The sequence below is a fragment of the Rathayibacter sp. CAU 1779 genome (genome assembly GCF_054551755.1).
Genome location: NZ_JBTOLK010000001.1, coordinates 2,213,689 through 2,271,359 on the forward strand (window position 1 = coordinate 2,213,689; position 57,671 = coordinate 2,271,359).

A 57,671-nucleotide genomic window follows, 5' to 3' on the forward strand; every position below is an offset into this window, starting at 1 on the left:
GCCGTGCTCGAGATCGCGCACGCGCTCGGCGAGAACACGGCGGATCCGGCCGCGGTCGCCGAGATGGCCGGCAGGTTCGCGGCGCTCGAGGAGCTTCCGAACGGCGGCAGCGGCGCCTATGTCGACGATGTGGTCAAGCCGGCGAGAGCGGTCGGCAAACTCCCGTTGCTCGTCGATCTCGCGCGGGCGTTCGACGAGGAGAAGCTGCGGCGCGGACTCGTCGAGTATTCCGACCAGGTCGCGTTCGCGCTGCAGATCGTGCAGCGGTCGGCACAGGTGGCCGACGGCATCCGCGAGCGTCACTCGGTTGTGCTGCTCGACGAGTACCAGGACACGTCGGTCGTGCAGACCAGGCTGCTGTCCGCGCTGTTCGCCGGGCGCGGGGTGATGGCGGTCGGCGATCCCCACCAGTCCATCTACGGATGGCGCGGTGCCAGCGCCGCGAACCTCGACCAGTTCGCAACGGCGTTCGGTGAGCAGGCGTCCGTGCAGCGATACGGTCTGAGCACGAGCTGGCGCAACGGAACGCGCATCCTCGATGCCGCCAACCGGATCGTCGTGCCTCTCACCGCCCGCTCCAGGGTGGCGGTCGCCGAACTGGAGCCGTCACCCGCGGCGACCGGCAGCCCGGTCGAGTCGCTCTTCACCGAGACGCTGCCCGACGAAGCGGATGCCGTCGCCCGCTGGTTGCACGATCGTCTGGCCGAGCCGGTGCGCGGCGCCGACGGACGCGTGACGCTCGACGCGCAGGGGCGACCCGCCGTGCCGAGCGCGGCGATGCTGTTCCGGTCCCGTTCCACCCAGGCCGAGTTCACCTCGGCACTGCGCGCGCACGGCGTTCCGTACCATGTGCTCGGCGTCGGTGGCCTGCTCGCCGAGCCCGAGATCGCGGATCTCGTCTGCGCGCTGCGGGTGGTCGACGATCCGACGGCGGGATCCGAGCTGGTGCGGCTGCTCGCCGGATCCCGATGGCGCATCGGCGTGCGCGATCTGCGCGGTCTGCGCGATGCGGCGAAGTGGCTGAGCGAGCACGACTACCGGCAGCAACGGCTCGACGCGGACGTGCGCGCGGCGATCAGGGCGAGCGTGATCGACAGTGAACAGGCATCCATCGTCGATGCGCTTGATGCACTCGTCCATGCGCCAGACGAACACCGCATGCTGGTCGGCATCTCCGACGAGGGTCTGAAGCGGATGCGCGACGCCGGCCGTCTGTTCGCGCGCCTTCGCGCCCGCAGTGGCCTCGACCTGCTCGACTTCGTCACGCTCGTGGAGCACGAGCTCGGCCTCGACATCGAGATCGCCGCCAACGAGACGCGCGGCGGACGCGGCGCGATGGACGCCTTCTTCGACGCGCTCGGCGACTACCTGTCGGTGAGCGAATCGTCGGGTCTGCCCGGATTCCTCGGCTGGCTGCGTGAGGCGGAACGTCGCGACTCGCTGGCGCCGAGGCCGGAGAAGCCGGAGCCGGGCTGCGTGCAGCTCCTCACGATCCACGGATCGAAGGGCCTGGAATGGGACCACGTCGTCGTGCCGCGCGTGGTCGAGGAAGAGCTCCCGTCGTCGCCGAACGAGGGGAAGAACGCGTGGCTCGGTTTCGGACGACTCCCGTGGGAGTTCCGGGGCGACGCCGACGAGCTCCCGTCGTTCGCCTGGCGCACGGCGACGACGCGCAAAGAGGTCAAAAGCGCGCGAGAGGCGTTCAAGGCGGAGGTCGGCGAGCATTACGAGCGCGAGGAGCGTCGGCTCGCCTACGTCGCCGTCACGCGAGCCAGGCATCGTCTGCTGCTGACCGGATCCTTCTGGTCGACGCAGAGGAAGCCGCGGCGTCCCAGCCGCTACCTCACCGAGCTGGCCGACGCCGGCATCGTTGCTCAGCTTCCGGCTGCCACGACCTACGACGAGAACCCGCTCGGCGACGGCGACGAGCCCATCACATGGCCGTTCGATCCGCTGGGCGGCAGGCGGGTCCGCGTGGAGCGAGCGGCCGAACTCGTGCGTGATGCGACGGCGTCACGCGCCTCGGACGGAGACGGCGTACTGACGAGCAGCGCTCTGGGACGCTGGGGGCGCGACGTCGAGCTGCTCCTCGCCGAGCGGGAGCGGATGCTGCGCGCCTCCTCCGACGTCGCCGTGCCCACCCGAGTCCCCGCGTCCCGCTTCAAGGACTATGTGGATGCCCCGACCGAGGTCGCCGAGGAGCTCCGGCGCCCCATGCCGGAGCGTCCGTATCGGGCCACTCGCCTCGGCACCCTGTTCCACGCCTGGGTGGAGCGCCGCGCCGGTATCGGCGGCGGCACGGAGGTGATCGATGCGTTCGACACCGAGCTCGACGACGACCTTTTCGGTGGACTCGGCAGCGGATATCTCGACGCGGCGCCGTCTGGCGAGGCGCCGTTCGGTGAGGTGCAGTCCGGCTGGGTGCACTCGGACGAGGCGCAGTCCGACATCGCATCGTCGGAGGCCGACTCGATTGTCGGAGGGTCGCCCGGTGGGGCGGTATCCGACGCGGACCGCGTGGAACGTGAACGTCTTCTGGCGCTCCAGCGCACGTTCGAACGCTCGCCATGGGCCGACCGGCAGCCCGTCGAGGTCGAGCGTGAGATCCACCTGCCGTTCGACGGGCACCTGGTCATCTGCAAGATCGACGCGGTCTTCGAGCGCGACGGCCGCTACGAGATCGTCGACTGGAAGACCGGCAAGCCGCCGAAGGATGCCGACGACCTCGCCAGCAAGCAGCTTCAGCTGGCGCTCTACCGGCTGGCGTTCTCCCGCTGGCGCGGCATCGATCCGGAGCTCGTCGACGCCGCGTTCTTCTACGTGTCGGACGACCTGATCGTCCGTCCGACCGAGCTCGTCGACGAGGACGAGCTGCTCCGGCTCTGGCGATCGAGCACCCGCGCCGACGGAAGCGGTTTCGCCGCTGCGTGAACCAGCGGTGCACGCTCGACAGCGGTGCACGCTCGACAGCGGTGCACGCTCGACAGTGGTGCACGCTCAGCGGGCGATGGGCCTCAGTCGTCGTCGCGGTCGTCGAACTCGTCGTTCGACGGCGGGCGCTCCTCGGCCACGGGGGGAAGCCCACGCGAGGCGTCGTCCGGATCCCGATCCACCGGTGTGGCGTCGAGCAGCGCCTCGACGTCGTCGACGGCCATGATCGGTCCGGTGCGCGGCGCGAGCGGATCCACATCGTCGTCGTGCACACGCTCCACCAGGCTGTCGAGCATCGAGACCGCGTCGTCCACGATCACCTGATCGTGCAGCTCACGTCCGTGCATCAGCCAGCGCGCGAGCTCCAGCTCGGCATACAGGGTCGCCCGGAACAGCAGGTTCGGATCGGATGCCGCCCCGCGCGCGACCGAGTACGCCTCGATGGCGCTCTCCGCGGCATCCGCGTTCATGCCAAGCAGCCAGTGCAGGTCGCGGGCCGGATCGCCGACGCGCAGCGCCGACCAGCCGAGGACGCCCACGACGGATTCCTCACGCACGATGAACGAGTCGATCGTGAGCGCGCCGTTGATGACGGTGGGCTGGAACCGCCACAGGTCGTCGTCGTCGACGGCCTCCTTCCAGCGCTTCGCGAGAGCGGCGGGGACGAGGCCGGTGCCGCTGGCGGACGCGATGAGCGTCTTCGTGGCGGCCAGGCAGTCGGACGCGCTGAGGGCAGGCAGCCCCGCTCCGGTGGCGAAGGACGTCGGCAGCGAGTGGATCGCCGCGATCGCGCGGCCGATGGATGCCGCGAGACCGTCTCCCGGCTGCACGTTCTCCAGGGCGACCTTGTCGCCGGGCAGGAATGTGTAGAGCACGGCCCTGGTGCCGCCGACGGGCGTCTGGCCGACGTAGTCGGGCACGTCGAACGGCAGCCTGGCGCGCACGCCCGGAGTCAGCGCCTGCAGTGCGATCAGGTCGGCGCTCTGCTCCGTCTCGGCATCCTGAGACGCCGGAACACGGATGATCAGCTCCGTTCCGTCGCGGCTCGTGAGCAGCGCTGATTCGAAATCGCCGTGCAGGTCATAGCTGTAGCTCCGTGTGCCGGCGATGTCCAGGTCGGGCACGGCCGACGTGGCCAGCGCGGCTAGAGTGAGGTGGGATCTGGCCATACCGTCAAGGTTAGGCTGGCCCCTCGAAGTCGAGGCCCTGCGCCACGCGTTCGCGGCCAGCCCGGTCGGGCATCCGGTCCGAAGAGGCGCGACGGACGCCTGCGCTCGAGCCCCGCGTCCGAGCGCCCGTCTGGGCGCCCCACCCGAGTCGATCGTGAGGAATCCGTCCATGACCCGTCCGCTCGGTTCCCTTCCGCTGTCCAGGTCCGCCGTTGATCGCGACGGCGTCAACCGCACCAGGGAGTCGCTCTTCGACGAGCTCACGGCCGACGAGGGCACGCGCATCCTGCCGCTCTGGAACGGCCGCACGCTGACGGTCGACCCCGTCGACTCCGTCGACTCCGGCGAGGGCGCGAGCGACGGTTCCCGGCTCGCGCTGTTCCGCACCGGCGATGTGACGGCCGCGCTGACGCGTGTCTACCTGGGCCGCACGCTCGAGGCAGGTCAGGACGAGCCGGCGGGCACCGCTGTCATCCTCGCCGTGCTGACGGATGCCGCGGCCGGCGAACTGCAGCCAGACGAGTCCCGCTGGCGTGGGCTTCGTGAACTGGCCACGCGCCTCAGCGACCGTGACGCAGGACTCTTCACCGAGTCCGTCGCCATCGCGAACTGGCACGCCTCCCACACGCACTGCCCGCGCTGCGGGACGCCCACCGTCGTCGAGCACGGCGGATGGATGCGCCGCTGCTTCGTGGACAACAACGAGATCTTCCCGCGCACCGACCCTGCCGTGATCGTGCGCGTGCTCGACGACGAGGACCGGCTTCTGCTGGGATCCAACGCCCTCTGGGAGAACAACCGCTGGTCGCTGCTCGCCGGATTCGTCGAGGCGGGCGAATCGTTCGAGGCCGCTGTCGCACGCGAGGTCGAGGAGGAGTCGGGTGTGCTCGTGTCAGACCCGGTGTACCTCGGGTCGCAGCCGTGGCCGTTCCCGGCATCCGTCATGATCGGCATGGAGGCCAGGGCCGTGCCCGGCCACACCGATCCGCGTCCGGACGGCGAGGAGATCCTCGCCCTGCGCTGGTTCAGCCGCGAGGACATCTGGCGGGAGCGGGACGACATCCTGCTTCCCGGCGGTTCGTCGATCGCCCACTCCATCGTGCGGGACTGGTACGGCGGACCGCTCGACCGCCCGCCGGTCGATCGCGGCGCGGGCGGCGACAGCGGCGAAAGCGCCGACAGCGGCAGCAGCGGCGACAGATCGGACGCCGCGTGACGGATTCCGCCGCAGCGCTCCTCGACGGCCTTGACGACGCCCAGCGCGTCGCCGCCGAAGCGCTGCTCGGACCGGTGTGTGTGCTCGCGGGCGCCGGGACCGGCAAGACCCGGGCGATCACGCACCGCATCGCGTATGGCGTCGCCGCCGGGGTGTACGCGCCCAACAGGGTCATGGCGCTGACGTTCACGACGCGTGCCGCATCCGAACTGCGCACCCGCCTGCGTCAGCTGGGGACCATCGGCGTCGCCGCGCGCACGTTTCACGCATCGGCGCTGAGCCAGCTGAACTACTTCTGGCCGATCGTCGTCGGCGGTGGGCTGCCCGGCGTGCTCGACGGCAAGGGGCGGGTGCTCGCGCAGGCGGCCGAGCGCATCCGTCTCCGCATCGACACGGCCACGCTGCGCGACGTGGCGGCCGACATCGAGTGGCGCAAGGTGAGCGAGCTCGCCATCGACGACTACGAGCGGATGCTCACCCCCGGCCCCTCGGGAACCGCACCGCGCACGCCGCCCGGCTCGCTGAAGCCGCAGCAGGCGGTCGACCTGCACCGCGCATACGAGGCGCTGAAGGATGAGCGCCGCCAGCTCGACTTCGAGGATGTGCTTCTCGCGTGCGCCGGCATGATCGAGGCTGAGCCGTCCGTTGCGATGCACGTGCGGGAGCAGTACCGCTTCTTCGTGGTGGACGAGTACCAGGACGTGTCGCCGCTGCAGCAGCGCCTCCTCGACCTCTGGCTCGGCGACCGGTCGGATCTCTGCGTCGTCGGAGACGCGAGCCAGACCATCTACTCGTTCGCCGGCGCCACCAGCGATTTCCTGCTGGACTTCCCGCGTCGCTATCCGGATGCCGCGGTCGTGCGCCTCGAGCACAATTACCGCTCGAGCGCGCCCATAGTCGAGACGGCCAACCGTCTGATGCGCGGACGCCCCGGTGCGCTCACCCTGCGCACGAGGGATGCCGACGACACGGCGGCTACGCCGTCCGGCGGCGCGCGGACAGCCGGCGCGGCGGGCGGCATGGCCGGTGTCGCACCGGATCCTCTGCCGACGGTCGCGGGCTACAAGACGGATGCCGACGAGGCGGCAGCGGTCGCTGCGGAGCTTAGCGCGCGCATCCTGCAGGGCGCGAAGCCGCAGGATCTCGCCGTGCTCTACCGCGTGAACGCCCAGGCCGTGCCGCTGGAGGCCGCACTGAACGCGGCGGGCGTCGCGTACCAGGTGCGCGGCGGGGCTCGATTCTTCGACCTGCCCGAGGTGCGGCAGGCCATCATGACGCTGCGGGCGGCGTCGCTCGCAGTGACGGACGAGCCGCTGTTCCAGTCCGTGAGCGACGTGCTGCGCTCCCTCGGCTGGACGCTGGAACCACCGCAGGCGGCCGGTAGCGTGCGCGACCGCTGGGAGTCGCTCAACGCGATCATGGGTCTTCTCGACGACGTGCCGCCTGGCACCACGTTCCGGCAGTTCACGGATGACCTGCTGGCGCGTCAGGCCGCGCAGCACGAACCGACCATCGCCGCCGTGACGCTCTGCACGCTGCACGCCGCGAAGGGTCTGGAATGGGACGACGTGCACATCGTCGGTCTTGGCGACGGCCTGGTGCCGATCGGATACGCGCGCACGCCCACCGCCGTCGACGAGGAGCGCCGCCTGCTCTACGTGGGCATCACGCGTGCGAGGCACCGACTGGCACTGAGCTGGTCCGCGAACGCTGCCGGGCCCCGAGAGCCGTCACGTTTTCTGGAAGAGCTCGGCATCCGCACAGAGCGTGCCGAGCATGCGTCAGCGTCGTGACGATGCCGTCCGGGTGGATGCGGATGCTCGTGCCAGACCGCGAACGATCTCCCGTCCGTAGGCGGTCGTCCACCCAGCGCGCGGCCTGAGCGGCCACCTGCGCCGCCAGCAGCGACGGCTCGGGAGCCGGCGGATGCACCGCCAGCTGGGCCGCGATCGCGGGCCACGCCGGGTCGGCATCCGTGCGCGCCAGTGAGACGCAGCGCAGGCACGGACCATCGGAGTCGACGAACGGACCGAGCTCGGCGCCGTCGTCGCCGAACACCACAGGCAGGTGCGGCACATCGCGCCGCAGCCACGGTCCGTGTCGCCACGGCGGGATCACGTAGGAGCCGAACACCACGGCGGCGGCCACCTCACCGCCCGAGCCGTCGTCACCGGCGGCCACGACATCCGCGGTCACGACGCGATGACCGGCCTCGCGCAGCAGCCGGTGCACTCGCTCCGCCGTTGGCCCCTCGCCGTCGATCGCCACGACAGCATCCGACGACGCCGACGTGGGAAGCAGTGCGTCGTCGACGGCGGCGAGCAGCTCGTCGACCTCGCGTGACGAGGCGGTCTCCACCTCGAGGGCTGATCGCGGCGCTCCCGTGACGAGAGTGGCGAGCATCCGCTGGGTCGACGGGGTCGGCTCATGGAACACGCACACGACGCGATCCACCCCGAGCTGCAGCGTGCTCGTGTCGCGCCAGACGAGGGGGATCGCGGGATCGAGACGACGGATCATGCGCGCCATCATGCTCGCGACGGCCGACGTCGCGGCGGTGTTGTCCACAGCGGACGCTGAGCGCCGGCGTCTCGCGCGAAAGAGCACGGGCCGGGCCGCGGTCCAGCACGGATCAGGCCCGCCCGGTCAGCCGTCGGGGGTCCGCCGACCGGTCGGCCGCCACGAGTTGCTGGCCGGTCGCCAGGCGCTGTCAGACGGGTCGGGGACCCTCGTCGTCCTGTCCGTCGTCGTGCGCGTCGCCCGGCGTGTCTCCGTCGTCTCCGTCGGACCTGTCCCGGGAGCCTCCGAACTCCTCCCCGCTGAGCATGGCCGCGATCGCCTCGTCGAGTTCGTCGAACTCCGGTTCCTGACCTGCAGCGGATGCCGTCAGCCGCGCCACGAGAGCGCTCGGGTCGTCCACGTCCTCCGAGGTCGGCAGCAGGTCGGGGTGCGACCACAGGCGGTCCCGTTCGTCGTCGCCAACCGCATCCGTCACCTGCGACCACATCGCTGCCGCCTCGCGCAGCCGGCGCGGACGGAGCTCGAGGCCGACCAGCGTCGCGAACGCGGACTCGGCAGGGCCACCCGCCGCGCGTCGGCGGCGCACGGTCTCGGCAACGGCGTCCGACTTCGGCAGCCGGCCGGTGGCCTTGGCCGTCACCACGTCGACCCATCCTTCGATGAGCGCGAGGAGCGTCTCGAGCCGGGTCAGCGCCGCCTGCTGCGCCTCGGTCTTCGGCGGGATGAGCGCGCCGCTCACCATCGCCTCGCGCAGCTCCTCGGGATTCGAGGGATCGAAGCTCTCCGCGAGCTCCTGCATGCGGTCGATGTCGATGGTCACTCCACGGGCGAACTCCGTGATCGCGGTGATCAGCTGCAGCCGAAGCCACTTGGCGTGACGGAACAGCCTGGCGTGCGCCAGCTCGCGCACGGCGAGGTAGATCGCGACCTGATCGGTGGGAATGTCGAGCCCCTCGCCGAACGCGGCGACGTTCTGCGGCAGCAGTGCGGCAGTGCCGTCCTTGAGCAGCGGGATGCCGATGTCTCCGCCGGAGACCACCTCCGCCGACAGCTGTCCAACGACCTGTCCGAGCTGGATGGCGAAAAGGGTGCCGCCGACGGCGCGCACCACGTGCCCCGCGTTCTGGAGCATGCCGCGCATCTCCTCGGGTGCCTGCTCCTGCATGACCTGAGTGAGGGCATCCGAGATGCTCGTCGCGACGGGCTCGGCGAGCTGCGTCCACACGGGCATGGTGTCCTTGACCCACTGCCGACGGCTCAGGAGCACCGGCGTCGTCGTCAGCTCGGAGATGCTCGTCACCTCGTCGAGCCACAGCGCCGCCACGTTGAACGCCTGGTCGAGGGCGGCTCGCTCGGCGGGCGTCGTGTCGACGGACTCCTTCGAGGCGAGCGTCGTGCCCTGCTCGAGCGCGATGTCCCAGTTGATGCCGTCTGTGGGGGAGCGCAGGGCGCTCTGCAGCTGGCCCATCAGCGCCTGGATGCTCGCGGCATCGCCCGGCAGTCCTGCAGCTCCCGCGAGCTGGCTGGCATCGAATGACGCGCCATTGCCGGAGAGGAACTGGCGCAGCATGTCCCGCAGCTCGTCGTCGGAGTCGTCCCGGTCGTCATCGGACATGCGATGCCTCTTCTCGTCGATCCGCGGTGTCGTCGGAGTGGGTCTGTGAGGCGTCGGGGGAGCGGAGGGGCCGCCGCGCCGGCGCATCTTCCACGCTAGCCCGGCGTACAGCGGTCGTAGGTGGGAAATCGCCTACGCTGGGCTCGTCCGCCGTCCGCCCGTCGCGAACAGGAGCCTTCAGGGTGTCGCTTTTCTCCGATGACGCATCCGCGTCGGGTTCCCTGTCGCACGGCGATGACATGAGCGGAGGCGGAGCGGATGCCGGTGGCACGATCGAGGTCGAACCTCGCGTCCCACGGTCGCGTCGCGTCGGCGCCGTGCTCGTGGTCGTCGCCTTCGTGCTGCTCCTCGTCATGGCGCTGTCGCCCGCGCCTTACGTGATCCAGGCGCCTGGACCGGTCTTCAACACGCTCGGGTACAACCACCCGGTCGGCACGGCGCCGACGAATGCGGACGAGAAGAAGCCGCTCATCGTCGTCAGCGGGCACAAGACGTATCCCACGAAGGGCTCGCTCGACCTGCTCACGGTCTCGGAGATCGGCAACCCCGATCAGCTGCCCAACTGGGGCGAGGTGCTGTTGGCGTGGTTCTCGGCGTCGAGGGCGGTCGTCCCCGTCGACGTCGCGTATCCGCCGGGCCAGAACGTGCAACAGCAGAACGCCGAGAACGCGCAGCTCATGACGGACTCGCAGAAGGATGCCGTGGCCGCCGCCCTCAACGAGCTCGGCTACGACTTCCCGCAGCGCGTCGTCGTGCAGCAGGTGGCCGACGGGCCGGCGAAGGGGATCCTCAAGGTCGGCGACGAGATCCTGGAGGTCAACGGCGTCGACGTGAAGGGGGTGCAGTCGCTGCGCGATCAGCTGGAGAAGAACGGCGCAGGGACACCGGCGTCGATCACGATCGAGCGTGACAAGAAGCAGCAGGTCGTCCAGGTCACCCCGGAGAAGACGGCCGGTGCCGTGGTGATCGGCATCGGGGCATCGATGGATTACGACTTCCCGTTCGAGGTGACGATCCAGCTGGACAACGTCGGCGGACCGAGCGCCGGGCAGATGTTCGCCCTGGGGATCATGGACAAGCTGACTCCCGGATCCCTCAACGGCGGCGCTCGCGTCGCCGGCACAGGCACGATCGACAACGAGGGGAACATCGGCGCGATCGGCGGCATCCGCCAGAAGATGTTCGCGGCCAGGGAAGCGGGTGCGACGGTCTTCCTCGCTCCCACGTCGAACTGCGACGAGGTGACGGGGCACATCCCGTCCGGTCTGCACGTCTATGCGGTCACGACCCTCGACGACTCGCTGAAGGTGCTGGATGCCGTGCGCACCGGCGGCAGCACATCCGGCCTCCGCACCTGCCCGGCGTCGTAGCGCCACGGCCCTCAGCGATGTGAGGCGGTCGGGATACTCCAACCTGGGATCTAGCGTTCTCCCAGGTGGCGTCCGATCGACGCCCGGTCCCGCCACCCTAGGATGGGTAGCCAGGGCGCGCTGCGCGGCACGCCCGACCCGAGCGGACGACGAGAAGTCCGCAACGCCCCCGAAGAGGATCATTCGTGACATCCGCTGAAGTACGCCACCCCGGCCGACGCCGCCGCGCGGCAGTTTGGATCACCCTCGGCATCGTGGCGGTGCTGGTCATCGCGTTCTTCATCTTCGCGAGCCTCTACACCGACGTGCTGTGGTTCCAGCAGGCGGGCTACCTCGAGGTGCTGACCACGCAGTGGTGGGCCGGCGCCACGATGTTCCTGATCGGCTTCCTCGCCATGGCCGTGCCGCTCTGGCTGTGCATGTTCCTCGCGTACCGGCTGCGTCCGGTGTACGCGAAGCTCGACTCGGGGGTGGGCCGCTACCAGCAGGTGGTCGAGCCGCTGCGCAGGCTCGCGACCTACGGCATCCCGATCGTCTTCGGCCTCTTCGCCGGCGCCGCGGCGGCGAGCCGCTGGCAGACCGCTGCCCTGTGGCTGAACGGGGTGCCCTCCGGCACCAAGGATCCGCAGTTCCACCTCGACACGTCGTTCTACATGTTCGCGTTGCCGTGGTATCGCAGTGTCGTCGCCTTCATGTCGGCGGTCGTCATCATCGCGCTGCTCGCGACCGTCGCCACCGCCTACCTCTACGGATCCGTGCGCGTGAACGGACGCGAGGTGCGCATCTCCCGCGCCGCCCGCGTGCAGATCGCCGTGCTGGCGGCCGTCTACCTGCTGCTGCAGGCGGTGAGCATCTGGCTCGATCGCTACGCGTCCCTCACGGATTCCTCCGTCGGCGGGCGCGTGAACGGCGCCGCCTACACCGATGTGACAGCCACCATCCCGGGCCGCGCCATCCTGGCCGGCATCGCCGTGTTGGTCGCGCTGCTGTTCGTGCTGACCGCGTTCATCGGCCGCTGGCGGTATCCGCTGGTTGGCACGGCGCTGCTCATCGTGTCGGCCATCATCGTGGGCGTCATCTACCCGTGGGGCGTGCAGAAGCTCGTCGTCGCGCCGAGCGAGAAGACGCTCGAGTCCAGCTACATCCAGAGGTCGATCGACTCGACGCGCAAGGCGTACGGCATCGACAACGTGAAGACGAGCACCTACGACGCGAAGACGGATGCCAAGCAGGGAGCACTGCGCAACGACGCGGAGACGACCGCGAGCATCCGCATCCTCGATCCGTCGGTAGTGTCGGACGCCTTCGCCCAGCTGCAGCAGTTCCGCCAGTACTACGGGTTCGCGACCGATCTCGACGTCGACCGGTACACGATCGACGGCAAGGAGCAGGACAGCGTCGTCGCTGTCCGCGAGCTGCGTCAGTCCGGCCTGGGCAACTCCGGCAAGTACAACGAGACCTTCGTCTACACGCACGGCTACGGCCTGGTCGCCGCGTACGGCAACAAGCGCCAGTCGGATGGCGAGCCCGACTTCTTCGAGTCCGGCATCCCGACAGCCGGCGCTCTCGGCAAGTACCAGCCGCGGGTCTACTTCGGCGAGGAGTCGCCCAAGTACTCCATCGTGGGCGCCCCGTCCGGATCGAAGCCCGTCGAGCTCGACTATCCGGCCGGATCGGGCGGCCAGCAGGCGACGTACAGCACCTACACCGGCAACGGCGGTCCGAAGCTCGACAACCTGTTCACCCGCCTGGCGTACGCGATCAAGTTCCAGGACGAGCAGATCGTGCTCTCGGATGCCGTCAACGACGACTCCCAGATCCTGTACAACCGCAATCCGATCTCGCGGGTGCAGCAGGTCGCGCCGTACCTCACGCTGGACAGCGATCCGTATCCGTCCGTCGTGAACGGGCACATCGTGTGGATCATCGACGGCTACACGACGAGCGACCAGTATCCGTACTCGCAGGAGGTCTCCTACAGCAGCGCAACCTCGGATTCGCAGACGGCCGCGGCGAACACGTACGGCATGGACAACGTCAACTACATCCGCAACTCGGTGAAGGCGACGGTCGATGCCTATACCGGCAAGGTCACGCTCTACGCGTGGGATGCCTCAGACCCCGTGCTGAAGACGTGGCAGAAGGTGTTCCCGAACACGGTGAAGCCGATAAGCCAGATGAGCGGCGCCCTGATGAGCCACGTGCGCTATCCGGCCGACCTCTTCAAGGTGCAGCGCGACGTGCTCGCGCAGTACCACGTGACGGATCCCGGAGCGTTCTTCTCCGGCACGGATGCCTGGCAGGTGCCGACGGATCCGAACAGCTCGGAGGCCGATGCCCTGCAACCGCCGTACTACCTGACCATGCAGATGCCTGGTCAGTCGGATCCGCAGTTCTCGCTGTACACCACGTTCATCCCGCAGTCGACGAGTGCGTCGAACCGCAGCATCCTCAAGGGATACCTCGCGGTCGACTCGAACGCGGGGGACAAGTCCGGCAAGAAGGCCTCCGATTACGGCACGCTGAGACTCTTGCGATTGCCGTCGCAAGACACGATTCCGGGGCCGGGCTCTGTCCAAAACAGCTTCGACTCCGACACGAGCGTGTCGGCTGCACTCAACCTGTTGCGGCAGGGCTCGACGAAGGTGATCAACGGCAACCTGCTGACGCTGCCCGTCGGCGGCGGCCTGCTGTATGTGGAACCCGTGTACATCCAGTCGAGCGGATCCACCAGCTATCCGCTGCTGCAGAAGGTGCTCGTCTCGTTCGGTGACAAGATCGCGTTCGAGGACACGCTCGACGGCGCGCTCGACGTTCTGTTCGGCGGCAATTCGGGCGCACCCGCGGGTGACACCGGCACGGACACGGGCACTGGAAGCGGCAGCTCCGACCAGGCGAGCGGCGGGAACAGCAGCGGGACCGGATCCGGATCGACCTCCGGCGGCACCTCCACCGAGCAGCAGACCCTGCAGAATGCGCTGAACGATGCGAAGCAGGCGCTCGCTGATCGCGACGCGGCCCTCAAGGCGGGGGACTGGGCGACCTACGGTGCCCAGGACGCCCGCCTCAAGAAGGACCTCGCCGACGCGCTCGCCGCGTCGCAGGCGATCGCGGGCGACAGCAGCTCCTCCGGCGGCAGCTCCAAGTAGTCCGTCCGCGTGCTTTCGTCTCCCTCGAGGCCCCCAACCCATCCCGTCGAGGGTGCCCGTTCCTCCGCTCGAACGTGCCCGTCCCTCCTCCCGAGGGTGCCCGTTCCCCTCCCGAGGGTGCCTGTTCCTCCTGCCGAACGTGCGTGTCCTTCCGCTCGAGGGTGCGTGTCCTTCCGCTCGAGGGTGCGTGTTCCTCCTGTCGAAGGTGCCCGTTTCCCCTCCCGAGGGTGCCTGTTCCTCTTGTCGAGGGTGCGTGTTCTTCCGCTCGTTGGACGCGGACTTCTTCCGCGGTACGAACGCGCCGGTCCTGTGTCCCATCGCTAGCCTGACGGCATGACCGCATCGCAGCCCACATCGTCGTCGTCACCATTCGAGCTGTCCGGCACCACGGTTCTCGTCACGGGGGCACGACGCGGCCTCGGCAGGGCCATCGCGCTCGAGTTTGCGAGGGCCGGCGCCGACGTCGCCATCGGACTGCGCGACGTTGCGGATGACGCGGGGCTGGCATCCGAAATCGAGTTGCTTGGGCGCCGCGCCCTTCCGGTGCGCCTCGACGCGACCGACCTGAGAGGCGCTCGGACGGCGATCGACCGCACCGTCCACGAGTTCGGCCGGCTGGACGCCCTGGTGAACAACGCCGGCGGCGGCATCATGGGCGCGGCGATCGACGTGACGGAGGACGATTTCGACAGCGTCTGGGCCCTGAATGCGAAGTCCACGTACTTCCTGTCACAACACGCGGCACGGCACATGCGGGATGCCGGCGGAGGCTCCATCGTCAACGTCGCGTCGCAGGCAGGGCTGGTCGCCCTTCCCGGCGAGTCGGCGTATTGCGTGGCGAAGGCCGCTGTGGTGCACATGACGCGTTGCCATGCGGTGGAGTGGGGCGGATACGGGATCCGGGTGAATGCATTGGCACCGACCTTCATCGAGACGGACGGCACGCAGGCGGCCCTGTCGGATCCGAAGTTCCGCGCCGACACCATCGAGCGCATCGCCGCCCTGCACCGTATCGGGGTTCCGCGGGAGGTGTCGGGCGCGGCGGTGTTCCTCGCCTCACCCGCTGCTTCCCTCATCACGGGACAGACTCTCGGGATCGACGGCGGCTGGACGTCCCGCTGACGGGAGTGCACTCTCGCCCAGGGAACGGGCACTCTCGCGAGGAGAAACGGGCACTCTTGGGAGGGGGAACGGGCACTCTTGGGAGGGGGAACGGGCACTCTTGGGAGGGGGAACGGGCACTCTCGGGAGGGGAAGGCAGCAGCTTCAGGCGATCGTGTGCACGCGGGCGAGGAACTCGCGGGTCTCCGGATGCCGCGGGTCGTCGAACACCTGCTCCGGCGGACCCTGCTCCACCAGCACGCCGCCCTTGAGGAACACGACGAGGTCCGCGGCGCGGCGAGCGAACGACATCTCGTGCGTGGCCATGACCATCGTGGATCCGGATGCCTTCAGCTCGGTCACGAGATCGAGCACCTCGCCGACGAGCTGCGGATCGAGGGCGCTGGTGATCTCATCCAGGAGCAACAGCTCGGGACTGCTGGCGATGGCGCGCACGATCGCGACGCGCTGCTGCTGGCCACCCGACAGCCGATCCGGATATGCCTTGAGCTTGTCGCAGAGTCCGATGCGCCCGAGGAGCTCGACGGCGATCTGCTCCGCCTCGTCCTTCGGCATCCTGTGCACCTTGCGGTTCGACAGAGTCACGTTGTCGAGAACGGTGAGGTGCGGGAACAGGTTGAACTGCTGGAAGACGACACCGATGCGGGAGCGCGTCTTGTCCACGTCCACCCGCGGATCGCTGATGTCCTCGCCCTGCAGGAAGATCTGGCCGTCGTCGATCTGCTCCAGGAGGTTCGCGGTCTTCAGCAGCGTCGACTTGCCGGATCCGCTCGCCCCGATGAGCACGACCACCTGGTGCTTGTTCACGTCGAGGTCGATGCCGCGCAGCACCACGTTGTCGCCGAACGCCTTGTAGACCCCACGCATGCTCAGCACGGAGGCTGCCGATGCGTCGTCCGCGAGGGTTGCCCCGGTAGCCGTCGTCCGCTCGCTCACACCACACCGCCCATCTGCTCGCGCTTCTGCGCTCTCGCCGTGTACCAGTCCGTGAGCCGGATCATCGGCCAGCTGATCAGCACGAACAACAGCCCGGCCACCACGTACGCGGTGAAGTTGTAGGTCTCCGCGACGTTGATCTGGGCGGCGCGCACGGCATCCACTGCGCCCAGCACGGAGATGAGGCCCACGTCCTTCTGCATGGACACGAAGTCGTTCATCAGCGCCGGCGTCACCTTGCGGATGCCCTGCGGGAACACCACGAGTCGCAGCGTCTGCGTGTGGGTGAGCCCGAGCGAGCGTGCCGCGAACCGCTGAGACGGATGCACCGCCTCCATGCCCGCCCGAAGCACCTCGGCCACGTAGGCGGAATAGCACAGCACCAGGGCGATCGTTCCCCACACCTGCGCCGGAACGCGCGGGAACACTCCGAGCGCAGGGATGCCGAAGCCCACGAGATACAACACGATGAGGACCGGAAGCCCGCGGAACAGGTCGGTGTAGGCCGTGGCCAGGAACCGTAGCGGGAACCAGACGGGCGCGCGCAGCGAGCGGATGCCCGCCAGCAGCGTCGCGACGATGGCGACGCCGATCGCGGCGAAGAACAGCACCTGGATGTTCGTCCACAGACCGAGCAGCACGCTCGGCAGCGCCTCCCACGCCGTCTTCGGGTCGAAGAACGACTGCTGTACGAGCGCCCAACCCGGCGTGTTCACCACGGCGAGCCACACGACGACGGCGAACACCACAGTGCTCACGAGCGCGATGATCACGGATCGGGAGGACTGCCGCTTTCGGAACCTCGAACGGTCGAGCGCGACGGGGCTCGGCACGTGTGCAGCTGCGGCCGATCCTGCGAGGGTCGCGTCGGCGACCGACGTGGGATTCGACGTCGATGGATCGGGTGCAGGAGACGAAGCAGGCACAGGTGGGACGGTACCGCCTACTTGAACGTCGGAACGTTCACGGAGTCGGACAGCCACTTCTTCTCGAGGGCCGCGAGCGTGCCGTCCTCGCGCAGGGAGTCGACGGCCGCGGTGACTTTCTTCGTGATCGGCGAGTTCTTGGCCAGCACGAGACCGTAGTCGTCTCCGCCGTCCGTGTCGGAGAACTGGCCGACGATGGTGGCGTTCTTCAGCTGTGCGCTCGTGATGTAGAAGGCGGCGGGCAGATCGACGGCGATGGCGTCGATCTGCTTGCTCTTCAGAGCCTGCACGGCGTCGTCCTCGGAGTTGAAGACGGCCGGAGATCCGCCCACCTCCTTGACGAGGACGTCGTAGCTGGTGGTGCCGGCCGGCACGCCGATCTTGTACGGCTTGAGGTCGGCGGCGCTTGTCGCCGATGCCACCGGCGTGCCCTTGTACGCAACGATGGCCTGCGTCGTCGTGTAGTACGGCGAGGAGAAGTCGACGGCCTTCTTGCGCTTGTCGGTAATGCTGAACTGCTGAAGATTGAAGTCGAAGTCCTTCGGGCCGGGAGCGATCGCCTGGTCGAAGCCGGTTCGAGTCCAGGTCACCTCGTCCTTCGAGAAGCCCAGCTTCTTCGCGACGGCGTAGGCGACGGCGGACTCGAAGCCCTTGCCCGACTGGGGCTTGTTGTCGATGACCCACGGCGAGTACGCCGGCTGACCGGTTGCGATGGTGAGCTTTCCCGCCGTCACGGTCTGAAGTCCGTGCGTGGTCGTGGTGGACGTGGAGCTGCAGGCGCTCAGCGCGACGAGTGCGGCGGCCGCGACGATGGCGCCGATGGCGAGACGACGCGGCGTGCGCGCGGAACGAGGAGTGCGGGACACGGGTGACCTTCCGGGAAAAGGAGAAGAGAGGAGCCGCGTGCTGTCGCGCTCCTCTCTGATGCACGGCGATTTTACGAGAGCAGCCTGGGAGACCGTGAATCGGTTACGCCGGGTGAAGCTCACTCGGCTGCGGAGTCGAGCGCCCAGTCGTCGAAGCTGAACTCGGGGGAGACGACGCAGCTGACCAGCGTCTCGCCCGCAGCCGGCAGCGTGCGCTGCCACACTCCGGCCGGCACCACGGCCTGCGCCCGGTCTCCGGCGAGGATGTCGGGGCCGAGCACCGTCGTCGTGCCCTCGACCGGCGCGTCGCCGGTGCCGCCGAGCTGCAGTGCGATCCTGCCCGGACCGTGCCAGAGCCAGATCTCGTCCGACTGCACGACATGCCATGCGGATGCCTCGCCGTCCTCGAGCAGGTAGTGGATCAGGGATGCTGCTGCACGCTCGCCTCGCGGCAGTTCGACCGTGACGGGGGAGGTCCAGGTGCGGCGGAACCATCCGCCCTCCGGGTGCGGCTCGAGGTCGAGTTGCTCCGCGAGCGGCGGGCGGATCCGGTGTGCGAATCCCAGGTCTTCGGCGTCGGACGTGCTCATCGTTGCCTCTCTCGGTCGGCGTCATCCTCATCGGCCGCCTCGTGCAGTTCCGGACGTGACCAGCGCAGGCGGCCGTCGACGTAGGTCGCGGCGCAGCGACCGGCGCCGGCCTCGATGAGCTCCGCGACGGCATCCGGAGCGCTGCGGACGGGGACGTCGAAGAACGCGAGGTCGGCAACGGCGCCGACCCCGAACTGTCCGAGGCGGCGCGGGCCGACGTCGAGGCCGAGCGCACGGGCGCCGCCCAGCGTGGCTGCGCCCAGCAGTCGTGCGTGCAGGTCGTCGCCTCGATAGCCCTGTGCCCTTGCGAGCCGATGCAACTCGGCCACGTCGGCCATCAGGTCGAGCGACGGACTCGACGAGAGGGAGTCGGTTCCGACGGCGATCGCGTTGCCTTCCGCGAGGTAGTCGGCGACGGGCGGTGGCTCCAGCCCGATCACATCGTTCGATCGCGGACACAGGGCGACGCTCGTGCCCCTCAGCCGCAACAGACGGCGATCCTGTTCGGTCATGTAGACACCGTGGGCGATGTGACAGTCGGGACCGAGCACGCCGAGCTGGTCGACGAACTCGGTGGCGCTGGTGCCGAACCCGAGCTCACGCAGTGCGCGGAAGCTCTGCACGCCCGCGAACCGCCAGTTCTCGTGGCGCTCGCCGCCGTCCTCGGGCACCCGTTCGCCCTCGAATTGCGATTCTCCGAGGTGGATGTGCAGCCGCAGACCACGCTCGCGCACGATGTCCGGGATCTCGTGCAGCGGCACCGTGTCGAGCGAGTACGGAGCGTGTGGCGACAGTCCCGCGCCGGGCGTGGTGGGGATCCGATCGAGCTCGGCGTGCACCTGGTCGCGTCCGTAGTCTCGCCATTGCTCGTCCTCCCAGCTCATCACCTCCCAGTACGCGATGCCGTGCAAGCCGGTGTCGTGCAGCACAGCAGCCGCCTCGAGGTCGGTGACCACGTCGGCGGCGGCGGTGACCCCGGAGGCGAGAAGCTGTCCCGCACCGGCCACGGCATCCGCTCGCCAGTCGTGCCGTCGCTCGTAGAGGGTGTCGAATGCGCGTGCCCAGTCCTCGAAGCCGCTGTACCGGCCCCGGCCCACCTCGGCCATGCCCGTGTACTGCAGGTGCGTGTGGGCGTTGACGAGCCCGGGCGTGAGGATGCCGTCGGCATGCGTCTCGCGGAACTCCTCGCCGCGTTCCCGCAGCGCGCCGAGCACCCACGCTCGCTCACCCACGTGCAGGATGCGTCCGTCGCGCACCGCGATCGCGCCGTCCAGGATGGGCGGAGCGGTGACCGGCAGCACCAGAGCGGCGGAGAACACGCGGATCTCGGTCACGACGGCGTCCCTTCACGTGGCAGCTCTGCCGGGCCGGGCGACCGAGCGCCCTCCGGCAGGAGCGCGCGACGCGCGATCTCCCGGTCGGCATCGCCTGGCAGGGCGACGAGTCCCGGTTCGAGCCCTGGTGTCGTGAGGAGTGTGCGAAGGGCCTGGAGCTGCGCCGCGAAGGACAGGTCCATGATCTCGATGGGATTGCCCTCGCCCGCCGTGATGTTCACGCAGTCGCCGTCGTCGACGACGGCGACCGTCCGAACGTCGTCGACGGCGAACGATGTCAGATGATCCCCGAGCGATGTGGGGTGTGCAGACTCGCGCAGCGACGCGACCTCGATCTCGTCGTCGACGCCGCCGGCGACGGCGAGGATCGCGCCGTCGGGCATCAGGCGCGCGAGCTCGACGGTGATCGTGTGGGCGACGCCGGTGGCCGAGATGACGATGTCGGCCACCGGCGCGAGTTCCGCGGCCGTGCCTGTCGCGTATCCGGCGTACTGCGCCTCGAGCTCGGCGCGCGGATCCGTGTCCGCTACCAGCACCTTCGCTCCGAGTGCACGGGAGAACTGCGCGACGCCCTGGCCGACGGGTCCGAATCCGATGACGAGCACCACGGCGCCGTCGAACGAGGCGACCAGCCGGCCCGTGCCGTCACCGGAGACGCCTGCCGCCTCGATCGTGTCCGCGAGGGCGAAGACGCAGGACTGCCCGGTGCCGTAGCGGTTGTCGAAGCGGGTCTTCGTGACGGCGTCGTTGACGGCGACCACGGGCATCCGCAACCCGTCGCCGAACGCCTGCAGAGCCCGCACGCCGCTCGTCGTCTCCTCGGCTGCGCCGACCATGCGGGAGACGAGATTCGGCCTTGCCTCGTGAGCGAGCCGGATGACGTGCGCGCCGTCGTCGATGAGCACGTCGGGGTTCGTGTCGAGCAGGCCGAGCGCGAGCGTGCGATCGGAGGCGGCGTCTCCGGCCGCATCCGCGAAGACCGGGATGCCCAGCTCGCGCAGGTGGGCCGCGACGGGCTCGTCCGTCTCGTAGCGGTGCGAGAAGACGGAGACGTCTGCACCCGCGTCGCGCAGCGCGAGCGCCAGTACCGCCGTCTTCGGCTCCAGCACCATCGAGACGGCGATCCGACGGCCGTCGAGAAATGCATCCTCGCGAAGGTCAGCGGCGAAGGATGCCGTGAGCGGCATATGCGCACGAGCCCAGGCGATCCGGCCGGGCGCGGGCGGCAGCGGGAGCCGAACAGCAACGGACGGATCCGCCGGCACGACGTCGATCCCGTCGACCGTGAGGATGCCGGCTCGAGCGCTGGGCAGCGCTCGGTCCGCCATCCGTGCGGTGAGGTCGCCCAGCGTGTCGATGACGATCCGTGGTTCGAAGGCGGTGACGCTCTCCCACGTCGTGTCCGTCGTCGCGACGACGAGGTGGTCGGGCGAGGTCGCCACCTCGCGGGCGCCGCACGATCTCAAGATGCCGCGGAGCGCATCCGCCCGCGCGTCATCGCCGAGCACGGCGAAGGACCGCCCGGCGACCAGCAGGTTCGTGGCGCGCGCGAAGCGACGCACCGCCGTGCGTGCGAAGGCGAGGTCGACTGACACCCCTCAAGCCTAAAGAGGCCGCTCGCACGAACGGACACCGGGCTGGCCGATAGACCGCCCCGCGACGGAGTGAGGAGGTCAGCGGCGCTTGACGCTGCCGGTGAGCTCGGCGACGGCGTCCAGCCGAGGCGGGCGCAGGAGTGCTGCGGCGACCGCGATGACGATGAGCGATGCCGCCCACACGATGAGTCCGACCCAGCTGGAGTCATCCCGCAGCCCGTACATGTGGTTGAGGTTGCGCAGCGGTCCGGTGAGCAGCACGAGCGCCACGTGCACGACGGTGAAGGCGACGAACCAGATCATCACCGAGTAATGGACGACGCGCACGACCGGCAGAGGGAAGGCCTTGTCGAGTCTGCGCAGCCGAACCGACAGTCCGGGAGCAAGGCGGATGCCGGTGAGCACGGCCAGCGGAGCCGCGAGGAACACCGTGGCGAAGTAGGTCAGGAGCTGCAGCGCGTTGTAGTCGACCCAGCCGTTCGTCACCGGCCAGTCCAACGACGCGTACTGCAGCGCGGCGGACACGGCGTTCGGGATCACGTCCCAGCGCGTCGGGACGATCCGCACCCACTGTCCCGTGCTGAACAGCAGAACCACGAAGAGCACGCCCGTCAGCACCCAGAGCGCGTCGACCGTGAGGTGCCACCAGGACGTGAGTGTGATGCGCACCGGCGGGTTCTTCGTGCGAACGAGTCGATCGTTGTCGCGAATCCAGAATTCTCGAGGGCGACCGCCGCCCCGTCTGGTGCGTCTCAACGACCAGCCGGACACCACGATGAAGAACAGGAACGCGCCGCTCAGGAAGTGCAGGATTGCAAGCCACAGCGGAAAGCCCACGGGCGCCCACGCGGGCAGCGCGCTCGTGCCCGGATACGTGCGGATGAAGTCCGCGACGGCAGGCACAGCGACGAACCAGCGAGCGAGGAGCACGACGAACGCTGCGCCGACGACCACGACGGGAACGATCCACGTCAGCGGACGCCACCGGCTCGCCGGACGGGCGGCGGTCTGCTCCTGAGTCGACATCGGCTTCACGGTAGCGCACCGCAGATGGTCGTCGCCTGGAGGGGCGGACCGGCCGTAACAGTACGCAGCGAAGTGGCCGGAGGGCCTTCGATCATGCCTCCCACGGAAGGCGCTGACCGTTCGCGACGGGTGCGACAGGCACGACGATCACCGGCCGATGCTGGCGGTGGGCGAGGTGCACCGCGACCGAGCCGCTGAAGAACTCGTGCGCCGTGGTGCGCAGCCCCGGCTTGCGCGTGCCGACGACGATGGCGATCGCGTCGAGCTCGTCGGCCAGCAGCGCGAGTTCCTGAGCGGGATCGCCCGCGAGCGCCCGAAGCGACCACGGCACGTCCGTCGGATCCAGCATCGAACGCAGCCGCTCGTGGAGCTCGGGATCGAACTGCTCAGTGACCACCTCGCTCGCATCCGGATCGACGGAGAACGCCGTGACGGTCCCGTCCGGGCTGCGATCGGTCGTGTACCGCGTGGGATCGACCGAGGCGAGCACGAGCGCGGCGCCGAGCATCCGTGCGAACCGCACAGCCTCCCGGACGACCTGGTCGGCCTGCGCCGGTGCGACTCCGACGACCAGAACGGTGCCGCGCTTGCCGGTGTCCGGCATCCTCATCGCCCCCTCCCACCAGGATGCTCCGTGCAGGCCGCGCAGACAACCGTGCCCGCCCGTCGCTTGACTTTGCCCCGGACGAGAGCGTGCCGTTATCCTCGAAGCCTGGGTGATGGGGTATCCGCCCGGGCACGACGGAACCGACAGCCGCGCCCGAACCGCCACGTCGGCTGATGACTCCTACCGCACTCATCGAGAGCAAGGTAGGTGAACCATGCCCAGCACGTCCCCCGACCAGGACGCGCCCCGCACGCCGCCCGGATCCGCGAAACCGGATGCCGGCGACCGGTCCGTCGTGTCGGGCGACGCATTCGAGTCCCTCCCCGTCGACAGCGACGTCGAGGTGGCGGATGCCCGCCCTCCGGCGCGCCCGCGTCCGGTGCATCTCACCTGGCGTTTCGTCGGCCTCGTCGCATTCGGCGGCGCGATTGGAACGGGAGCCCGCGAGGCGCTGAGCCTCGTCATCCCGGCGGCCGGAGCCTTCCCGACCGGGATCTTCGTGATCAACCTCACCGGTGCCTTCGCTCTCGGTGTCGTGCTCGAACTCCTGTTGCGTCTGGGATCCGATGAGGGTCGTCGCCGGGCGTTGCGACTCCTTATCGGAACGGGGTTCATGGGCGGTTACACGACGTACAGCACCTTGGCCGTCGGCGTCGCCGTGACGTTCGGGACCGGTCACGAGTGGGTGGGCATCGGGTACGGCCTGGTGAGCGTGGTGGCCGGCGCCGCGGCATCCGTCGCGGGAATCCTGGTCGGCGGCCGGTTGAAGCGTGCGACCGAGCGGACACGCGTCGGGTCGAAGCGTGCGGCGGAGAGGCGGCACGGGTGAATCCGGGGATCTTCGTCGCACTGTGCCTTGCCGGCGGCGTCGGCGCCGCTCTGCGGTTCGTGGTGGACGGACTGGTGCGCTCGCGGGCGCGCTCACCGTTCCCGTGGGGGACCGCCGTGATCAACGTGTCGGGGTCGTTCATCCTCGGGCTTCTCACCGGACTCGCCGTGAGTGCGCTGCTGACGCCCCAGTGGGTGCTCGTGCTCGGCACGGGGATGATGGGCGGCTACACGACCTTCAGCACGGCGAGCATCGAGACGGTGCGCCTGATTCAGGAACGCGAGTGGGTGATGGCGTTCAGCAACGGCATCCTCGTGCTGGTCGCCACCGTCGCCGTCGGATTCGGTGGTCTCTGGCTCGGCTCGGTGCTCTGAGCGTCGCCACCGACCGACTGAGGAACGCTTCACGTTCCTCGACCGCGCGAACCCGGTGTGGTGTGCTTCTGGTGTGTCTGAGGAATCGGAGCCCGCGCCGGGCCAGCATCCGGATGAACCGCATCGCGCCGGACTCGCCCAGCGCCTGAACTGGCTGCGTGCCGGTGTGCTGGGCGCCAACGACGGCATCGTCTCCGTCGCGGCGATCGTGGTCGGCGTCGCGGGCGCGACGTCGAGCGTCGACGCGATCGTTGTCGCGGGACTGGCCGCCCTGGTGGGCGGCGCGGTGTCGATGGCGCTCGGCGAGTACGTCTCCGTGAGCAGCCAGCGGGACAGCGAGCGGGCGCTCATCGCGAAAGAGACCGAGGAGCTCGCCACCATGCCCGACGAGGAGTTCGAGGAGCTCGCCGGGCTGTACCGGGCGAAGGGCCTGTCGGAGGCGACCGCATACAAGGTGGCGGAGGAGCTGACCGCCCACGACGCGCTGCGCGCGCACCTCTCCGCGGAACTGGACATCGATCCCGACGACGTCGTGAGTCCGTGGCATGCTGCGCTCGCGTCGGCGCTGTCGTTCCTCATCGGCGGTGCGCTGCCGATGCTGACCATCCTCCTTCCGTCTGAGTGGCGGGTGCCCGTCACGTTCGTGGCCGTGATCGTGGCGCTCGCCGTGACGGGTTACGTCGCGGCTGCCATCGGGGGAAGCGCACGCGGCAAGGCTGCTCTCCGGGTGGTGATCGGCGGCGCGATCGCGCTCGCCGCCACGTTCCTGATCGGCCGCCTGTTCAACACGACGGCCGGGTGAGCCCCGGGTCATACCAGCGGCTCAGCTCGATGCCGCCCGCCCAGCGCCGCACGGCGCCCGAGGGGGAGATCATGATCCCGGATCTCACTCCCTCGGCACCGATCCACGTGAGGTCGTCGAAGCCGGCGATCACGGCCGTGGTGGCCCAGAGGTCCGCGGCGGTGAGGCCGTCGGCCACGACCGTTGCGCTGGCCACCGTGGTCGCCGGGGAGCCGGTGCGGGGGTCGATGATGTGGGATCCGCGCTCGGCGGTACCCGAGGTCGCCACCGCACCGGTGCGGACCTCGATCGTGGCGGCGACGCCACCGGGTGCGGCCGGATCCGCGATGCCGACATGCCAGCGCCAGTCGGATCCCTCCGCCGTGAAGAGCTGCATGTCCCCGCCGACGCCGATGCCCACAGCATCCACGCCATCCGCGTCGAGCAGCGGCTCGAGGCTGTGGCGGGCGGCCGTCTCGGTCGCCCAGCCTTTGACGTATCCGGTCGGGTCGAACCGGCCTTGATGCCAGGCGTCGAACAGGCCGTGGGTGAGCCGTTTCGCCTCCTCGCACTGGCCGCTGACCACCGTCACGCGGGCATCGGCATCGGCCGGCGCGAGGACGCCGGCACGAATCCGGGAGATGTCGGAATCGGCGCGGAACGGGGAGAAGACCTGCTCGAGGTCGGCGAGCTCCCGGAGGCAGGCGTCGATCGCCTGCTGGACCTCGCGTTCGTCCACCGGACCGCCGACGGCATCCCCGAGCACGTGGATGCTCGCCACGGTTCCCATGACCGGCGCCGTACGGACGAGTCTCCTGCGGTCGTGCCCGGTCCGATCCGGCCCAGTCCGGTCCGGTCCACTCCGGTCCGGCTCAGCTCGATGCTGGAGGGGGCGATCGTTTTCGGTGCGATCGGACACAGCGGGCTCCGTCACGCGTGCGCCTCGTCGAGCGCGCTCTGCAGGGACTTCAGGTAGCCCTCGCTGGTGAACGTGGCGCCGGAGATCATGTCGATGTTCGCATTCTGCGCGTCGAGCGTCTCCGAGACGAGCTCGGGCACAGCCTGACGGTTGATCTCCTGGTCGCGGAAGCTCTCCGTCGGGTATACCGGCACATCGACCTTGGTGATCGTGCCGCCGGAGACGGTGACCGCGACCTGCACGGGTCCGTAGCGGGTGTCGGTCGACGCGCCGGTGAATGTGCCGTCCTTCAGACCGTTGGACGAAGCGGATGCTGATGCCGACGGCGAGCTGGACGACGACCCGCTCGAACCCGAGCCAGAGGACGAACCCGTCGTACCCGACCCTGTCGAGTTCGACGATCCGGTCGTGCCTGCGCCGTTCGTGGTGCCGCCGCTGCCGGAGGCGGAGGCGGCCGGACTCACCGCGTCGAGCGACGTCCGATAGCTGAACAGCAGCACGACGCCGGTGATCGTCGCCAGCAGTCCGTAGATGATCTTCTTCATGGGGGCCTTCTGCAGCTGTCGTCAGATCGAGAATCGCTCGGTGTGGATGCGGGATGCGCTCAGCCCGGCTGCGCGCAGGTCCCTGGTCACGCTGTCCATCCAGGGCTCGGGGCCGCAGACGTACGCGTCGTAGAGTTCGAGGTCGGGCGCGACGTAGCGGATCAGGTCGTCGCCCGCCCACTCCGCGTGCGACTGCGGAAGCCATGGCGACGCGCCTCGCGAGCGGTGTCCGTCGAGCCTGGCGTAACGCACGCCCCGGTTCTGCACCAGATCGCCGATCGCCTCGCTGCGGAGTGCGTCCCGCGCTTCGTGGTCGCGCACGATGAGCGCCGCATCGCCTGCGGCGTACTCCTCGGATTCCAGCAGCGAGACGAGCGGCGTCACGCCGGCGCCCGCGCCGATCATGAGCAGCTTGCGACCGCGGCGCTCGCGGCCGGTCAGCCGTCCGAACGGGCCCTCGAACGCCACGCGGGTCCCCGGCCGCAGGTCGAGCAGCCGGTGCGTGCCGTCACCGAGAACCCTGGCGGAGATGACGAGCTCGTCGCCCTGGGGAGCTGCAGCGAGCGAGAACGGATGTCCGCGCATCCATCCCGGCCCGTCGAGAAAACGCCACAGGAAGAACTGTCCGGACTCGGCACGAAGGCGTGCCAGCCCGCGACCGCGCATGCGCACCACCACGCCGCGTCCGCCGTCCGGCTCCACCGAGGCGACGCGCACGCTGTGCCTGAGCGAGCGGATGACGGGCACGAGCACCCTGAACACGACGAGGCTCAGCGCCGAGGCCGCCCAGAGGGTCCACCAGTACACGGTCGCAGGCAGCGAAGCCAGGAAGTCGGCGCCGGTCCAGAGCATGTGCGGGATGGACAGGCCGACGCCGATGTACGCGTACAGGTGCAGCAGGTGCCACGACTCGTACCGAAGGCGCCGCCGCGCCCGCCGCATCGACGTGATGACCACCAGGATCAGCAGCAGCGTCCCGGCCGTGGCGAGAAGCATGCCCGGGTAGTCCCAGACGAACTGCCAGGCCTGCACGATGAGGTTCGTGCCGCTCTCCGCCGCATAGCCGACGGTGATGAGCACGATGTGGGCGAGCATCAGCCAGAACGACCAGAAGCCGACGAGACGGTGCATGCGGGTCATGCCGTCGCGACCGAATCCGCGCTCGAACAACGGGATGCGCGCCATCAGCAGCACCTGGTAGAGCAGCAGGTTCGCTGCGACGAGCCCCGTGACGCGTCCGAGGGTGTTGAGCGTGTCCGCGTCGAAGCGCAGGAGGTCCTCGAGACCGCCGCCGGACACCCACAGCGCGACGACGAAGAGGCTGGTCAGCCAGATGACGGCGACGGCTCCCAGACGCCACCAGTCCGTCGGCGGACGTCGCTCCACGTCCGCGCCGGCCCAGGAAGCGTGCGCGATCGGCCCATCCGGCGTCAGCGACGCCCGCTCCTGTCCGAAGGTGGTCATGGTTCGATCGTGCTCACGGGATTATGAGGAAGATACAAGAATCCGTTCCGTCCAGGGACCTCAGGGACGATCCATAGAATTCGAGGTGGGCACCCGGTGGACGGGACGATCGAGACGAACGACCCGCGAGGGTGAAGCTCGACCACCGAGTCAGGGGATGTTCTTGCGACGGGTGGAACGCGGCCGCCCGGCCAAGGGGAGGCTCAGGATGCTCCGCCGCGCGACATCCGCGATCCCGAGCGCTCCGAGCGCCACGATCGGGTACGCCACGATCGTCGAGACCAGCGGCGGCCACGAGCTCAGCAGCCCGCCGGCCGCAAGGAGCAGCGCCCAGAGCACGAGCGGATGCGCCAGGAAGACGCCGAACGAACGGTCCGAGAGGTAGTCGAGGGTGCGGTGTGGATTCTCGGGTCGGCGATCGACCCACCACGCCCCGATCGCCAGGAGCGCCACGGCAGCCACCGCAGACCACACCAGGACGGCCGGCTGGTACGCGGTGGACGCCTTGTAGACGCTGTACCCCCACGAGAGCTGCAGCAGGTAGGCGCCGACCGTGAGGGCGGCAGCGATGGGCGTGACGATCGCGATGAGGCGGCGATGCGCGCGAACCCACTGCAGTACGGCCGTGGAGTGATCGGCGGCGACGGCCCCCGCGATGATGAACGCCTGGTAGTTGATCACGTTGCTGAACAGATTGATCCAGTGCATCGATCCCGGCTTGTACTGGTCGAAGGCGCTGATGGTCAGCTGCAAAGCGAACGATAGTGACACGAGCAGCCAGTGCCGGCGACGCGTGGCCTTGACCAGCCAGACGAGCAGTGGGAACAGCAGGTAGATCTGCATCGTGACCAGCAGGAAGTACATGTGGTAATACGCCGTGCCGGTGAGCGAAGACCAGAAGAAGTGCTGCAGGAACTGCCACAGGTCGAATGGCTTGCCGACCGCGCTGACGATGCAGTAGATGAGCGACCACACCAGGTACGGAACGCCGACGAGCAGGAACCGCTTCGGCCAGAATTCACGCATCGGCTTCGGCTTGCGCAGGTAGCTGAGCGTGAGCACGAACCCGCTCAGCGCGAAGAAGACCTCGCGGGTGAAGTGCAGCAGGATCAGGCTTCCCACGATCGGTGCGCTGCCCTGCGCGGTGTGGCTCACCACGTGCACGCCGATGACGCAGGCGAACGTGAGGACGCGCACGACCTCCAGCTCGTAGAGTTTGCGCCGCTTGGCGGGGCGCTTCACGGTTTCGGGTGAGGCCACACCTCAGTCTTACGCGACGGCGACTCTGCGTTCGGTGACCGGACCGTCGAGGCTGATCCTCGTCCGCTCTGCGACCGCGACGTGTGTCGCACAGATGGGCGGATTCTGTGAGCCGCAGCGTGATGCTGGCCTTCCGAGGGAAGGGGAACGGCATGATCTGGACGCTGGTGACGGTCGGTTTCGTCGTGGCCGCCGTGGGTCTCGGCGCGCTCTACACCGTTGCGGTCGTCGGCTCGGCCGAGGAGCACAGCGCTCACCGCGATCTCGCCGTGGACGAGCTCGGCGACTGAGCAGGAGGGGCTCCGCTCGACGGGCCATTCTCAGCGAGCCGGGGCAGCCGCACTCGAAAGAGGCCTCAGCCGATACATCGCCGTGGCGTGGCCGCCGAGTGTGACGGCGATCGACGTTCCGATCGTCACACGCTCGCCATTCTGCAGTTCCTCGCCGGATGACGCGGGGCCAAGACCCAGCGCCCGGCTCGCCACCGAGATGCGCGACGCCGTCGCATCCAGTGCGGTGATCGTCACCGCGACGCTGCCGTCAGCGAGCGGCCTGGCGAGCACGAGTGCGTGGCCGGATGACGCGGCGACGATGACGGGACGCGCGCCGAGCGGGTCCTGGTCGACCGCGATGATCCTGTGGTTGCCGAGGATGCCGAGCGTGGTGCTCGACGCCGTCGAGAGATCGTCACCCATCAGGAGCGGCGCAGACAGCTCTGCCCACAACGCGAAGTGGCTGCGCTGCTCGGCAGTCGACATGCCGCCGTTGCCGACCTCGAGCATGTCCGGATCGTTCCAGTAGCCCGCAACGTGCACGGCGCCGCCGGCGAGCGTGCTGCGCACGAGGGATACGACAGAAGGCCAGGAGTCCTGGATGTCGGGCGTGGTGCGCGACAGGTTCGACACCCAGTGCCGCCAGGCGGGCGCCGGCTCCTCCGGCTTGTCGTGGATGCTGAATACGATCCGCCTGCCCGTCGCGTCGAGCGCAGCCCGCATCTGCGCGAACGCCTGCTCGTGTCCGATGCCGTCGCGGTCGGCCGCGCACCAGTCGTACTTCAGGTAGTCGACGCCCCACGCGGCGAAGGCCCTGGCGTCTTGCCCGACGTGTCCGAAGCTGCCGACGCTGCCCGGATATCCCTGGTAGCGCTCGGCGCAGGTCCGCCGGCCGGGCGCTGCATAGAGACCGAAGCGCAGGCCCTTCGCGTGCACGTACGCGGCGAGGGCGGCGATCCCGTGCGGGAAGCGCTTCGGATCCGCGCGGAGTCGACCGCTCGAGTCGCGGGTCGGATCCTGCCAGCAGTCGTCGACGTTGATGAACGTGTAGCCGGCGGCGCGCAGCCCATCCGCGACGATGGCGTCGGCGGCGGCCCTCACGTCCGCTTCGGTGACGGAGCATCCGAAGCGGTTCCAGCTGTTCCAGCCCATCGGCGGCGTCGCGACCTCGGCGGCGACGTCGGCGCGGTCCGCGACCGAGGGCGCCGCCGCGCATCCGGCCAGCAGAAGGCATGCCGTTGCCGCCAGGGAACCCGCGAGCAGTGATGTGCGCCGTCGGTTCACTTCACCGGCTCCGGCTTGACCCGCACGGGCGACATCCACGCGGCCACGATCACCGCGGTGATGGCTCCCGCCGCCATGATGGACGCGAGCACCACGATCTGGAATCGTCCGGCCTCCAGCGGCGAGACGCCGCCGAAGATGGCGCCGACGAACGCTCCGGGCAGAGTGACGAGCCCAGTCGTCTTGGTCTGATCCGTCGACGGGATCAGCGCGGCGTAGACGGCGTCACGAGCCAGATCGTGGGTGGACTGGCGGGGTGTCGCGCCGAGCGACATCCACGCCTCCACCTGGTCCCAGCGGTCGCGCACGAGCTCGACGAACCGGCGTCCGGCGAGCGTGGCGATCGTCATGGAGTTGCCGATCACGATGCCGCCGATGGCGAGCACGTAGCGGGCGGAGAACTCGATCGTTCCCGTCACGAAGACGACCGTGAGCGTGACGGCGATACCCGTTGCCATGGCAGTGAGGATCATGAACGCGTGGTCCCTGCTCCATCCGATGCGCCGGATGGCTGTGAAGCTCGCCACTGCGAACATCACCAGGAGCGCGACGGCCACCCAGTATCCGCTCGTGATCACGCCGGCGAGGATGACGCTCACGACCGCCAGCTGCAGCATGCCGCGCAACACGGCCAGCGCCGGCGCCCAGCGCTTGGGTGCGCCATAGATCCAGAGCACCGCCGTCGTCAACGCGATCAGCACCGCCACGCCGATGAGGCTGTCCAGCAGCACAGTCGTCATGGCAGGAGCCTACGGATGCCCGCGCCCGCGCGCCCGCATCGGCTCACGACGGTACATGGCGGCCACCAGCCCGGCCATCAGCAGCACGAGAACGAGGGACACCCAGCCCTCCCCGAACCCGAGCCCGCCGTCCACGCGCTCCTTGCCGAACCAGTCGGCCACGGATGCCCCGAGCGGCCTGGTCACGACGTACGCGAACCAGAAGCAGAACACGGCGTTCCAACGCGCGAGGCGGTATCCGAGCGCCGGGATGAGGATCACCACGGCGAAGATCGCGACGGATGCGAGGTACCCGAGCCCGAGTCCCACCGCGGCGAGGTCGCCGAGCGCGGTGCCCATCGCGAAGGTGGCGACGACGGCCGCCCAGTAGAGCAGTTCGCGCCGCGTGGTCGTGATGTCGTGCACCGATAGGGTGCGCTCGAGCCGCCACCAGAGGAGGAACACCAGGGCGAGCACGACGGCGTAGAACGCCGAGCTGACGGCGTACGGCACGCCGAACGCAACGTGCATCACATCTGCGGCCATGGTGCCGAACACGCCGACCATGCCGACGGCTGTCCAATACGCCCAGGGCGTGTACCTGCGACGACTCAACTGAACGTTCAGCGCGATCGCGAACAGGGCGAATCCGCAGAGAACGGCCACGACGGGCGGCAACACGTGGATCGAGTAGTCCGAAACGGCCTCGCCCATTGCGGTGGAAACGGCTTTGGTGATCCAGAAGAGAGGTGTCGGATCGGGCACGCGCTGCTGTCGGGTGCGCACGGCGGTGGTGGCGAGTCGTGTCATCGGGGCTCTCTGCAACGGTCTCTCTGCGACGGGCGGACGCCGCGCGATCGGTGGACGAAAGAAAGGTGGACGAAAGTAAAGGGATGCGCGGACGTCACCGCGTGAACAGATAGGTCACGCTGCGATACGAGGAGTAGTGGGCGGTCTTGTGGAAGCCCAGCCCCTCGAGCGACGACACACCCCAGGTGTCGGTGTGTCCCGTGGTCGCGTACTCCACGACCCACACCCGATCGACGCGGTCGAATCTGCCGAGCGCCGCGGCGTGCGCGATGGAGTACGTGGAGTCGTGCCAGGTCGTGTTCTCCGCGTAGGGCACATCGAGCGCGAGGTCCTTCACCTTCGCGAACGCGGACGGATCGGTGTCCATGGCGAGCCGCGTACGTCGCGACGGACGCACGCTTCCGTCGAACAGGATGCCGTCACCGGGGCGCGCCTGCGCCTGCACCGTCGCCGCGATCTCGTTCCAGTCCGAGTTGTTCATGGCGTAGGGCGTGCGCTGGGAGACCCATACCGGCGCGGCTGTCACGAGCACGATGGCGGCGAGACCGACGGCGATCCACGTGCGGCGCGCGAGCCGATCGATGCCGGCCGCCATGAGCACGGCGGCTGCGGGTGCGGCGAAAGCGCCGTACCGCGCGGTGTACCCCGCCATCACCGGGCTGGCCGCGATGAGCAGTCCGGCGGGCAGGAACAGCCAGCAGGCGGCGAGCACGACCGCGTCCGGGCGGGATGCCGTCACCGCCGAGCCGCGGATCCGTCGTCGCTGCACGATGCGGTACGCTAGGTCGCCGAGTGCGACGACGATGAGCAGCCACGCCACGATGGCGAACGCCGTCGTGCCGAACCACATCTGCACGAACACCGTCGACGGGGTCACCTCGCTGCGGTGCTGGAGGTACGACACCTGACCGCGTTCGAGGACGGCGAACACGATCAGGGGCGATGCCGCGAGCACAGCGGAGCCCGTCGCGATCACCCAGGCACGCAGGTGCCGCCTTGCCGTCGGCGTGAAGGCGAGGAAGGCGCCGATGGCGACGGCCATCAGCACGTCGTACAGGAACAGGTATGTTCCGACCGCGAGCAGCACGCCGTAGGCGATCCAGAGCCGTGTCGCGCGTCCGCCGCGCAAGACGAGCTCGGCCACGACGACGCACAGCACGGCGCAGATCGCGGCGTCGAACGCGTATCCGCGCGCCTCTTCGCCGACATCCGTGAGCCGGGGGAGCACCGCCGCGATGAGACCCGCAAGTACGGCGAGACGTGTCGAGTGCATCCGTCCGCAGAGCCAGGCGACGGCGGCGGCCGCCACGCCGATCGCGACAGCGCTCGGCAGACGGACGGCGAATGGGCTCGTGCCTGCCAGCCGCACCCAGAAATGCAGCATGACGTAGTAGCTGCCGTGTACTGCGTCGACATGGGTGAGCATCGTGAAGAGGCTGCCCAGCGGACGCTTCGCGGAGAGCAGGCTCGCGGCCTCGTCGCCCCACAACGACGGCACCCAGGAGCCGAGCATGCTGACCGCCATGGCGAAGGCTCCAGTAGACAACGCCACCACCCAGAGATGACGCTTGGGCCTCACCTGCACGGCAGTCGCGATCGATGTCGTGGCGTACTCGAGCATGTTCCGCAGTCAAAGCGCCGGACTCCCAGAACCGACTAAGAGGAGGGCTCGAACGCACAGCCTGTCAGCATTCCCAGGACCCGTCCCCGCGGCGACGGCGCCGATTCTTAGACGAGCATGGGTGGGCAGGCGAGAGCGTGACGCGTGTGGACCTGGAAGCAGCCGATCGGCCGATGGCGCAGCGCGACGCACGCGACGAGTCGCGTCGGGCCGCGCGCGCCCTGACCGCTGTCGGCCACCCCGTCTCGTGGATCGTCGCTGGGATCCTGGCCCTTGTCGCGGTCGTCGTCGTCGGGCTGCTGCTGACGGCTCACCCCGCGTGGTCCCGCGCCGAGTTCGCTCTCGATCGGATGCTCGACGTGCACTCGTTCGCCCTCGTCGACGTCACGGCGCTGGTGTTCGACATGATGGTGAGCACGGTGGCTGCGCTGGTGCTCCTGGCGATCGCCGGACTCATGATCTACCTGCTCGCGGATTCGGTCACCGCTGCGGTCTTCCTGGGCTTCGTCGGAGCGAGCTGGGCGGCCTCGGTGGGGCTGGCGCACCTCGTGGACCGGCCACTCCTCGACCTGGATGCGGCGCATCCACTCGCGGGGTCGGGACCGCTCAGCTTTCCGAGCACCCCGACGGTGTTCGGCGCCGCCGTGATCATCGGCTTCGTCGTCGTGGCTCGCCGCGGGCCGTGGCGGTGGGGCGTCGCGGGAGTAGCGGCCGCGGCACTGGCCCTGCTCATCTGGTCACGCCTGCGCCTGGCGGTCGGATACCCGTCGGATGCCGTGGCCGGCGTTGTCGTGGCGCTCGCCATCGCGGCGATCTACTACCCGCTCGCGCTCAATGTGGTGCTGCCGGCGATCCGCAGCAGGATGCGGCGACGCGGGCGCGGATCCGTCTAGCGACGGCGCGAGACAACCCAGGCCAACTTAGTCGTCGGCACCATCGGGGTCGTCGGGCGACCACTCGTCGTCGCGCAGCCGCGCCTCGTTGCCGAGGAGTGCGAGTCCGCAGAAGAGCGCGGTGGCGAGGACGGATGCGCTCACCACTCCGACACCAGTGGCCCACTTGACCTGCATGGCTGCCTCCACCCCACGTTCTTGCAGTCAAGACTCTGCGGTGGCCTCCCAGATTCGTCCCAGAACGCTGATCCTGTGCCGAGCACGCCGCGATCCTGTGCGCAGTCTCAGCCCGCCAGCGTCTCGAGAGGTCTCGTGACGAGGTCTCGCTCGAAATAGGGAGCGACGTCGCTGCGGCCACCTGACCGGGTCGGCGTCCGGCGTCGTCAGCTGCGTGGAAGCGTCAGCGTGAACGTCGTGCCGGCCGACGACGTGTCCGTCACCTCGACGCGTCCGTCATAGCGGTCGGCGATGTCGCGCACCAGCGCCAGCCCGATGCCGAAGCCGGTGCGCTCGCCGCCGGACGCCGCGTCGACGCCTCGCGCGAACCGCTCGAACAGGCGGCGGGTGTCGATCCCGACGATTCCCGATCCCTCGTCACGCACCGACACGACGAAGAAGGAGTGGTCCCTGGCCGGCGCGATCGTCACGCCCACCGTTCCGCCTGCCGGTGAGTGCCCGATCGCGTTGTCGACGAGGGCCACGATGCAGCGCCGCAGAGTGGTGGACGGAACCGGCGTGGCGATGCCGGGAGCGGCATCCAGATGCACGGCCACGTTCCGCTCCGTCGCGATCACCTGCAGATCGGCGATGGTGGATTCGGCGGTGGCGACCGCGTCCGTCGGCGTCCGCTGTTCGGCGTCCGCCGGGGGAGAGGCCGCGATCAGGAGATCCGTGATCACGTCGCTGAGGAGGCCGACATCCTGGCGCAGCTCGCTGAGGTTCTGCGTCGGATCCTCGCCGGCGTCGAGCTCCTGCCGCACCAGTTCGACGCGGGCGGCGACCACGGCGACGGGCGTGCGCAGCTCGTGGCTGGCGTCGGCGACGAAGGTCCGCTGCATCCGCAGCGCCTCGCCGAGGGGACGCACCGCGCGCCGTGCGATCACCCAGCTGAGCAGCCCGGCCAGCACGATGGCGATGATGCCGACGACGATGAGGGCGATGAGCATGTCATCCGCGTCGACGTAGATCTTCGTCTCGCCTGGGGCCGGCTTCTCCAGCAGCTCACTGGGCTGCGACTGGTCGATGATGAAGGCGACGGACAGCACGACGACCAGCACGACGATCGCGGCCGCCGCGATGGTGATCTGGGCGGTGACAGCACGGGATGCGCGGGCGATGGCCGCGGCATCCGCTCCGTGGTCGCGTGCTCGTCGTGCGCTCACAGCTGCCCCAGCCGGTAGCCCTTGCGCCGCACGGTGAGCACGACGTCCTTGTCGGTCTTGCGTCGCAGATAGTGCACGTACGTGTCGACGGTGCCCGGCTGGTCGTCCGCGCTGAAGACGGCGCGGAGGATCTGCTCACGCGTGAACGTGCGCTCCGGGCTCTCGGCGAACAGGCGCAGCAGCTCCGACTCGCGGGGTGTCAGCAGGATGCGACCGATGTGCGGAGAGTAGATGCACGCGTCGTCGGGGTAGAAGGTCCACTCGCCGACCGGCAGGCTCTCTCCCTGCGGATCGAAGCGCCTGGTGAGTGCCCTCAGCCGCGCGAGCAGCTCGTCGTACTCGAACGGCTTGACGAGGTAGTCGTTCGCGCCGGCGTCGAGACCGTCGACCTTGTCCGCCGTCGTCCCGAGCGCCGTCAGCATGAGGATCGGCGTCACCACGCGCGCCTGCCGCAGTTTGCGCACGATGCTGAGCCCGTCGAGCGTCGGGAGCCGACGGTCGACGATGAGCACGTCGTGGTCGCCGCTGAGTGCGCGCTCGTACGCCTTGCCGCCGTCGGCGATCAGCTCGACGTCGAACGAGGCCCCCAGCACCTTCGCCATGAGCGGACCGAGCTTGAGGTCGTCCTCGACGAGGAGCAGAAAGAGGCGGGGTTCCGTGTTGTCGTCAGTCGCCGCCGTCATCTGTCGCACCTTCTGCCTCAGGTCGTCTCGCGCTGCGCAGCTGCGGTAGCGCGACGTTCACGATCAGAGGTATCACGATGCCGGCCATGGAGCATGTCAGAAGCACGGATGCCACGACATCCGTCGGGAAATGCACGCCCAGATACATGCGCGACCACGCCACCAGCGCAACGAGGGCTGCTCCGGCGAGCGTGACGGGCATCCGGCGCCGGATGTCGCGCATGGTGAACAAGAGCGCGATGACGATGGCGCACGCGAAGGCCGTGTGCCCGCTCGGATAGCTGTAACTCGTCGGCACCGCGACCGCCACCGCATCGAAGGACGGCCGCGGGCGCTGCACCACGAGCTTCATCGTCTCCGACGCGCCCCAGCACATCGCGACGATCACGGTGAAGACGACGGCTCGTGTCAGGTATCGCGTGGCCAGCCCGATGACGACGGCGAGCAGCAGCGTGATCGCGACGGCGACAGTGGGGGAGAACAGCCAGGCGATGAACTCCGCGACGGCCAGCCCCACCGGTCCTCTGTCAGCGGCGATCGCGGACAACGCGCTCGTCTCGAGTTCGGTCCATGCTGCAGCGTGCGTCACGATCGCGCCGATCACGGCGGTCAGAGCGACACCGCACGCACCCAGCACGATCGGAGTCGTCGGGTGCGGCAACGGCCTGAGGGGATCGGCCCCAGGACGGCTCATCGGGGGCCCGGTGCGACATCCGCCGCAGCATCGGCCACGGCAGCGAACTCCGTGGACACCTCGACCCGGTAAGCGTCGGCGTCCAGGGCGCTGGGCGGCACGGAGCCGTCCAGGTAAGCGCGCAGGCCATCGGCGAGTGCGGCGTCGCTCTGCCCGACGACATGGATGGATCCCGACGGCAGGGCGTCGTACACGGACGAGAAAGCCGTCGACACGATGGGAAGCCGGCAGACCGCCGCCTCGAGCAGCACCATGGGCTGGCCTTCGTACAGGCTGGACAGCACGAAGCAGTCGGCGGCGGCCATGATCGCGAACGGGTTCTGATAGGCGCCGGTGAGGGTGACGGCATCCTGGAGACCGAGCGCGTCGATCTGATCCTGCAGCGCACTGCGGAGAGGACCGGTGCCGACGATCAACAGGTTGGTGTCAGGCCGCTCGGCGTGCACCAGGGCGAACGCGTCGACGAGTCGCGCGTGATTCTTCTCCGGCGACAGCCGGCCGACGGTGACGAACCAGCTGCCGCGGTGACGGCCGAGCCGGTCCACCCACTCAGGCATCAGCACTTCTCCGGTCTCCGGGTCGAGCGGATGCCCGTCCAACTCGGTCAGAGGCTGACGCATCCCCTCCAGCACGCGGTCCACGTTGGGAAGGTTCCGCACGGTCACGAAGCGCTCGGCGGGCGCGAACTCAGCGAGTTCCCGGCTGTTCAGCTCCGTGAGCCGAGGGGATACCGAGACCAGCTCGTCGTACGACCCGTACAGGGCGAACACACGGCCGAGGCTGCGCTGCATGCGCCGTTTGCCGTTCACCTCCCGATTGCGGTCGGCGGCCATCTCGTTGTGCAGCCACATCGCCCGCGGAGCCTGAGGCGAGTGCAGCAGCAGGGTTGCCCAGAACGGGCTGTATCCGCTGAAGTCCGCGACCCAGTCGAAGCGCGCGCCGCCGAAGACGCGCGCCCACTCGTCGTCCCACAGCCACTTGTAGCCCTGCGGGGCGTTGTGCAGGCTGACGTCTCCGCGCCGCTCCTCCCACTTGCGGCGCACGTGCACGAGCTTGCTGCCGTTCATGCCGCCGATGCGGAAGATCTGGCGCACCTCGGGCGGGATGAGCGCCTGGTTTGCGCGGTGCCATGAGCGTCGGGAGTACGGGATCAACGCGGTCACGTCGTAGCGATCGTGATCGATTCCGGCCAAGAGGTTCATTGCGGCCGTTGTGATGCCGTTCGAGCGCATGCCGCCGATGAACAAGAGGAGGCGCCTGCGCCCGTCGTTGCGTGCGGTGCGCACGTTGCGCCCCTCCGTCAGGCCCTTGAAGACGACGTCGATCACGCGACTGGTGGCCGTGCCGTCGTCGTACGGAGTGAACCGTTCCTGCCACTCCGAATAGCGTTCCGCCCGCCCCCCGCCGGCCAGGAGGTCCGCCATGCTGCGCCCCGCCACGGCGGGGTCGTCGGCCACCGGGCCGGGCAGCTCCTCCGCCGGGAAGTACGTGCCCCTGGTCTCCGTGTAATCGCCGGCATCCGGCGTGTAGAAGACGATCGGTCGTCCGGTGGCGAGGTAGTCGAAGAAGATCGACGAGTAATCGGTGATCAGACCGTCCGAGACGCCGAGGACCACGTTCGCGGGCAGGGAGTTCGGAACGAGGATGCGTCGCAGCTCCGGCCGCGACGCCGCGAATCCGTGCACCACCTGGTGCGTCTTCAGCAGCACGACGTATCCGGATCCGATCGCCGCCTGCAGTCTGCGCACATCCTCGATGAGTTGATCGACGTCGTCCTCCGGATCGCTGAACGCGTCGCCGTGCCAGGTCGGCGCGTACAGCACGATTCCCCGGTCCTCCAGGTCCAGGCCTGCCGTTCGGAGCGCTGCGCGTGCCTGGTCGACGGCCGCGGCGTCCAGGCGCTGTCGGTCGATCCTGGGGTACCCCTCTGCGATGATCCGGCCGGAGTAGACGTTGGTCAGCCGGTAGGCGTTCTCGTACATCACCTCGGCCATGAAGTCGTTGGCGGCGAGCAGGTAATCCGCCGCGAGGAAGTTGCGCAGCGTGTTCGCCGAGTCGAGCGCGCCGTCCGGCATGTCGAAGCCCATGTGCTTGAGCGGTGTTCCGTGCCACGTGTTGAGGTACACCTGTCCGCTTCGCTTGCTGAACTCGGACGGGAACGTCGCGTTGTTGACCAGGTACTGACTGGTCGCCAGGGCGCGGTAATAGGCACGGCTCCGGTACCGCAGGAAGCGCACACGCGGATCCCCGGCGAACTCACGCTGCAGCTCGGGGGCGGAGTCGGCATCCGCGATCACCCAGAGGTGCTCGAACTCTGCGAACTCCGGATTGGCCACCAGCCCGCGGAAGATCGCCTCCGGATTGCACAACGCCCCGTTGCCCGCGAACGACTCGTACACGACGGTGCCGAGGCGGATGGGCTGCTTGCGCCAGAACGCGTGCCAGTCGTACTGCGCGGCACGACGGACCTTTCTGGCCTGTCGGCGGATGCGGGCGATGGGTGACTTCACGGCGGCGACTCCTGGGCGGTGCTCGTCGTCGCGCCCGGTGGCTGCGAGAACTCGCCGGACACGACCTAGGCCGGAGAGTCTGTGCGCCGTGGGCCAAGAATCCGCTAAGGATCAGACGTTCCCGCGGCGACGCCGCCCGTGGCTTCGACGATGTGCCGTGGAGAAGTCGCGACTTCCCCACGGCACATCGGCCGTGCCCCGCCCGGGACTACGCGTGTCCGCGTCCCTCATTCACCTGCAGCCGGATGGTGTCGTACATCACGCCGCCGATGGGCGCCATCCAGTTGTCGGAGGTCGGGGCCTGCGGAGCGTGCGCCGTCGTCAGCGTGAGCACGTTCTGGCCGGACCGGATGAGAGTGGCCGGGAAGGTGATGGTCGGCACCCGGCGGTACATCGCCCTGACCGTCAGGCGGTACGACGAGTTGTCGCCGGGCGCCCCGGGCGCGGGATCGATCGTCCCGATGGGCGTGCCGTTCAGAGCAAGGTTCAGCCCGCCGAACACGTCCCCGGAGAGGGCGATGTCGAGGTAGGCCGTTCCCTTCTGGTAGCGGTGCGCCTTGAAGCGGATCTTCCACTCCGTGAGCTCCGTCGACGCCGTCGTCCCACGCCACGCCAGCTGGGCTGGGGTTCCCGGCGTCTTCAGCATCGGGTGGAAGTAATTCCACTTCGTCGCCGGATCGTCGACGCCCACCGTGAAGTCGACGTCGTTCGGGAACTCGTACGGATACTCGAGCCACGTCAGCGTGCGACGGAATCCGTCCTTGCCGCCGTGCACGTAGAACTCCTCGGCCGAGCGGTCGGCTGTGCCGATCTGCCACAGCGTCGGACCGAAGCTGTCCGGATGCCACACGTTGTTCCCGATGTCGACGTGCCTCGATGCCGGGATCCTGATGTTCGACCTCCGGTACTCGCCGATCGCCCCCTTGGTGAACGCGGCGAGAGTGTACGTCCCTGGGCGCACGGCAGGGATCTCGAACCGCCCGCCTGCGCCGATCTTGGCCGAGTAGATGTAGTCCTTCGCGAGGTACTGCCAGTCGGATCCGTCGAGCGTGATGCCCTGGTAGGCGCGGTCCGGCTCCGCCTTGTAGAGCACGGCCCATCCGTTGTCGACGGCACCGAGGCCGGCGACGGTGAACTTTCCGCTCACCGTGGAGCGCTGATGAGCGGCGTACGCCGGGTCCTCGATCCATGCGTACGGCCACTGGGCTTGCTGATGGGCAGCTGCAGCCTTGGCGTCCTGCCACAGTGCCGCGACGGTCGACTCCTCATCGGCAGCGGATGCCTCGCCAACGTGCAGGAAGAACGGCCCGTAGACCTTCTCCCATCCGCGGTCGGGTGCGAGGTCCGCCTCGCCGTAGTGCGAGGTGAACGGATGCCAGAGCAGGATCATCCCGTCGTAGTAGTCGTGGCAGGTGAGCTCCTGGCGCGTCGGCCCGCCGAAGTACTCCTTGCTCGCCTGGATCAGCGACAGCCCGACCTTGCCGTTCGAGATCATGAAGACGTGGTTGTCGCCTTCCTGGTTCGACACGTTCTGGTACTTCGACCAGATGGATCCGTCCGGCAGGGCGTAGGTCGTGTCCTGCAGGGTGACCGCTGCCGCCATGTCGGCGATCGACGGACGCTGCTGAACGCCGCGCTCGTCGTCAACGACGAACCAGTGGAAGTCCGGGGTGTCGGCCGAGAATGCGTAGCGCAGCTGGCCGAAGTCGAGCCCGTCCGGCATGTCGTCGGTGTACTTGACGATCCAGTACGAATGAAGGCCGGAGGCCCCGCGCTCCAGTGCGATGCGGATGTCCAGGTAGAACCGCAGCACTGCCGGGTTGTCGATGAGCAGTGAGATCTCGGTCCGGTCGGCGGTCTGCGAGATCACGCTGTAGACGGCGTTCTTCGCGGATCCGGCAGCTGACACGTTGTTGTAGTTGAACGTCGTGTACCCGTGCCCGGCGGATCCGCCCAGAAGGTTGACGTCCTCGTTGCCGAGGGTGCTGCCCACCAGTCGGAGGTTCTTGATCTCCGCGGTGGACTTGACGACGTCGAACTGCACGATGCCGTTGCCGAGGGTCACTGTGGTGCCGTTGTCGGCAAGCGTGACGTCCGGTCCTGTGCCGTGCGGGGCACCCGCGTGAGCAGCATCCGCTCTGGCGGGGATAGTGGGCAGCAGCGCCGCGCCCGCTGCTCCGCCGATGAGCCCGAGTGCAGTGCGACGCGTGATGGGAAATGCCATGAGTGTCTCCTCCTTGTGGCTTCATTGCCTGCGCAGCCCGTTGTCGGCGTGTCTCGGAAAGCGCTTGCTCGCACACTATGGCCACCCCAGCATGGGGGTCAATGGTCCAACCCGAATCGGCGGTGGCACCCACCCAGATCGCGCACACCCCTGCTCCCGAGGGTGCGTGTTCCTCCTCTCGAGGGTGCGTGTTCCGCCTCGAGGGTGCGTGTTTCTCTCCTCGAGGGTGCGTGTTTCTCTCCTCGAGGGTGCGTGTTTCTCCCCTCGGGGGTGCGCGCTTCTCCCCTCGGGGGTGCGCGCTTTTATCGACGAGAGCCCAGGTCCGCGGTTGCGGCGGAGCGCGGCACCGTTCGACCTTGGGCTCCTGCTTGCGCGCACGCGCCGCATGCGCCAACCGGACACCGACTGCCTGCCTGCCCGCGCCCATGAGGAAGTCATCGATCGGTGAGCGAACCGATCGTCTCGACGTGCACTCCGCCCGACACCGGCCCTACCACAGAAAAAGGTCTCTAGGCCCGCACAGGATGGGCAGGACGACCATGACACGCCCGAACCCATCCACACGTTCTGTCGATAAGCCGCCGATAAGCCTCGAGCCAGCACGGAGAGCACAAAGCAAACGGCCCCTGATCCAGGAAATCCCAGATCAGGGGCCGTTCGTTTGTTGCGGGGACAGGATTTGAACCTGCGACCTCTGGGTTATGAGCCCAGCGAGCTACCGAACTGCTCCACCCCGCGGCACGTTTAGTGAGCCTAGCATGGCGCGCGGAGTGAGGTGAAATCGGGGTGACGTCGGTGCGCGTCCGGGCGTGTCCGCGCACATCGGACGCTCCGCCTGCGTCGCTCGGCCCTCGTTGTCCGTGGCGCTCGCCATAGGCTGAGCGACATGACGTGCATCGACGAGGCCGCAGCGTCCCCCACGGTCGCGGTCGCTGTCGCGGTCGCACAGTTCGCTCCGGGCTCCGACACCCAGGAGAACCTGGAGCGGATGGCCGAGCTCGCCTCAGCATCCGTTGCACGCGGCGCCCGCCTGGTCGTGTTCCCGGAGTATTCGTCGTACTTCGTCGATCCGGTCGATGCGCGTTTCGTCCATCATGCCGAACCCCTCGACGGTCCGTTCACGCAGGCCGTCGGTGAACTGGCCGACGCACTCGACGTGACGATCGTGGCCGGATTCGCCGAGCGCAGCGACGTCCCCGATCACTTCTCCAACACGCTGGCGGCGATCGCGCCCCGCGCCGGCATCCGCGCCGTCTACCGCAAGCAGCATCTCTACGATGCGTTCGGCGCTCGCGAGTCGGATGTCGTCGTCCCCGGCCCGCTGGATCCGCCTCAGCTCTTCACGGTCGACGGCTTCGCCGTGGGCCTGCAGACGTGTTACGACCTCCGTTTCCCTGAGGTGACCCGGACCATCGTCGACGCGGGCGCCGAGCTCGTGGTGGTCCCCAGCGAATGGGTACGCGGTCCGCTCAAGGAGCAGCATTGGCGCACTCTCATCACGGCCAGGGCCATCGAGAACACGGTGTTCGTCGCGGCGGCCGACCACGTCGGCCCGATCGGCGTCGGCTCGAGCATCGTGGTCGATCCGATGGGCGTCGTCGTGGCGGATGCCGGTGAGCGGCCCGGAATCGCGCTGGCGTGGCTGGACCGTGAGCGTCTCGCCGCTGTACGTGCGCAGAATCCGGCCCTCGCGCTGCGCAGGTATGTCGTGGTGCCGAAGGCTTGAGCCGTTCACCAGAGCCGGCGGAGGCGACGCGGACGATCTCGAAGAGGTCTCGCGCATCCGGCCGAGCCGGCGGAGTTGAGGCGGACGATCTCGAAGAGGTCCCCTGTGCGCGCGACACGCATGCGCCGGCGACGGCTCGAGCCGAAGGCTCAACCGAGTCGTGCCAGCTGAGCCGCCGCGCGCTCGAGCACGTCGACCCGTTTGCAGAACGCGAAGCGCACGAGAGACGCTGATTGGTCCCGCAGCAGCGGTCCGCAGAACGCCGTGATCGGAACGGCGACCACGCCGGCGAGTGAGGGGAGCTCGCGACAGAAGGCCATGGCATCCGTGTAGCCGAGGGGTGCGGCATCCGCTACGACGAAGTAGGAGCCGTGCGAGGCGAAGACATCGAACCCGGCACGCTCGAGGCCTGACGAGAGCAGGTCCCGCTTCGCCTGCAGAGTGGCGGCCGCATCGAGGAAGAAGGAGTCCGGCATCCGCAGTCCGGCCGCGATGGCCGGCTGGAAAGGCGCGCCGTTCACATACGTGAGGAATTGCTTCACGGCCGTGATCGCCGTGATGAGCTGCGGGGGAGCGATGGCCCAGCCGATCTTCCAGCCCGTGGTGCTGAACGTCTTGCCGCCGGATGAAATCGTCACGGTGCGGTCCCGACCACCCGGCAGCGTGGCGATCGGGATGTGCTGTCGTTCGAACGTGAGGTGCTCGTATACCTCGTCGGTCACGATGATCGCGTCGTGCTCGTGCGCCAGCTCGACGATCGCCTGCAGCACGTCCCGATCGAAGACCGCCCCCGTCGGATTGTGCGGGTCGTTCACGAGGATCACCCTGGTGCGGTCGCTCACCGCGGTCCGCAGTTCGTCGAGATCCGGATGGAAGTCCGGCGCGCGCAGCGCAACCGTGCGATGGATTCCGCCCGCCAACGCGATCGTCGCACCGTACGCGTCGTAGAACGGCTCGAAGGTCACGACCTCGTCGCCCTCGCTGACCAGAGCGAGAAGCGTTGCCGCGAGCGCCTCGGTGGCACCTGCCGTGACGAGGACCTCGCGGTCGGGATCGACGGTCAGCCCGTAGAAGCGCTGCTGGTGCTCGGCGATGGCCTCGCGCAGCACGGGCATGCCGATGCCGGGCGGATACTGATTCACCCCGTCCCGGATGCTCCTCACCGCCGCATCGAGAACCTCCGCCGGGCCGTCTTCGTCCGGGAAGCCCTGCCCGAGGTTGATCGCTCCCGTGCGGGCGGCGAGCGCGCTCATCTCGGCGAAGATGGTCGCCCGAACGACGCCGTCCTCGCTCAGAAGTCCTGCGCCGTGTGCCGCGCGCTGCCAGGGACCGGGGACCAACACCGTCATCTCGCCTCCATCGTGCTCCGATGGCTTCACGCTAATGCCGCGTTCTGACGACGGGTGCGCATCGAGGCGATCTGCGGGGTACTCGAGCCTGTGGACAACTCCGACGTGCTCAGCCGTCGTGCCCTACCGTTGACGCATGCTCGTGCGCCGACGGATGCTCGCCACGGCCTCCGCCGTGCTCCTCGCCTTCGCCCTCGCCTCCTGCACCCCTGGCCAGCCGACCCCGACGAAGTCGGCGTCCGCCGCAGCCACACCGCTGTTCTCGTCGGACGAGGAGGCACTGAAGGCCGCGACGGACGCTTACGCCGCGTACCTGAAGATGTCCGACACGATCTCGCACGACGGCGGCGCGAACCCCGAGCGCATCGCCCCGTACGCAACGGCTAATGCGGCCAAACTAAGCGCAAAGAGTGCGGCGCAGTTCCGAGATGCTGGTGCTCATTCGGTTGGGGCCACGGCGTTCCAGAACGTCACGCTGCAGCGACAAAGCGACTCGAGCGTAATTATTTATGCGTGTGAGGACGTCTCGGGAGTTGACATTATTGACTCGCATGGGACATCGATAGTGGCGGCCGACAGACAAAGTCGCATTCCCGTTGCTATAACCACCACGTCTACAGGGTCACGCGACCTCGTTGTGAGTGACGAGCACACGCTCCAAATCGCTGGTATTTGCGCGTGAAAACCCGTCTGGCGCTGGTGTGCGCTGCGCTCATGTTTGCGGCATTAGTTCCGGCGCCCCAAAGTGCAGATGAATGCACCATGTTCGACAAGGCGGCCGGCCTCTGCACCACCGGCACCATCGCCGGCGATCACGTCGACGTGGGCGCCACGACCGGCGGCAGCGGCCACGGCGCCTCAGACGCCTCAGGCACGAACGAGGACTCCGGCGGCGCCGATGAGGATCCGCGCATCGAGCCGAGCCCGCTCGTGTGCGACAGGCCCGATCTGTGTCCGCTGGGCCACTCCGCTCCTGCCGGTCCCGAGCCGGCACCACCGGGCGCCGGTGTCTCCATGTCCGATCTCGCCTCGTTCTATCCGCAGGCGCCGACGGTGCTCGGCGAGCCCAACGGGTGGGCGATCGTCGGGCTCGACGCCAACTTCGTGTCACAGGCTCCCGAGCACGTGGCATCAGGAGTCCTTCTCGGACAGCCGGCGAGCGTGCGTTTCACACCCGTACGTTTCGCGTGGGACTACGGTGACGGGACCGGTGCGGCAGGTGCGAACGGCGGAGCGACCTGGAAAGACCTGGGTCTTCCCGAGTTCTCGCCGACGGCGACGAGTCACGTCTACGAGGCCCCCGGCAGCTATCCGGTGCGGCTCACCGTTTCGTACACGGCGACGTATCGCATCGGCGACGGCCCATGGAGCGGTGTGCCCGGTAGCCTGAACCTGTCAGCGCCGACGTTCACCGTCGTCGCCGGCGATGCGAAGACCGTCTTGGTGCAGCGCACGTGCCAGGCCGACCCGACGGGTCCGGGCTGCTAGGCGCCTTTGCGATCGCTCCGGTGACGGATGCGACGCCCAGCCGGAACCTCGGCGAGAGCGCCGATCCGCACAGGCATCCGCTACTCATGGAATTGTTCTAGACCGTTCACAGACTGCGCATAAACGACGCCCAGCATGACAGCGGATGCTTGAGGTGCTTGGAAGGAGCACGACACATGACCGACACACCGAAGGACCCCGCGGAGACGCCGGAGCCCACCCCGCAGGAGCAGGGGTCGCAGGACTCGGTTGCCGACACGCCTCGGACCGACGAGCACGACGCCACACTTCCGCGAGCCGAATTCGACGCGATCCGTCGGGATCGCGACTCCCAGACTTCCGCCGACGCCCAGCCGGCCGACAACCAGCCGGCGGACGTGCAGTCCGCAGCGGCGGGCGGCGCGGCATCCGCTCCGGCACAGAACCAGACGAGCGAGCAGCCGGCAGCCGAACAGCCCACCGCAGAGACTCCGACAGTCGAGCGCTCTGTCTCCGACGTTGCGGCGAATCAGACGCAGCCGACGGAACCGTTGCCGCCGCAGGTTGCCGGTGCAGCCGTGCCGTCGCAGGGCGTTCCGTCGCAGCCCGATTCTCAGAACCACGGAGCTCAGAACCACGGAGCTCAGAACCAGGGCGCCCAGAACCCGTACGCCGCTCAGCAGGCCGGTTATCACTACGGCCAGCAGTACGCGCAGCAGGGCAACTACCAGTACGGCACACAGCCGGGTGCTTTCGGCCAGCCGACGTACGCGGGCCAGCCGCCGTATGCGCAGGGCCAGCCCGGCCAGCCGGGTCAGCCCCAGAAGCCTGCGAAGCAGAAGGACGGCAAGGGCAACCGCGCAGGCCTCCTGATCACCGGATTCGTGCTCGCCGGCCTCCTCGGCGGTGGTGTGGGAGCCGGTGTCGTCGGCATCTACGCCGCGAACTCCGGCAACTCGAAGGCCGTGACGTCCACGGGCGCCACGAGCGTGACCGTCAACGATCCGCAGACCGCCACAGATGTGACGGCCGTCGCGTCCAAGGTCAGTCCGAGCGTGGTCACGATCAACGTGACCGGCTCGCAGGAGGCGGGCACCGGATCCGGTGTCATCCTCAGCTCCGACGGATACGTCCTCACCAACACGCACGTGGTCACCCTCGACGGGGAGACTGGCAGCGCCAGCATCACCGTGACCACCAACGACGGCAAGATCTACAAGGCCAAGGTCGTCGGTACCGATCCGGTGCTCGACCTCGCGGTGATCCAGCTGCAGAACGCGAGCGGCCTCACCCCGGCCAGCTTCGCCGATTCGGACAAGGTCAACGTCGGCGACCAGACGATCGCGATCGGCGCTCCGCTCGGCCTCTCCGGCACCGTCACCAACGGCATCGTGAGCGCGCTGAACCGCAGCATCCAGATCGCCTCCTCCGCCGCGCCCGACCAGGACCAGCAGGACAACGGCGACAACGGAGACAACAGTCCGTTCAACTTCTGGAACTTCGACCAGAACGGCGGCAGCAGCGGTCAGTCCTCCGCGCAGAGCACCATCTCCCTCCCTGTGATCCAGACGGATGCGGCCATCAACCCCGGAAACTCGGGCGGTCCGCTGCTCAACGGCAAGGGGCAGGTCATGGGCATCAACGTCGCGATCGCGAGCGCGGGCTCGTCGGACTCCTCAAGCGACCAGTCGGGAAGCATCGGGGTCGGCTTCGCCATCCCGTCGAACGTTGCGCAGCGCGTCGCTGACGAGATCATCAAGAACGGCAAGGCGACGAGCGGTCTGCTCGGAGCGACCGTGGCCGATTCGACGAGCGACAGCAGCGCGACCACGGTCGGTGCTCTGGTCAAGTCCGTGACGTCGGGCGGTGCAGCCGCAGGCGCCGGACTGCAGGCCGGCGACATCGTGACCAACTTCAACGGCAAGCCGATCACGAACGCCACCGACCTCACCGCTCAGGTGCGGGCGCTGGCCGGCGGCAGCAAGGCCACGATCGAGTACCAGCGCAACGGCCAGAGCAAGCAGAGCGACGTCACGCTGGGCACGCTCTCCAGCTGATCGAACCTCCTTCACGGCAACACACTCGACGGCCCGGAGCACACGCTTCCGGGCCGTCGAGTGTGTTCTGCACGTGCAGCCCGGTGAGCGGATGACGCACCGGCCGTGCCGATCACACCGGACGGTACCGAAAGCAGCGTTGACCGCGCTCTCGCCTCGGCAACGGCAGGATTCCCGCTGTCACCGACGACAACTGCTGTTTTCAGCGCGGGCGTGCCCCGGGTCGAGCCACCGCCCTTCGTGGCGCGGGCCGTGCCGCGAGTCAGGCCGGCCGCGCTTCGTGCCCCGGCTCGGTGCGCTGATAGGCTTGGTCTCCGGTTCGACGAGCGGATGTGATGGGCGAATCCAGCAGTACAGGCGCCACGGGTGCGCTCCCCGGCGTGTCCTACGTGATGCCGGTCCTCAACGAGGCACCGTACGTGCGAGCAGCCGTCGAGCGTCTTCTCGCGCAGGACTACACGGGTCCGTTCGACATCACCCTGGCCGTCGGTCCCAGCAACGACGGAACCGAAGGGGTGCTCGCCGAGCTGGCCCGTGAGCATCCGAACGTGCGCGTTGTGCCTAACCCCGCCGCGTCGACGTCGGCCGGTCTGAACCAGGCGATCCGGGCATCCGCGTATCCCGTGGTGATCCGCGTCGACGCCCACTCCCTGCTTCCCTCCGACTACACGCGCATCGCCGTGGAGACGCTGCAGCGCACCGGCGCCGACAACGTCGGCGGACTGATGGATGCGCGCGGCACGACCCCGTTCGAGAAGGCCGTCGCCCGCGCCTACAAGTCCCGCATCGGCCTGGGCGGAACGCAGCACCACGTCGGCGGCAAGGAGGGTCCGGCGCAGACCGCGTACCTCGGATCCTTCCGTCGCGATCGCCTCGAGGCCGTCGGACTCTTCGATGAGGGCGTCCGCCGCGGCCAGGACTGGGAGCTCAACCGCCGCCTGCGCGCCGCGGGTGGGACGGTCTGGTTCACTCCGCGACTGGTGGTGACGTATCAGCCGCGGTCGAGCATCCGCTCGCTCGTGCATCAGTTCTTCGCCACCGGGATGTGGCGCGGCGAGCTCGTGCGCCGGTTCCCGTCGGCGAACTCCGCTAGGTACTTCGCACCACCGGTGCTGGTGGTGCTGCTCGCGGCTTCCATCATCGTCGGACTGCTCGGGCTCGCCGGCCTGATCGTCGGCGCACCACTGGGCTGGCTGACACTGGCCTTCGCGGTGCCGATCCTCTACGTGCTGTTCGTCGTGGTCGCCGCGGCCGGGATCGCGAGCAGAGACGGGTTCGCCGCTATGCTGCGGTTCATCGTCGTGGTGCCGACCATCCACGTGAGCTGGGGAGTCGGATTCATCGGCGGATTCTTCGAGCTGTCGCACGATCTGCACAGTCGTTCAGGGAGGTAGCGTGTCGGCTCCGGATTCGTATCGCCGGCCAGAGTCGATCGCTCAGCTGCGCGAGGTGACCCAGCCGCCCGAGGTGCGTCAGCGCCGCAACGCGGAGCACTGGACGGCGCATCTCTACCTGCGCGACATCTCGCCGTACCTGACGTGGACGCTGCTCAAGACCCGCATCAGCGCCAACGGCGTGACCGCGTTCATGATCCTGTCCGGATGGCTCGCGGCGGCCTCCTTGCTCATCCCCGGCATCGGTGGCGCCGCGCTCGCCGTGGTCTTCGGCCAGATCCAGATGCTGTTCGACTGTTGCGACGGGGAGGTCGCCAGATGGCGACACAGCTCATCGCCGGCCGGCCACTTCCTCGACGCCGTCGGGCACTACTCGACCGAGACGTTCATCGCCGTCGTGCTGGGGCTGCGCGCCGCGTCCTGGCCGTTCGATGCCCCCTCGGACTACCTGTGGACGACGCTCGGCTTCGCGCTCGCGCTCGTGCTGGTGCTGAACAAGGCACTCAACGACCTCACGCGCGTGGCCCGCGCGTACGCCGGGCTTCCTCGGCTCGGCAATGAAGAAGCGGATGCCGCACCCCAGCACCGCCTCATCGCGCTCGCCCGTCGCGCCGTCAAGTTCTTCCCGTTCCACCGGATGTTCCACTCGGTCGAACTCACACTCGTCACCTTCGTCGTCGCCGTGATCGCCCTGTTCACCGGAACGCCGGCCACCGAACGCGTGTACCTCGTGGTTCTCCTGGCATTCGCGATCCTGGCGCTGATCGGGCATTTCGTTGCCATCATCAGCTCGAGGCGACTGCGGTCGTGAGCGGCGATGCCGGCGGCGGAGCGGACGGATCCGGACGCGGATCCCGATCCGTCGGATCCGAGCCTGCCGGATCCGGAGCGGCCGCATCCACGGCGCCGACGGTCGGCGTCGTGGTCCTGACGCAGGGGACGCGACCGGCGGAGCTCGCGCGGGCACTGGCATCCGTCATCGCACAGCGCGGCGTCGCGGTCGACATCGTGTGCGTCGGCAACGGATGGGATCCGACCGGGCTGCCAGGAGGGGTGCGGGGCCTTGGTCTCCCTGAGAACATCGGCATCCCGGCGGGAAGGAACGCCGGTGTCCCCGAGGTGTCCGGGGAGTTCCTGTTCTTCCTCGACGACGACGAGTACCTCGAGTCCGACACCTTTCTCGCGGATGCCATCGCCCGCTTCCGCGCGGATCCGTCGCTGGGCGTGCTGCAGCCCCGAGTACGCACGATCGATGACTCGCCGGCGCCGCGGCGCTGGGTTCCGCGGTTGCGCAAGGGGGATCCGGCGCGCTCCAGCGCGGTCTTCTCGCTACTCGAGGGGGCCATCGTCATGCCCCGCTCCGTTCTCGACGCGGCCGGCGGCTGGGCGGGTCCCTTCTTCTACGCGCACGAGGGCATCGAGCTTGCGTGGCGGGTGTGGGATCAGGGGAAACGCGCCTGGTACGCGGGCGATCTGGAGGCGCGGCATCCGAATGTCCCGACCACGAGGCATGCGGACTTCTATTGGCGCAACGCGAGGAACCGGGTGTGGGTCGCCAGGCGCAATCTCCCGGGCATCCTGGTCCCGGTGTACGTGGCGACCTGGACCGGCGTTCAGCTGCTGCGCGGAGCGCGCACTCCGCGCACCCTGCGCCCATGGTTCGCGGGCTGGGCGGCCGGCTGGCGGGAGGATCCGGGCGAGCGTCGTCCGATGAGCTGGCGCACGGTGTGGCGGATGACGCTCGCCGGTCGCCCCCCGGTCGTCTGATCAGGCCCGCACGACAGCGACGGTCGAAACCCTCGGCCTCGTCGCGACGCCGCAGTAGTCCCGGGTGAACCCTGCACGTCACCTGTGCGGAGCCGATGCTAAGAATCCTCCAATATTCTGGGCGGATGGGATTAGCGCATGATGCCCGCGCGGGCGTTCGGTTGATCAGGAACGCCTTCGTGCAGCGCCGCGCTCGTGCGGAGCTCGCCGAGCGTCTCGATCGCAGTGTGCGCCTGGAGCCTGACACGTACAAGATCGCTGTCTATTTCGCGGACAGCAGGGTCAACCTGTACCAGATCCGTCAGTGGTACAAGCCCCTGGTCGAGCTGAGCAAGACGTGGCCCGTCGTCATCCTGTCCCGGTCGCCTGTCGGCGCTGCAGCCCTCCTCGACGAGTCGCCACTGCCGGTCGCCTACGTGCGCACCGTTGTCGACCTGGAGGAGACGATCGCGGATCAGGACATCCGTGTCGTCTTCTACGTCAATCAGAACACCCGCAATTTCCAGATGATGCGGTACGGCCGCCGCTGGCACGTGTTCATCAACCACGGCGAGTCCGACAAGATGTACATGACCACCAACCAGTTCAAGGCGTACGACTACGCGTTGGTGGCGGGGGATGCCGCCATCTCGCGCCTGCGCAAGGTGCTGTGGGACTACGACTTCGACAAGCGCGCCATCAAGATCGGACGTCCGCAGGCCGATCATTACTCGGGCGAGCTTCCCTATACGCCTGATGAGCGCACGGTCGTGCTGTACGCGCCGACGTGGGAGGGCGACCGCGCAGCGGCCGCGTACGGATCCGTTGCATCCCACGGTGTTGCCCTCGTAGAGCGGCTCCTCGCGACGGGGCGGCACCGGGTCGTCTATCGTCCTCATCCGCGTTCCGGCGTAGTGGACGAGGACTACCGCGCAGCCAATGAGCGGATCATCGCGATGTTGAACGCCGCGAACGCCGCGGATCCGTCCGCCCACCACGTCTACGACTCCGGACCCGAGCTGGGCTGGCAGCTCTCAACGGCCGACCTCGCGATCGTCGACATCTCGGCGATGGTCTACGACCGCCTCGCGGCCGGCAAACCGCTGCTCATCACTCGTCCGGTGAGCGAGGAAGCGGAGATCGATCGCGGAGGCTACCTGTCCGCGTGCGAGTGGCTGTCTGCCGAGGACGCGTCCGACATCGTCTCGATCATCGACGACCTGCAGCACGACGATGCAGCTGCTGAGCGTCTGAAATACTGGGTCGAGCGCTACTTCGGCGACACCACTCCCGGGGCGACCACTCAGCGTTTCCACGACGCCGTCCAGCATCTGATGGATGAGTGGGGTCGCTTCGCGGTCCTGCATTCCGGTGACGGCGTCGAGCTCGAACATGGCGACGCCACCGAGGTCGACGACCCCGACGCGGTGCTGTCCGAGTAGGACTCGGCGATCCGGTTCAGATCGCGGGCGACTCGCCGGAGACGGACGGCGCACCGGTGTCGACGCGTGCACCGGTGTCGACAGGTGCACCGAGCAGGGCGTCGGGGAAGACATCCGGAAGTGCGCCGAAAGCGATGTTGGCTGTGTGCACGACACGGGACCCCGTGATGCGGTTGCCTGCACCGCCGACGACAGCACCGACACCGAAAGGCAGCGCCTTCGCCAGGATGCTGCTGGAGCCCTTCGTCGCGACCCGGCGGGCGAGCGCGGTCTGCAGTCGCTGCACGAGGGGTGCAACGACGACGCGCGGGATGCTCGAGGAGACCACCTGGCGCCAGTACAGCTCCCGCGTCACCTCGGACTCCGTCAGCTCCAGGCCCCACTGGCGCACGAGGGTGGACCCCTCTTTGCCCAGCATGAGAGCGAGCACGAGGGCGCGGGCACGCTCCGGATCCGTCACGGGAAGCCCGTGCAGCTCGGCGATCGACTGGGCGAAGAGCGCAGTGGCCTCCAAGAAGGCGGCCGTTTCCACTGCCGAGAGGGCAAGCGTGGCGATCGTGCCGACGGACGGAACGACAGCGGTGACCCCGACTGCCGCTCCGCTCGCGGTGACCACCATGAGGTATCGACGCCCGACCAGGTAGGCGACCTCCTCGGGCGTGGCATCCGGATGACGCGTCTTGATGCTCCGCAGGTGCGCGAGCACCGCCGGGCGCTGCACAGCCAGAAAGCGGTCGACACCGCGGTTGACGCGGCTCGGGATGGCCACGCCGTGCGACGTGCTGGTGCCTGTGACGCCGACGAACGGCTTGACCTTGCTGGAGCGCGCCATGCCGACGAGTCTACGGATGGCGCCCATTCCCGCGTCTGCATGCGCACGGGTTGCACGACGATGAGGCCCGTGCAAGCCCGAGCCTTCAGCGTCTCGTAGGCTTGCCGGGTGCCACGCCTCATCACCCGAGCCGATTTCGACGACGTCCGCGAGCGCGCCCGTGGCGGCGACAACCTCTCCGTCGCCGAGACGCTGCGCTCATGGGCCACCGATCCGACCCGTTACACGCTCGCCGAAGACCTCTCACGTGCGACGGTCCTGCTGGAAGCGGGGGAGAACTTCGGCTACGCGATCGATCACGCCGAGGCGTTGCGCATGTACGAGGCCGCGCGTGAAGACGGCGGTCCCACGTACGTCGATCCTCGCGCGCTCATGGTGCAGGCCCTCTATCAAGGGGGACAGACGGATGCTGCCCTCGAGCTCGCGACATCCCTCCGCAAGGATGCACCCACGCACGTCAACACGTACCTCGTGCTCGCAGGCTTCCTGGAGCTCGTCGACGAGCTGCAGGCGGCTCAGCGCTGGTATTCGATGGGGATCCGCGCCATGGACAGCGGCAACGTCGCGGGATCCGAGTCGCAGTACGAATCGATGCTGATCGGTCGTGCTCGGGTGCGCAGCGAGCTCGGGCTGGCGAAGGACACGCTGGACGACGCGGCGGTCATCATCATCGAGCGGTACGCGGCGGCGAGGGACAGCGGTACGGAGTAGAGATCCCACGCGGATGACGGCCTGGAGTCGCCGACGCGGCCGCCTGTGATCATCCAGGAGACACGTGGGTTCTACCGGCCGAATGGACACCGATAGGATCGGCGCTGTGACGACGCCGAACACGTTCCCGCCTGCCGCCGATGTCCCCTCCACAACGCTCCAGCAGCTGCAACAGACGCTTGCGCTGTCGCTCGCGGACACTCCATACGAGGTGGGCCTCGATCCGCAACACCCGGACAGGATCACCGTCGCCTGGAAGGTCACGGACCAGAAGTGGACGACGCTGTTCCGAACCCAATCACTCTCCGTCGATCAGGGTTTGAACATCCTCGTCGACCAGGCGAACCGCACCTATCGTCTCGACGACATCCTGGTCGATCGTGCGTTCTACGGGGGCGCCAACCTGTCCGGATTGCACCTCAGCGGCGTGAAGTCCGTGCAGCGCGGACGCATGGTGCGCTACGAGGCGCACAAGAACCTGCAGTGGGGCGTGGTCAAGGACCCGGAGGGTGGTCTCACGGTGGAGTCATCCGACTTCGGAACGTACACGTTCTCGACAGAGACGATGCGCAAGGCCGTGATCGCCGCGCTGACCGCTGCCGGCTGGACGAAACGCGGACTCAGCACGGCCACGAAGCTCGGCATCGTCGGAGTGTGCATCGGCGGAGTGGCCGTGCTCGGCGGGATCGCGGCGGCGATTGTCGCGGTGGTGGTGGCTTCGGGCAGCTGAGGCTGTCTGCGGCGAAGACATCGGGCGCGCGGCTCACGGATCCCACGCGTTGTCGTGTTCCGTGGCTGCAGCGTGCTGACGATGTGCGTCGAACCTGGCCGGGCCTACACAGGCATGTGCAGGTATGTGCATGTCTGCCCATGCTGCGTGCATGGCGACTTAGGAGAAGCGCGTCCAAGTGCTGGTCGACCCCGAGCTGTACGCGCGAGTGGAGGCTGAGGCCTCCGCGCAGCACACGAGCGTCGGGGCGTTCATCCGCGATGCCGTCTCCGAGCGACTCGAGCATCGACGTGACGATGCGCGAGCCTCGTTGCGACGACTCTGGGCTCTGGCCGACGCGCATCCGAGCGGGCCGATCGACCTCGAGGCGGAAAAGGATGCCATGGCGCGCGATTTCCTCACAGGTCTCGAATGACGCAGGAGAACGCGGTTCTCGTCGACTCCACGGTGGTCATCTACGCGCGCGGCGAACCTGGGACGACCCGGGACCGATGCCGCGCCTATCTTGAGCACGTGTGGGAGGGTCGCGGCCGTGCGTATGCCAGCGTTGAGATGGTTCAGGAGGTCGTGTTCCACGGGCGACGCCGGCTGGGTGGCGACGGCAGAGCCGCTGTCGCCGAGGTGCGTGAGCTGATCCCTGCGTTCATCCTCCTCGACTTCGATCGCGAGATTCTCGATCTCGCCCTCGATCTCATGGAGCACACCGCCGTGCGGGGGCGGGATGCGGTGCACTCCGCCACCGCATTGACCTACGGCATTCCGGCCATCGCCTCGCCCGACCCGGTGTTCGACACTGTGCCAGGGCTGCGGAGGGTGGATCCGACGACCAGCGGTGGGGACGAGCGCGCCTTGGACGAACCTCCGGGTCGCTCCTGAAGGCTGCTTGTACCGGGTCGAGATCCGCAGTGGCGGCAGTGCGGGCCGGATCGTGATGTCGTCGTGCGCAATACCGTCTTGTCGTGCTCGCACGCCCTGCCGCCGTTCCACATCTTGGTCAGGCGCACGTCGGGCTTGTCGCCGGTTGATCCTGTCGAAACCAGCAACCGCAGCCAAGCGTGCGTCAGCGCCGAGACAGTCGCGAAACGCTGACATCCCTGAGCCCTGTCGACCAGCCGAACAAGCCGACAGGGCACGAACACTCTGGATACGAACGCTGCCTCGACCATAGACAGGAAGGCATGGTCGAGCCGTTCTCTCGCGCCGCTGGCGTGATCGGGGAGCGGTTGCGTGACATCCGTCTGGCGCTCGATCTGAGTCAGGAGCAGGTCGCGCATCTGGCGGACCTTCACCCGACGAACTACGGCAAGATCGAGCGCGGACGGGCCAACCCCAGCCTGACGACGATCATCAGGATCGCCACGGCACTGGACACGGATGCCGGCCAGCTGATCACCGGTCTGACGATCGCCGACTTGCCGGGTCGGCATCGTCAGTACACCGCGAAGGACTTCATTCTCGAGCGCGAGCGGATGCGCTGAACAGCTCGGTCTGGTGGCTGACCGTCACAACTCGGTCAGTTGCTGATTCTCCAAGAAAGGCTCGTGTCCCACTCAGAAGCTCGCCCGCCACAGGTATTCGTCGCCGTTCGCGCGGTGCCAGCGCACGACGAGCACTGTCGAGCGGGCGAGATCGTGGCCGTGGATGCGGATCTCGGCGGTTTCGCCCGGCCCGAGCGTGATCGGCGCCTGCACGGGCATGCTGCCCGCTCCGAGGAGCGAGAACCGAACGCCTGTGAGCGTTTCGAGGCTGGCGTTCCGCAGTCGGTAGCGCGGGGGAGTGCTGCGGTCGAACGCGAACGGCACCGGGTAGGCGATGGGTTGGCTGGAAGTGGAAACGTCGGGTCGAGTCGTGGTCATGCAGGGAACGGTAGGCGGAGCATCCGACGCGCTCGGCTGAATGGTGGACAGCACGGTTCTGCCGGAGCCTGGGGACGGACAGACGAGCGTGCGCCCCGGCGGCAATCGGCCGCCGGTCGCGGCGT

General features: G+C 68.5%; 51 protein-coding genes, 1 tRNA gene and 1 riboswitch (1 of these 53 running past the window's edge). Of the genes, 24 read left to right on the forward strand and 28 right to left on the reverse strand.

The window, feature by feature from the left end:
- Positions 1-2,931, forward strand: partial view of a UvrD-helicase domain-containing protein gene (locus ACX9R5_RS10115; RefSeq protein ID WP_459408849.1) — the 3' portion only. It extends 579 nt beyond the left edge of the window; only the last 2,931 of its 3,510 coding nucleotides appear in the window; its start codon lies off the left edge, out of view; it ends in the stop codon at positions 2,929-2,931.
- Positions 2,932-3,014: 83 nt separating this feature from the next.
- Here ACX9R5_RS10115 and ACX9R5_RS10120 read toward each other — a convergent pair whose 3' ends face one another.
- The gene (locus tag ACX9R5_RS10120) at positions 3,015-4,100 is read right to left on the reverse strand and encodes a phosphotransferase (RefSeq protein WP_459408850.1); all 1,086 of its coding nucleotides are present in this window, start codon (positions 4,098-4,100) and stop codon (positions 3,015-3,017) included.
- Positions 4,101-4,269: 169 nt separating this feature from the next.
- On the opposite strand from ACX9R5_RS10120, the gene nudC reads away from it, so the two are divergent.
- Positions 4,270-5,316, forward strand: a complete 1,047-nt coding sequence (gene nudC, locus ACX9R5_RS10125; protein ID WP_459408851.1) for an NAD(+) diphosphatase — start codon at positions 4,270-4,272, stop codon at positions 5,314-5,316.
- On the forward strand, positions 5,313-7,109 hold the full coding sequence (locus ACX9R5_RS10130; protein WP_459408852.1) for an ATP-dependent helicase: 1,797 nt from the start codon (positions 5,313-5,315) through the stop codon (positions 7,107-7,109). Before nudC ends, ACX9R5_RS10130 begins: the two co-directional genes overlap by 4 nt.
- A 917-nt stretch (positions 7,110-8,026) precedes the next feature.
- Here the strand turns inward: ACX9R5_RS10130 and ACX9R5_RS10135 are convergent.
- A complete protein-coding gene (locus tag ACX9R5_RS10135; protein ID WP_459408853.1) occupies positions 8,027-9,451 on the reverse strand; it encodes a zinc-dependent metalloprotease in 1,425 nt (474 codons plus the stop codon).
- Positions 9,452-9,690: 239 nt separating this feature from the next.
- Between ACX9R5_RS10135 and ACX9R5_RS10140 the strand changes: the two genes are divergently transcribed.
- The 3 genes from ACX9R5_RS10140 to ACX9R5_RS10150 all read left to right on the forward strand — a co-directional run bounded on the left by ACX9R5_RS10140 (position 9,691) and on the right by ACX9R5_RS10150 (position 15,092).
- Positions 9,691-10,821: a YlbL family protein gene (locus ACX9R5_RS10140; protein ID WP_459409068.1), complete on the forward strand. Its 1,131-nt coding sequence runs from the start codon at positions 9,691-9,693 to the stop codon at positions 10,819-10,821.
- A gap of 185 nt (positions 10,822-11,006) precedes the next feature.
- Positions 11,007-13,970, forward strand: a complete 2,964-nt coding sequence (locus ACX9R5_RS10145; RefSeq protein ID WP_459408854.1) for a UPF0182 family membrane protein — start codon at positions 11,007-11,009, stop codon at positions 13,968-13,970.
- A gap of 333 nt (positions 13,971-14,303) precedes the next feature.
- On the forward strand, positions 14,304-15,092 hold the full coding sequence (locus ACX9R5_RS10150) for an SDR family NAD(P)-dependent oxidoreductase (protein WP_459408855.1): 789 nt from the start codon (positions 14,304-14,306) through the stop codon (positions 15,090-15,092).
- Positions 15,093-15,236: 144 nt separating this feature from the next.
- Here ACX9R5_RS10150 and ACX9R5_RS10155 read toward each other — a convergent pair whose 3' ends face one another.
- The 8 genes from ACX9R5_RS10155 to ACX9R5_RS10190 all read right to left on the reverse strand — a co-directional run bounded on the left by ACX9R5_RS10155 (position 15,237) and on the right by ACX9R5_RS10190 (position 22,975).
- The gene (locus ACX9R5_RS10155) at positions 15,237-15,959 is read right to left on the reverse strand and encodes an amino acid ABC transporter ATP-binding protein (RefSeq protein WP_459409069.1); all 723 of its coding nucleotides are present in this window, start codon (positions 15,957-15,959) and stop codon (positions 15,237-15,239) included.
- A gap of 65 nt (positions 15,960-16,024) precedes the next feature.
- On the reverse strand, positions 16,025-16,861 hold the full coding sequence (locus tag ACX9R5_RS10160) for an amino acid ABC transporter permease (protein ID WP_459409070.1): 837 nt from the start codon (positions 16,859-16,861) through the stop codon (positions 16,025-16,027).
- 110 nt (positions 16,862-16,971) lie between these two features.
- The gene (locus ACX9R5_RS10165) at positions 16,972-17,820 is read right to left on the reverse strand and encodes an ABC transporter substrate-binding protein (RefSeq protein ID WP_459408856.1); all 849 of its coding nucleotides are present in this window, start codon (positions 17,818-17,820) and stop codon (positions 16,972-16,974) included.
- A gap of 119 nt (positions 17,821-17,939) precedes the next feature.
- Positions 17,940-18,410, reverse strand: coding sequence for a cupin domain-containing protein (locus ACX9R5_RS10170; RefSeq protein ID WP_459408857.1), 471 nt, complete (start codon positions 18,408-18,410; stop codon positions 17,940-17,942).
- Positions 18,407-19,744 carry an amidohydrolase family protein gene (locus ACX9R5_RS10175; protein WP_459408858.1) on the reverse strand — a complete coding sequence of 446 codons (1,338 nt, stop codon included), beginning with the start codon at positions 19,742-19,744 and terminating at the stop codon, positions 18,407-18,409. Before ACX9R5_RS10175 ends, ACX9R5_RS10170 begins: the two co-directional genes overlap by 4 nt.
- The gene (locus ACX9R5_RS10180; RefSeq protein WP_459408859.1) at positions 19,741-21,339 is read right to left on the reverse strand and encodes an adenosylhomocysteinase; all 1,599 of its coding nucleotides are present in this window, start codon (positions 21,337-21,339) and stop codon (positions 19,741-19,743) included. Before ACX9R5_RS10180 ends, ACX9R5_RS10175 begins: the two co-directional genes overlap by 4 nt.
- Before the next feature lie 78 nt (positions 21,340-21,417).
- A complete protein-coding gene (locus tag ACX9R5_RS10185; RefSeq protein ID WP_459408860.1) occupies positions 21,418-22,365 on the reverse strand; it encodes a cytochrome b/b6 domain-containing protein in 948 nt (315 codons plus the stop codon).
- 91 nt (positions 22,366-22,456) lie between these two features.
- Entirely contained in the window at positions 22,457-22,975 is a 519-nt protein-coding gene (locus ACX9R5_RS10190) for a universal stress protein (RefSeq protein ID WP_459408861.1), read from the reverse strand.
- A 96-nt stretch (positions 22,976-23,071) separates the two neighbouring features.
- A riboswitch (Fluoride riboswitch) is annotated at positions 23,072-23,162 on the forward strand.
- A gap of 24 nt (positions 23,163-23,186) precedes the next feature.
- Between ACX9R5_RS10190 and ACX9R5_RS10195 the strand changes: the two genes are divergently transcribed.
- The 3 genes from ACX9R5_RS10195 to ACX9R5_RS10205 all read left to right on the forward strand — a co-directional run bounded on the left by ACX9R5_RS10195 (position 23,187) and on the right by ACX9R5_RS10205 (position 24,977).
- On the forward strand, positions 23,187-23,801 hold the full coding sequence (locus ACX9R5_RS10195) for a fluoride efflux transporter FluC (RefSeq protein ID WP_459408862.1): 615 nt from the start codon (positions 23,187-23,189) through the stop codon (positions 23,799-23,801).
- The gene (gene crcB, locus ACX9R5_RS10200) at positions 23,798-24,175 is read left to right on the forward strand and encodes a fluoride efflux transporter CrcB (protein ID WP_459408863.1); all 378 of its coding nucleotides are present in this window, start codon (positions 23,798-23,800) and stop codon (positions 24,173-24,175) included. Before ACX9R5_RS10195 ends, crcB begins: the two co-directional genes overlap by 4 nt.
- Positions 24,176-24,248: 73 nt before the next feature.
- Positions 24,249-24,977 (forward strand): VIT1/CCC1 transporter family protein, encoded by a 729-nt coding sequence (locus ACX9R5_RS10205; RefSeq protein WP_459408864.1) that lies wholly within the window; start codon positions 24,249-24,251, stop codon positions 24,975-24,977.
- On the opposite strand, the gene ACX9R5_RS10210 is transcribed toward ACX9R5_RS10205, so the two are convergent.
- The 4 genes from ACX9R5_RS10210 to ACX9R5_RS10225 all read right to left on the reverse strand — a co-directional run bounded on the left by ACX9R5_RS10210 (position 24,958) and on the right by ACX9R5_RS10225 (position 29,144).
- A complete protein-coding gene (locus tag ACX9R5_RS10210; RefSeq protein ID WP_459408865.1) occupies positions 24,958-25,746 on the reverse strand; it encodes an FAD:protein FMN transferase in 789 nt (262 codons plus the stop codon). The genes ACX9R5_RS10205 and ACX9R5_RS10210 overlap by 20 nt on opposite strands.
- Positions 25,747-25,886: 140 nt before the next feature.
- Positions 25,887-26,420, reverse strand: a complete 534-nt coding sequence (locus ACX9R5_RS10215) for an FMN-binding protein (RefSeq protein ID WP_459408866.1) — start codon at positions 26,418-26,420, stop codon at positions 25,887-25,889.
- A 21-nt stretch (positions 26,421-26,441) separates the two neighbouring features.
- Complete coding sequence (locus ACX9R5_RS10220) at positions 26,442-27,884, reverse strand: ferredoxin reductase family protein (RefSeq protein ID WP_459408867.1); 1,443 nt, start codon at positions 27,882-27,884, stop codon at positions 26,442-26,444.
- 150 nt (positions 27,885-28,034) lie between these two features.
- Complete coding sequence (locus tag ACX9R5_RS10225; RefSeq protein WP_459408868.1) at positions 28,035-29,144, reverse strand: acyltransferase; 1,110 nt, start codon at positions 29,142-29,144, stop codon at positions 28,035-28,037.
- A 152-nt stretch (positions 29,145-29,296) separates the two neighbouring features.
- Between ACX9R5_RS10225 and ACX9R5_RS10230 the strand changes: the two genes are divergently transcribed.
- On the forward strand, positions 29,297-29,434 hold the full coding sequence (locus ACX9R5_RS10230) for a hypothetical protein (RefSeq protein WP_459408869.1): 138 nt from the start codon (positions 29,297-29,299) through the stop codon (positions 29,432-29,434).
- 30 nt (positions 29,435-29,464) lie between these two features.
- Here the strand turns inward: ACX9R5_RS10230 and ACX9R5_RS10235 are convergent, their stop codons facing one another.
- From ACX9R5_RS10235 to ACX9R5_RS10250, 4 genes are all read right to left on the reverse strand, one after another.
- On the reverse strand, positions 29,465-30,700 hold the full coding sequence (locus ACX9R5_RS10235; RefSeq protein ID WP_459408870.1) for a glycoside hydrolase family 27 protein: 1,236 nt from the start codon (positions 30,698-30,700) through the stop codon (positions 29,465-29,467).
- Entirely contained in the window at positions 30,697-31,440 is a 744-nt protein-coding gene (locus ACX9R5_RS10240; RefSeq protein WP_459408871.1) for an ABC transporter permease, read from the reverse strand. Before ACX9R5_RS10240 ends, ACX9R5_RS10235 begins: the two co-directional genes overlap by 4 nt.
- A 9-nt stretch (positions 31,441-31,449) precedes the next feature.
- Positions 31,450-32,229: a COG4705 family protein gene (locus ACX9R5_RS10245; protein WP_459408872.1), complete on the reverse strand. Its 780-nt coding sequence runs from the start codon at positions 32,227-32,229 to the stop codon at positions 31,450-31,452.
- A gap of 94 nt (positions 32,230-32,323) precedes the next feature.
- On the reverse strand, positions 32,324-33,850 hold the full coding sequence (locus ACX9R5_RS10250; protein WP_459408873.1) for a glycosyltransferase family 39 protein: 1,527 nt from the start codon (positions 33,848-33,850) through the stop codon (positions 32,324-32,326).
- Between the two features lie 137 nt (positions 33,851-33,987).
- On the opposite strand from ACX9R5_RS10250, the gene ACX9R5_RS10255 reads away from it, so the two are divergent.
- Entirely contained in the window at positions 33,988-34,743 is a 756-nt protein-coding gene (locus ACX9R5_RS10255) for a phosphatase PAP2 family protein (RefSeq protein WP_459408874.1), read from the forward strand.
- 27 nt (positions 34,744-34,770) lie between these two features.
- Here the strand turns inward: ACX9R5_RS10255 and ACX9R5_RS10260 are convergent, their stop codons facing one another.
- The 7 genes from ACX9R5_RS10260 to ACX9R5_RS10290 form a co-directional block, all read right to left on the reverse strand.
- On the reverse strand, positions 34,771-34,920 hold the full coding sequence (locus tag ACX9R5_RS10260; protein WP_459408875.1) for a hypothetical protein: 150 nt from the start codon (positions 34,918-34,920) through the stop codon (positions 34,771-34,773).
- A gap of 206 nt (positions 34,921-35,126) precedes the next feature.
- Entirely contained in the window at positions 35,127-36,125 is a 999-nt protein-coding gene (locus ACX9R5_RS10265; protein WP_459408876.1) for a sensor histidine kinase, read from the reverse strand.
- Positions 36,122-36,808 (reverse strand): response regulator transcription factor, encoded by a 687-nt coding sequence (locus ACX9R5_RS10270; protein WP_459408877.1) that lies wholly within the window; start codon positions 36,806-36,808, stop codon positions 36,122-36,124. The genes ACX9R5_RS10265 and ACX9R5_RS10270 overlap by 4 nt, the downstream gene beginning before the upstream one ends.
- Complete coding sequence (locus ACX9R5_RS10275; protein ID WP_459408878.1) at positions 36,792-37,469, reverse strand: phosphatase PAP2 family protein; 678 nt, start codon at positions 37,467-37,469, stop codon at positions 36,792-36,794. Before ACX9R5_RS10275 ends, ACX9R5_RS10270 begins: the two co-directional genes overlap by 17 nt.
- Before the next feature lie 29 nt (positions 37,470-37,498).
- Entirely contained in the window at positions 37,499-40,012 is a 2,514-nt protein-coding gene (locus tag ACX9R5_RS10280) for a CDP-glycerol glycerophosphotransferase family protein (RefSeq protein ID WP_459408879.1), read from the reverse strand.
- 208 nt (positions 40,013-40,220) lie between these two features.
- Positions 40,221-42,236: a polysaccharide lyase family protein gene (locus ACX9R5_RS10285; RefSeq protein ID WP_459408880.1), complete on the reverse strand. Its 2,016-nt coding sequence runs from the start codon at positions 42,234-42,236 to the stop codon at positions 40,221-40,223.
- A 664-nt stretch (positions 42,237-42,900) separates the two neighbouring features.
- Positions 42,901-42,974: transfer RNA gene (locus tag ACX9R5_RS10290), tRNA-Met, on the reverse strand.
- Positions 42,975-43,122: 148 nt separating this feature from the next.
- Between ACX9R5_RS10290 and ACX9R5_RS10295 the strand changes: the two genes are divergently transcribed.
- On the forward strand, positions 43,123-43,962 hold the full coding sequence (locus ACX9R5_RS10295) for a carbon-nitrogen hydrolase family protein (RefSeq protein ID WP_459408881.1): 840 nt from the start codon (positions 43,123-43,125) through the stop codon (positions 43,960-43,962).
- Positions 43,963-44,111: 149 nt separating this feature from the next.
- On the opposite strand, the gene ACX9R5_RS10300 is transcribed toward ACX9R5_RS10295, so the two are convergent.
- Positions 44,112-45,311, reverse strand: coding sequence for a pyridoxal phosphate-dependent aminotransferase (locus ACX9R5_RS10300; protein WP_459408882.1), 1,200 nt, complete (start codon positions 45,309-45,311; stop codon positions 44,112-44,114).
- 136 nt (positions 45,312-45,447) lie between these two features.
- Between ACX9R5_RS10300 and ACX9R5_RS10305 the strand changes: the two genes are divergently transcribed.
- The 7 genes from ACX9R5_RS10305 (at position 45,448) to ACX9R5_RS10335 (ending at position 53,417) form a co-directional block, all read left to right on the forward strand.
- Positions 45,448-45,993, forward strand: a complete 546-nt coding sequence (locus ACX9R5_RS10305; RefSeq protein ID WP_459408883.1) for a hypothetical protein — start codon at positions 45,448-45,450, stop codon at positions 45,991-45,993.
- Positions 45,994-46,073: 80 nt separating this feature from the next.
- Positions 46,074-46,799, forward strand: a complete 726-nt coding sequence (locus tag ACX9R5_RS10310; protein ID WP_459408884.1) for a PKD domain-containing protein — start codon at positions 46,074-46,076, stop codon at positions 46,797-46,799.
- Positions 46,800-46,975: 176 nt separating this feature from the next.
- Entirely contained in the window at positions 46,976-48,835 is a 1,860-nt protein-coding gene (locus tag ACX9R5_RS10315) for a S1C family serine protease (RefSeq protein ID WP_459408885.1), read from the forward strand.
- Positions 48,836-49,170: 335 nt separating this feature from the next.
- Positions 49,171-50,229 carry a glycosyltransferase family 2 protein gene (locus tag ACX9R5_RS10320; protein WP_459408886.1) on the forward strand — a complete coding sequence of 353 codons (1,059 nt, stop codon included), beginning with the start codon at positions 49,171-49,173 and terminating at the stop codon, positions 50,227-50,229.
- Position 50,230: 1 nt separating this feature from the next.
- Complete coding sequence (locus tag ACX9R5_RS10325; RefSeq protein WP_459408887.1) at positions 50,231-51,040, forward strand: CDP-alcohol phosphatidyltransferase family protein; 810 nt, start codon at positions 50,231-50,233, stop codon at positions 51,038-51,040.
- A gap of 110 nt (positions 51,041-51,150) precedes the next feature.
- Entirely contained in the window at positions 51,151-51,996 is an 846-nt protein-coding gene (locus ACX9R5_RS10330) for a glycosyltransferase family 2 protein (RefSeq protein ID WP_459409071.1), read from the forward strand.
- Between the two features lie 125 nt (positions 51,997-52,121).
- Positions 52,122-53,417, forward strand: a complete 1,296-nt coding sequence (locus ACX9R5_RS10335) for a CDP-glycerol glycerophosphotransferase family protein (protein ID WP_459408888.1) — start codon at positions 52,122-52,124, stop codon at positions 53,415-53,417.
- A gap of 16 nt (positions 53,418-53,433) precedes the next feature.
- Here the strand turns inward: ACX9R5_RS10335 and ACX9R5_RS10340 are convergent, their stop codons facing one another.
- Positions 53,434-54,249 (reverse strand): hypothetical protein, encoded by an 816-nt coding sequence (locus tag ACX9R5_RS10340; RefSeq protein WP_459408889.1) that lies wholly within the window; start codon positions 54,247-54,249, stop codon positions 53,434-53,436.
- Positions 54,250-54,357: 108 nt separating this feature from the next.
- Between ACX9R5_RS10340 and ACX9R5_RS10345 the strand changes: the two genes are divergently transcribed.
- The 5 genes from ACX9R5_RS10345 (at position 54,358) to ACX9R5_RS10365 (ending at position 57,168) form a co-directional block, all read left to right on the forward strand.
- Positions 54,358-54,960, forward strand: coding sequence for a tetratricopeptide repeat protein (locus ACX9R5_RS10345; RefSeq protein ID WP_459408890.1), 603 nt, complete (start codon positions 54,358-54,360; stop codon positions 54,958-54,960).
- Positions 54,961-55,066: 106 nt separating this feature from the next.
- Positions 55,067-55,690, forward strand: a complete 624-nt coding sequence (locus tag ACX9R5_RS10350) for a hypothetical protein (protein ID WP_459408891.1) — start codon at positions 55,067-55,069, stop codon at positions 55,688-55,690.
- Positions 55,691-55,868: 178 nt separating this feature from the next.
- Positions 55,869-56,105, forward strand: coding sequence for a ribbon-helix-helix protein, CopG family (locus ACX9R5_RS10355; protein ID WP_459408892.1), 237 nt, complete (start codon positions 55,869-55,871; stop codon positions 56,103-56,105).
- The gene (locus ACX9R5_RS10360) at positions 56,102-56,566 is read left to right on the forward strand and encodes a type II toxin-antitoxin system VapC family toxin (protein ID WP_459408893.1); all 465 of its coding nucleotides are present in this window, start codon (positions 56,102-56,104) and stop codon (positions 56,564-56,566) included. The genes ACX9R5_RS10355 and ACX9R5_RS10360 overlap by 4 nt, the downstream gene beginning before the upstream one ends.
- A 302-nt stretch (positions 56,567-56,868) precedes the next feature.
- On the forward strand, positions 56,869-57,168 hold the full coding sequence (locus ACX9R5_RS10365) for a helix-turn-helix domain-containing protein (RefSeq protein ID WP_459408894.1): 300 nt from the start codon (positions 56,869-56,871) through the stop codon (positions 57,166-57,168).
- A gap of 72 nt (positions 57,169-57,240) precedes the next feature.
- Here ACX9R5_RS10365 and ACX9R5_RS10370 read toward each other — a convergent pair whose 3' ends face one another.
- Positions 57,241-57,546: a hypothetical protein gene (locus ACX9R5_RS10370; protein WP_459408895.1), complete on the reverse strand. Its 306-nt coding sequence runs from the start codon at positions 57,544-57,546 to the stop codon at positions 57,241-57,243.
- Positions 57,547-57,671 lie beyond the last annotated feature (125 nt).

Bases quoted from the DNA above. Each gene is read 5' to 3' on its own strand.
- ACX9R5_RS10120 (WP_459408850.1), bottom strand. From the start codon at position 4,100: ATGGCCAGATCCCACCTCACTCTAGCCGCGCTGGCCACGTCGGCCGTG.
- nudC (WP_459408851.1), top strand. From the start codon at position 4,270: ATGACCCGTCCGCTCGGTTCCCTTCCGCTGTCCAGGTCCGCCGTTGAT.
- ACX9R5_RS10135 (WP_459408853.1), bottom strand. From the start codon at position 9,451: ATGTCCGATGACGACCGGGACGACTCCGACGACGAGCTGCGGGACATG.
- ACX9R5_RS10140 (WP_459409068.1), top strand. From the start codon at position 9,691: ATGAGCGGAGGCGGAGCGGATGCCGGTGGCACGATCGAGGTCGAACCT.
- ACX9R5_RS10150 (WP_459408855.1), top strand. From the start codon at position 14,304: ATGACCGCATCGCAGCCCACATCGTCGTCGTCACCATTCGAGCTGTCC.
- ACX9R5_RS10155 (WP_459409069.1), bottom strand. From the start codon at position 15,959: ATGCGTGGGGTCTACAAGGCGTTCGGCGACAACGTGGTGCTGCGCGGC.
- ACX9R5_RS10170 (WP_459408857.1), bottom strand. From the start codon at position 18,410: ATGAGCACGTCCGACGCCGAAGACCTGGGATTCGCACACCGGATCCGC.
- ACX9R5_RS10185 (WP_459408860.1), bottom strand. From the start codon at position 22,365: ATGTCGACTCAGGAGCAGACCGCCGCCCGTCCGGCGAGCCGGTGGCGT.
- ACX9R5_RS10190 (WP_459408861.1), bottom strand. From the start codon at position 22,975: ATGAGGATGCCGGACACCGGCAAGCGCGGCACCGTTCTGGTCGTCGGA.
- ACX9R5_RS10195 (WP_459408862.1), top strand. From the start codon at position 23,187: ATGCCCAGCACGTCCCCCGACCAGGACGCGCCCCGCACGCCGCCCGGA.
- ACX9R5_RS10210 (WP_459408865.1), bottom strand. From the start codon at position 25,746: ATGGGAACCGTGGCGAGCATCCACGTGCTCGGGGATGCCGTCGGCGGT.
- ACX9R5_RS10215 (WP_459408866.1), bottom strand. From the start codon at position 26,420: ATGAAGAAGATCATCTACGGACTGCTGGCGACGATCACCGGCGTCGTG.
- ACX9R5_RS10220 (WP_459408867.1), bottom strand. From the start codon at position 27,884: ATGACCACCTTCGGACAGGAGCGGGCGTCGCTGACGCCGGATGGGCCG.
- ACX9R5_RS10230 (WP_459408869.1), top strand. From the start codon at position 29,297: ATGATCTGGACGCTGGTGACGGTCGGTTTCGTCGTGGCCGCCGTGGGT.
- ACX9R5_RS10240 (WP_459408871.1), bottom strand. From the start codon at position 31,440: ATGACGACTGTGCTGCTGGACAGCCTCATCGGCGTGGCGGTGCTGATC.
- ACX9R5_RS10245 (WP_459408872.1), bottom strand. From the start codon at position 32,229: ATGACACGACTCGCCACCACCGCCGTGCGCACCCGACAGCAGCGCGTG.
- ACX9R5_RS10250 (WP_459408873.1), bottom strand. From the start codon at position 33,850: ATGCTCGAGTACGCCACGACATCGATCGCGACTGCCGTGCAGGTGAGG.
- ACX9R5_RS10260 (WP_459408875.1), bottom strand. From the start codon at position 34,920: ATGCAGGTCAAGTGGGCCACTGGTGTCGGAGTGGTGAGCGCATCCGTC.
- ACX9R5_RS10270 (WP_459408877.1), bottom strand. From the start codon at position 36,808: ATGACGGCGGCGACTGACGACAACACGGAACCCCGCCTCTTTCTGCTC.
- ACX9R5_RS10285 (WP_459408880.1), bottom strand. From the start codon at position 42,236: ATGGCATTTCCCATCACGCGTCGCACTGCACTCGGGCTCATCGGCGGA.
- ACX9R5_RS10295 (WP_459408881.1), top strand. From the start codon at position 43,123: ATGACGTGCATCGACGAGGCCGCAGCGTCCCCCACGGTCGCGGTCGCT.
- ACX9R5_RS10300 (WP_459408882.1), bottom strand. From the start codon at position 45,311: ATGACGGTGTTGGTCCCCGGTCCCTGGCAGCGCGCGGCACACGGCGCA.
- ACX9R5_RS10305 (WP_459408883.1), top strand. From the start codon at position 45,448: ATGCTCGTGCGCCGACGGATGCTCGCCACGGCCTCCGCCGTGCTCCTC.
- ACX9R5_RS10310 (WP_459408884.1), top strand. From the start codon at position 46,074: ATGTTCGACAAGGCGGCCGGCCTCTGCACCACCGGCACCATCGCCGGC.
- ACX9R5_RS10315 (WP_459408885.1), top strand. From the start codon at position 46,976: ATGACCGACACACCGAAGGACCCCGCGGAGACGCCGGAGCCCACCCCG.
- ACX9R5_RS10320 (WP_459408886.1), top strand. From the start codon at position 49,171: ATGGGCGAATCCAGCAGTACAGGCGCCACGGGTGCGCTCCCCGGCGTG.
- ACX9R5_RS10335 (WP_459408888.1), top strand. From the start codon at position 52,122: ATGGGATTAGCGCATGATGCCCGCGCGGGCGTTCGGTTGATCAGGAAC.
- ACX9R5_RS10340 (WP_459408889.1), bottom strand. From the start codon at position 54,249: ATGGCGCGCTCCAGCAAGGTCAAGCCGTTCGTCGGCGTCACAGGCACC.
- ACX9R5_RS10360 (WP_459408893.1), top strand. From the start codon at position 56,102: ATGACGCAGGAGAACGCGGTTCTCGTCGACTCCACGGTGGTCATCTAC.
- ACX9R5_RS10365 (WP_459408894.1), top strand. From the start codon at position 56,869: ATGGTCGAGCCGTTCTCTCGCGCCGCTGGCGTGATCGGGGAGCGGTTG.
- ACX9R5_RS10370 (WP_459408895.1), bottom strand. From the start codon at position 57,546: ATGACCACGACTCGACCCGACGTTTCCACTTCCAGCCAACCCATCGCC.